Origin of the sequence: Albidovulum aestuarii (assembly GCF_029961185.1) — a bacterium.
GTDB classification, from domain to species: Bacteria; Pseudomonadota; Alphaproteobacteria; order Rhodobacterales; family Rhodobacteraceae; genus Albidovulum; species Albidovulum aestuarii.
This window is the reverse complement of record NZ_JASBQQ010000012.1, coordinates 57,154-113,245: the sequence shown is the minus strand read 5'-3', so window position 1 is coordinate 113,245 and position 56,092 is coordinate 57,154. Positions and strand designations below refer to the sequence as shown.

The 56,092-nt window shown below is 60.6% G+C and carries 57 protein-coding genes (1 of these 57 cut by a window edge); 24 read left to right on the top strand and 33 right to left on the bottom strand.

What is annotated here, in order from left to right:
- On the top strand, positions 1-600 hold the 3' portion of the coding sequence (locus tag QKW60_RS20130; RefSeq protein WP_282371405.1) for a hypothetical protein. Its footprint begins 252 nt before the window's first position; the window shows 600 of its 852 coding nt (coding positions 253-852); the start codon falls outside the window, past its left edge; the stop codon is at positions 598-600.
- A 4-nt stretch (positions 601-604) separates the two neighbouring features.
- Positions 605-1,261 carry a Fe2+-dependent dioxygenase gene (locus tag QKW60_RS20125; protein WP_282371404.1) on the top strand — a complete coding sequence of 219 codons (657 nt, stop codon included), beginning with the start codon at positions 605-607 and terminating at the stop codon, positions 1,259-1,261.
- Positions 1,262-1,340: 79 nt separating this feature from the next.
- Here the strand turns inward: QKW60_RS20125 and QKW60_RS20120 are convergent, their stop codons facing one another.
- Positions 1,341-3,692 (bottom strand): DNA topoisomerase IV subunit A, encoded by a 2,352-nt coding sequence (locus QKW60_RS20120; protein ID WP_282371403.1) that lies wholly within the window; start codon positions 3,690-3,692, stop codon positions 1,341-1,343.
- 323 nt (positions 3,693-4,015) lie between these two features.
- Here QKW60_RS20120 and QKW60_RS20115 point away from each other — a divergent pair, with 323 nt between their 5' ends.
- The 4 genes from QKW60_RS20115 to QKW60_RS20100 all read left to right on the top strand — a co-directional run bounded on the left by QKW60_RS20115 (position 4,016) and on the right by QKW60_RS20100 (position 6,422).
- Positions 4,016-4,636, top strand: coding sequence for an SH3 domain-containing protein (locus QKW60_RS20115; RefSeq protein ID WP_282371402.1), 621 nt, complete (start codon positions 4,016-4,018; stop codon positions 4,634-4,636).
- Between the two features lie 96 nt (positions 4,637-4,732).
- Positions 4,733-5,563 (top strand): SDR family NAD(P)-dependent oxidoreductase, encoded by an 831-nt coding sequence (locus QKW60_RS20110; RefSeq protein WP_282371400.1) that lies wholly within the window; start codon positions 4,733-4,735, stop codon positions 5,561-5,563.
- A 76-nt stretch (positions 5,564-5,639) separates the two neighbouring features.
- Positions 5,640-5,849, top strand: a complete 210-nt coding sequence (locus QKW60_RS20105; protein WP_282371398.1) for a twin transmembrane helix small protein — start codon at positions 5,640-5,642, stop codon at positions 5,847-5,849.
- Positions 5,850-6,422, top strand: coding sequence for a cob(I)yrinic acid a,c-diamide adenosyltransferase (locus QKW60_RS20100; protein ID WP_282371396.1), 573 nt, complete (start codon positions 5,850-5,852; stop codon positions 6,420-6,422).
- Here QKW60_RS20100 and QKW60_RS20095 read toward each other — a convergent pair.
- Positions 6,419-6,778: a VOC family protein gene (locus tag QKW60_RS20095; RefSeq protein WP_282371395.1), complete on the bottom strand. Its 360-nt coding sequence runs from the start codon at positions 6,776-6,778 to the stop codon at positions 6,419-6,421. The genes QKW60_RS20100 and QKW60_RS20095 overlap by 4 nt on opposite strands.
- Before the next feature lie 198 nt (positions 6,779-6,976).
- Here QKW60_RS20095 and QKW60_RS20090 point away from each other — a divergent pair, with 198 nt between their 5' ends.
- A complete protein-coding gene (locus QKW60_RS20090) occupies positions 6,977-7,738 on the top strand; it encodes an electron transfer flavoprotein subunit beta/FixA family protein (protein ID WP_282371393.1) in 762 nt (253 codons plus the stop codon).
- Positions 7,738-8,664: an electron transfer flavoprotein subunit alpha/FixB family protein gene (locus tag QKW60_RS20085; protein ID WP_282371391.1), complete on the top strand. Its 927-nt coding sequence runs from the start codon at positions 7,738-7,740 to the stop codon at positions 8,662-8,664. Before QKW60_RS20090 ends, QKW60_RS20085 begins: the two co-directional genes overlap by 1 nt.
- A gap of 62 nt (positions 8,665-8,726) precedes the next feature.
- On the opposite strand, the gene QKW60_RS20080 is transcribed toward QKW60_RS20085, so the two are convergent.
- Positions 8,727-9,551 carry a DUF6473 family protein gene (locus QKW60_RS20080; protein ID WP_282371389.1) on the bottom strand — a complete coding sequence of 275 codons (825 nt, stop codon included), beginning with the start codon at positions 9,549-9,551 and terminating at the stop codon, positions 8,727-8,729.
- A 163-nt stretch (positions 9,552-9,714) separates the two neighbouring features.
- Between QKW60_RS20080 and QKW60_RS20075 the strand changes: the two genes are divergently transcribed.
- Together QKW60_RS20075 and QKW60_RS20070 are read left to right on the top strand one after the other, a co-directional pair.
- Complete coding sequence (locus QKW60_RS20075; RefSeq protein WP_282371387.1) at positions 9,715-10,590, top strand: 3-hydroxybutyryl-CoA dehydrogenase; 876 nt, start codon at positions 9,715-9,717, stop codon at positions 10,588-10,590.
- 96 nt (positions 10,591-10,686) lie between these two features.
- A complete protein-coding gene (locus QKW60_RS20070; protein ID WP_282371385.1) occupies positions 10,687-12,345 on the top strand; it encodes a peptidoglycan-binding domain-containing protein in 1,659 nt (552 codons plus the stop codon).
- A gap of 145 nt (positions 12,346-12,490) precedes the next feature.
- On the opposite strand, the gene QKW60_RS20065 is transcribed toward QKW60_RS20070, so the two are convergent.
- Positions 12,491-12,811 (bottom strand): DUF6280 family protein, encoded by a 321-nt coding sequence (locus tag QKW60_RS20065; RefSeq protein ID WP_263741044.1) that lies wholly within the window; start codon positions 12,809-12,811, stop codon positions 12,491-12,493.
- A 215-nt stretch (positions 12,812-13,026) separates the two neighbouring features.
- On the opposite strand from QKW60_RS20065, the gene efp reads away from it, so the two are divergent.
- Positions 13,027-13,590, top strand: a complete 564-nt coding sequence (efp, locus tag QKW60_RS20060) for an elongation factor P (protein WP_263741043.1) — start codon at positions 13,027-13,029, stop codon at positions 13,588-13,590.
- A gap of 45 nt (positions 13,591-13,635) precedes the next feature.
- Here the strand turns inward: efp and ygfZ are convergent, their stop codons facing one another.
- From ygfZ to QKW60_RS20040, 4 genes are all read right to left on the bottom strand, one after another.
- Positions 13,636-14,388: a CAF17-like 4Fe-4S cluster assembly/insertion protein YgfZ gene (gene ygfZ, locus QKW60_RS20055; RefSeq protein ID WP_282371381.1), complete on the bottom strand. Its 753-nt coding sequence runs from the start codon at positions 14,386-14,388 to the stop codon at positions 13,636-13,638.
- A gap of 26 nt (positions 14,389-14,414) precedes the next feature.
- Positions 14,415-16,124, bottom strand: a complete 1,710-nt coding sequence (locus tag QKW60_RS20050) for an ABC transporter ATP-binding protein (protein WP_282371380.1) — start codon at positions 16,122-16,124, stop codon at positions 14,415-14,417.
- Positions 16,125-16,277: 153 nt separating this feature from the next.
- Entirely contained in the window at positions 16,278-17,393 is a 1,116-nt protein-coding gene (locus tag QKW60_RS20045) for a pyridoxal phosphate-dependent aminotransferase (RefSeq protein ID WP_282371378.1), read from the bottom strand.
- Positions 17,390-18,568 (bottom strand): thiolase family protein, encoded by a 1,179-nt coding sequence (locus QKW60_RS20040; RefSeq protein WP_282371376.1) that lies wholly within the window; start codon positions 18,566-18,568, stop codon positions 17,390-17,392. Before QKW60_RS20040 ends, QKW60_RS20045 begins: the two co-directional genes overlap by 4 nt.
- 93 nt (positions 18,569-18,661) lie before the next feature.
- On the opposite strand from QKW60_RS20040, the gene QKW60_RS20035 reads away from it, so the two are divergent.
- From QKW60_RS20035 to ggt, 3 genes are all read left to right on the top strand, one after another.
- Entirely contained in the window at positions 18,662-19,000 is a 339-nt protein-coding gene (locus QKW60_RS20035; protein ID WP_282371375.1) for an STAS domain-containing protein, read from the top strand.
- Positions 18,990-19,499, top strand: a complete 510-nt coding sequence (locus tag QKW60_RS20030) for an ATP-binding protein (RefSeq protein WP_282371373.1) — start codon at positions 18,990-18,992, stop codon at positions 19,497-19,499. The genes QKW60_RS20035 and QKW60_RS20030 overlap by 11 nt, the downstream gene beginning before the upstream one ends.
- Before the next feature lie 535 nt (positions 19,500-20,034).
- On the top strand, positions 20,035-21,615 hold the full coding sequence (gene ggt / locus QKW60_RS20025) for a gamma-glutamyltransferase (RefSeq protein WP_282371372.1): 1,581 nt from the start codon (positions 20,035-20,037) through the stop codon (positions 21,613-21,615).
- 4 nt (positions 21,616-21,619) lie between these two features.
- Here the strand turns inward: ggt and hspQ are convergent, their stop codons facing one another.
- On the bottom strand, positions 21,620-21,946 hold the full coding sequence (gene hspQ / locus QKW60_RS20020) for a heat shock protein HspQ (protein WP_263741037.1): 327 nt from the start codon (positions 21,944-21,946) through the stop codon (positions 21,620-21,622).
- Positions 21,947-22,126: 180 nt separating this feature from the next.
- Between hspQ and QKW60_RS20015 the strand changes: the two genes are divergently transcribed.
- A complete protein-coding gene (locus QKW60_RS20015; protein WP_282371370.1) occupies positions 22,127-22,708 on the top strand; it encodes a transglycosylase SLT domain-containing protein in 582 nt (193 codons plus the stop codon).
- A 94-nt stretch (positions 22,709-22,802) separates the two neighbouring features.
- Here the strand turns inward: QKW60_RS20015 and QKW60_RS20010 are convergent, their stop codons facing one another.
- From QKW60_RS20010 to dapD, 7 genes are all read right to left on the bottom strand, one after another.
- A complete protein-coding gene (locus tag QKW60_RS20010) occupies positions 22,803-23,414 on the bottom strand; it encodes a LolA family protein (RefSeq protein ID WP_282371368.1) in 612 nt (203 codons plus the stop codon).
- Between the two features lie 113 nt (positions 23,415-23,527).
- The gene (locus tag QKW60_RS20005) at positions 23,528-24,754 is read right to left on the bottom strand and encodes an FAD-dependent monooxygenase (protein WP_282371366.1); all 1,227 of its coding nucleotides are present in this window, start codon (positions 24,752-24,754) and stop codon (positions 23,528-23,530) included.
- Positions 24,755-24,847: 93 nt separating this feature from the next.
- Positions 24,848-25,033, bottom strand: a complete 186-nt coding sequence (locus QKW60_RS20000; protein ID WP_282371364.1) for a Trm112 family protein — start codon at positions 25,031-25,033, stop codon at positions 24,848-24,850.
- Positions 25,030-25,668, bottom strand: a complete 639-nt coding sequence (locus QKW60_RS19995; protein WP_282371362.1) for an LON peptidase substrate-binding domain-containing protein — start codon at positions 25,666-25,668, stop codon at positions 25,030-25,032. The genes QKW60_RS20000 and QKW60_RS19995 overlap by 4 nt, the downstream gene beginning before the upstream one ends.
- A 26-nt stretch (positions 25,669-25,694) precedes the next feature.
- Positions 25,695-26,603 carry a thioredoxin gene (gene trxA / locus QKW60_RS19990; protein ID WP_282371361.1) on the bottom strand — a complete coding sequence of 303 codons (909 nt, stop codon included), beginning with the start codon at positions 26,601-26,603 and terminating at the stop codon, positions 25,695-25,697.
- 70 nt (positions 26,604-26,673) lie between these two features.
- The gene (locus QKW60_RS19985; RefSeq protein WP_282371360.1) at positions 26,674-27,021 is read right to left on the bottom strand and encodes a hypothetical protein; all 348 of its coding nucleotides are present in this window, start codon (positions 27,019-27,021) and stop codon (positions 26,674-26,676) included.
- Positions 27,014-27,841, bottom strand: a complete 828-nt coding sequence (dapD, locus tag QKW60_RS19980) for a 2,3,4,5-tetrahydropyridine-2,6-dicarboxylate N-succinyltransferase (RefSeq protein ID WP_282371359.1) — start codon at positions 27,839-27,841, stop codon at positions 27,014-27,016. Before dapD ends, QKW60_RS19985 begins: the two co-directional genes overlap by 8 nt.
- Positions 27,842-28,009: 168 nt before the next feature.
- On the opposite strand from dapD, the gene QKW60_RS19975 reads away from it, so the two are divergent.
- Positions 28,010-28,831, top strand: coding sequence for an LOG family protein (locus tag QKW60_RS19975; protein WP_282371357.1), 822 nt, complete (start codon positions 28,010-28,012; stop codon positions 28,829-28,831).
- Between the two features lie 62 nt (positions 28,832-28,893).
- On the opposite strand, the gene QKW60_RS19970 is transcribed toward QKW60_RS19975, so the two are convergent.
- From QKW60_RS19970 to pncA, 8 genes are all read right to left on the bottom strand, one after another.
- Entirely contained in the window at positions 28,894-30,474 is a 1,581-nt protein-coding gene (locus QKW60_RS19970; RefSeq protein ID WP_282371355.1) for a 5-guanidino-2-oxopentanoate decarboxylase, read from the bottom strand.
- Entirely contained in the window at positions 30,471-31,655 is a 1,185-nt protein-coding gene (locus QKW60_RS19965) for a pyridoxal phosphate-dependent aminotransferase (RefSeq protein WP_282371353.1), read from the bottom strand. Before QKW60_RS19965 ends, QKW60_RS19970 begins: the two co-directional genes overlap by 4 nt.
- Positions 31,652-32,290, bottom strand: coding sequence for a TetR/AcrR family transcriptional regulator (locus QKW60_RS19960; protein ID WP_282371351.1), 639 nt, complete (start codon positions 32,288-32,290; stop codon positions 31,652-31,654). Before QKW60_RS19960 ends, QKW60_RS19965 begins: the two co-directional genes overlap by 4 nt.
- A gap of 114 nt (positions 32,291-32,404) precedes the next feature.
- A complete protein-coding gene (locus QKW60_RS19955; protein WP_282371349.1) occupies positions 32,405-33,619 on the bottom strand; it encodes a glycosyltransferase family 4 protein in 1,215 nt (404 codons plus the stop codon).
- Positions 33,603-34,916, bottom strand: a complete 1,314-nt coding sequence (locus QKW60_RS19950) for a nucleotide sugar dehydrogenase (RefSeq protein WP_282371348.1) — start codon at positions 34,914-34,916, stop codon at positions 33,603-33,605. The genes QKW60_RS19955 and QKW60_RS19950 overlap by 17 nt, the downstream gene beginning before the upstream one ends.
- Positions 34,917-35,105: 189 nt before the next feature.
- Positions 35,106-36,041 carry an esterase-like activity of phytase family protein gene (locus QKW60_RS19945; protein ID WP_282371347.1) on the bottom strand — a complete coding sequence of 312 codons (936 nt, stop codon included), beginning with the start codon at positions 36,039-36,041 and terminating at the stop codon, positions 35,106-35,108.
- Positions 36,034-37,326, bottom strand: coding sequence for a nicotinate phosphoribosyltransferase (gene pncB, locus QKW60_RS19940; RefSeq protein ID WP_282371346.1), 1,293 nt, complete (start codon positions 37,324-37,326; stop codon positions 36,034-36,036). The genes QKW60_RS19945 and pncB overlap by 8 nt, the downstream gene beginning before the upstream one ends.
- Entirely contained in the window at positions 37,327-37,935 is a 609-nt protein-coding gene (pncA, locus tag QKW60_RS19935; protein ID WP_282371345.1) for a bifunctional nicotinamidase/pyrazinamidase, read from the bottom strand.
- A 98-nt stretch (positions 37,936-38,033) separates the two neighbouring features.
- On the opposite strand from pncA, the gene QKW60_RS19930 reads away from it, so the two are divergent.
- Genes QKW60_RS19930 through trhO form a run of 3 tightly spaced genes read left to right on the top strand, consistent with a single transcriptional unit; the run spans position 38,034 to position 39,644 of the window.
- Positions 38,034-38,282, top strand: coding sequence for a hypothetical protein (locus QKW60_RS19930; RefSeq protein WP_282371344.1), 249 nt, complete (start codon positions 38,034-38,036; stop codon positions 38,280-38,282).
- The gene (locus QKW60_RS19925) at positions 38,279-38,689 is read left to right on the top strand and encodes a hypothetical protein (RefSeq protein WP_282371343.1); all 411 of its coding nucleotides are present in this window, start codon (positions 38,279-38,281) and stop codon (positions 38,687-38,689) included. Before QKW60_RS19930 ends, QKW60_RS19925 begins: the two co-directional genes overlap by 4 nt.
- Positions 38,690-38,726: 37 nt before the next feature.
- Positions 38,727-39,644 (top strand): oxygen-dependent tRNA uridine(34) hydroxylase TrhO, encoded by a 918-nt coding sequence (gene trhO, locus QKW60_RS19920; protein ID WP_282371342.1) that lies wholly within the window; start codon positions 38,727-38,729, stop codon positions 39,642-39,644.
- Positions 39,645-39,659: 15 nt separating this feature from the next.
- Here the strand turns inward: trhO and QKW60_RS19915 are convergent, their stop codons facing one another.
- From QKW60_RS19915 to QKW60_RS19905, 3 genes are all read right to left on the bottom strand, one after another.
- A complete protein-coding gene (locus QKW60_RS19915; RefSeq protein WP_282371340.1) occupies positions 39,660-40,730 on the bottom strand; it encodes a glycosyltransferase family 4 protein in 1,071 nt (356 codons plus the stop codon).
- 281 nt (positions 40,731-41,011) lie between these two features.
- Positions 41,012-42,520: an O-antigen ligase family protein gene (locus QKW60_RS19910; protein ID WP_282371339.1), complete on the bottom strand. Its 1,509-nt coding sequence runs from the start codon at positions 42,518-42,520 to the stop codon at positions 41,012-41,014.
- Between the two features lie 94 nt (positions 42,521-42,614).
- Positions 42,615-43,610 (bottom strand): glycosyltransferase family 2 protein, encoded by a 996-nt coding sequence (locus QKW60_RS19905; RefSeq protein ID WP_282371337.1) that lies wholly within the window; start codon positions 43,608-43,610, stop codon positions 42,615-42,617.
- A 158-nt stretch (positions 43,611-43,768) separates the two neighbouring features.
- Between QKW60_RS19905 and QKW60_RS19900 the strand changes: the two genes are divergently transcribed.
- The 3 genes from QKW60_RS19900 to QKW60_RS19890 all read left to right on the top strand — a co-directional run bounded on the left by QKW60_RS19900 (position 43,769) and on the right by QKW60_RS19890 (position 47,525).
- Positions 43,769-44,350, top strand: coding sequence for an acyltransferase (locus QKW60_RS19900; RefSeq protein WP_282371335.1), 582 nt, complete (start codon positions 43,769-43,771; stop codon positions 44,348-44,350).
- Positions 44,351-44,353: 3 nt separating this feature from the next.
- Positions 44,354-45,058, top strand: a complete 705-nt coding sequence (locus tag QKW60_RS19895) for an SGNH/GDSL hydrolase family protein (protein ID WP_282371333.1) — start codon at positions 44,354-44,356, stop codon at positions 45,056-45,058.
- Between the two features lie 226 nt (positions 45,059-45,284).
- Complete coding sequence (locus tag QKW60_RS19890; protein WP_282371331.1) at positions 45,285-47,525, top strand: LamG-like jellyroll fold domain-containing protein; 2,241 nt, start codon at positions 45,285-45,287, stop codon at positions 47,523-47,525.
- 102 nt (positions 47,526-47,627) lie between these two features.
- On the opposite strand, the gene QKW60_RS19885 is transcribed toward QKW60_RS19890, so the two are convergent.
- Both QKW60_RS19885 and QKW60_RS19880 read right to left on the bottom strand, forming a co-directional pair.
- Complete coding sequence (locus tag QKW60_RS19885) at positions 47,628-47,888, bottom strand: spike base protein, RCAP_Rcc01079 family (protein WP_282371329.1); 261 nt, start codon at positions 47,886-47,888, stop codon at positions 47,628-47,630.
- Positions 47,889-48,415: 527 nt separating this feature from the next.
- Positions 48,416-49,231, bottom strand: coding sequence for a hypothetical protein (locus QKW60_RS19880; protein WP_282371327.1), 816 nt, complete (start codon positions 49,229-49,231; stop codon positions 48,416-48,418).
- 4 nt (positions 49,232-49,235) lie between these two features.
- Here QKW60_RS19880 and QKW60_RS19875 point away from each other — a divergent pair, with 4 nt between their 5' ends.
- Positions 49,236-50,345: a choice-of-anchor Q domain-containing protein gene (locus tag QKW60_RS19875; protein WP_282371326.1), complete on the top strand. Its 1,110-nt coding sequence runs from the start codon at positions 49,236-49,238 to the stop codon at positions 50,343-50,345.
- Between the two features lie 55 nt (positions 50,346-50,400).
- Here QKW60_RS19875 and QKW60_RS19870 read toward each other — a convergent pair whose 3' ends face one another.
- Complete coding sequence (locus QKW60_RS19870) at positions 50,401-51,270, bottom strand: glycosyltransferase family 2 protein (RefSeq protein ID WP_282371325.1); 870 nt, start codon at positions 51,268-51,270, stop codon at positions 50,401-50,403.
- Positions 51,271-51,657: 387 nt separating this feature from the next.
- On the opposite strand from QKW60_RS19870, the gene QKW60_RS19865 reads away from it, so the two are divergent.
- Entirely contained in the window at positions 51,658-52,317 is a 660-nt protein-coding gene (locus QKW60_RS19865; RefSeq protein WP_282371324.1) for a VPLPA-CTERM sorting domain-containing protein, read from the top strand.
- 71 nt (positions 52,318-52,388) lie between these two features.
- Here QKW60_RS19865 and QKW60_RS19860 read toward each other — a convergent pair whose 3' ends face one another.
- Genes QKW60_RS19860 through QKW60_RS19850 form a run of 3 tightly spaced genes read right to left on the bottom strand, consistent with a single transcriptional unit; the run spans position 52,389 to position 55,654 of the window.
- Positions 52,389-53,210, bottom strand: coding sequence for a CpsD/CapB family tyrosine-protein kinase (locus QKW60_RS19860; protein ID WP_282371322.1), 822 nt, complete (start codon positions 53,208-53,210; stop codon positions 52,389-52,391).
- Between the two features lie 30 nt (positions 53,211-53,240).
- Positions 53,241-54,773, bottom strand: a complete 1,533-nt coding sequence (locus QKW60_RS19855; RefSeq protein WP_282371321.1) for a GumC family protein — start codon at positions 54,771-54,773, stop codon at positions 53,241-53,243.
- A complete protein-coding gene (locus QKW60_RS19850) occupies positions 54,770-55,654 on the bottom strand; it encodes an ExeA family protein (protein WP_282371318.1) in 885 nt (294 codons plus the stop codon). The genes QKW60_RS19855 and QKW60_RS19850 overlap by 4 nt, the downstream gene beginning before the upstream one ends.
- Positions 55,655-56,092 lie beyond the last annotated feature (438 nt).

The following is a 56,092-nucleotide window of genomic DNA, read 5'->3' as shown; positions in this document are numbered from 1 at the left end:
CTCGGCCTAATCGAAGGCCATCTGCGTGCTGGCATCGCGCTCTATCAGGCCGGGCTTGCCGATCAGGCAATCACCCATATGAAACACCCACAAAGCGAGATCTATACCGAGCTTGAGGTTCATCTTGATCAATTCGGCGCGCCGGGTTTCGCCGACGAACTGATCGCGCTGGCAAGTGCCGTCGAAGGCGGCGCGACTGTCGGTGACGCAGAAACTGCTTTCGCTGCGGTGCTGACCAAGATCGAAGAAGCGCGCGACCATGCCCATGCGGGTGAGGCGGGGGAAGCTGCGTCGATCCTTGGCCTCGTTCGGGTGGCGGCCGAGGAATACCATATCGGCATCGTCGATGGCGCGGTGTCGAACCTGCACGAATATCAGGATGCCTGGGGCTTTGTGCAGGTCGCGCGCTCCGTCGCCGAACATATGGCGGGCGAGGATGACGCGGCCGAAAAAGCATTTGGTGAAAAGACTTTGGCGGCTCTGTCCGAACTGGACATCGCCCTGCCTGGCGTCTCGCCCGAGGGCAAGCCACTTGGCGATGCCGGGATGCTGCTGGGGGCGGCGGCCAAGATCGAACTCGCAGCCTATGCGCTGAAGTAGACCCATGTTCATCGCAATCGACGGCGTTCTGAACGCCAACGACGTGGCGGCCCTGAAAGGGGCCGCCGAAACGCTTTCCTTCGCCGATGGTCGTGCCACGGCGGGCAAGATCGCGCGCGAGATCAAGGCAAATGATCAGGCCGCCCCATCGCCGGAACTGGAGGCCATTCAGGCCAAAGTCACGGGGGCACTGATGGCGCATCCGGTCTTCATTTCCGCCGCTCGGCCAAAAGCGATGACCAAACTGATCCTCTCGCGCTATCGCGAAGGCCAGACCTACGGTATGCATGTCGACGACGCGCTGATGCTGGGGCTCAGAACCGATCTTTCGTTCACCCTGTTCCTAAACGATCCCGACAGCTACGAAGGTGGCGCGCTGATCGTCGCCGACACGGTCGAGGAACGCGCCTTCAAACTCGCCCCGGGCGATCTGATCCTCTATCCTTCGACCACGCTCCACCGGGTGGAGCCGGTCACGTCGGGCACGCGGCTTTGCATCGTCGGCTGGGTACAAAGCTGGATCCGCGACGCGGGCCAGCGCGAGATCCTCTTCGATCTCGACCGGTCCATCGCCGAGGTTCATGCGCGTGAGGGCAAATCCACCCTGCTCGACACGCTTACCAAGACCCGGTCAAACCTGATCAGGATGTGGGCGGCCTGAGCCTTCTTCATTGCGAAAATACCCCCGCCGGAGGCAATCCGCCGAGTGGGGGCTCAATGCCTCCGTGGCGGTCCACTTCTCAGGAAAACCGGTTGTCGCGCGGGAAACCGTGCGGCGGAGCCTTGCCCACACCGGCGCGCCGAGCGACCCAATCAGCCATGTCCTCGGTCCGTGTATTGCCGTTCGACATGGCCCAGCTCAGCCCATCGGCGAGGGCAAATGTCGTCAAGTCCGACAACCCGCCATCAAGCTCCAGCACACCCTGCCGCCCGCGCGCCATGTTGTATTTCTGAAGCCGCACGCCCTTGCCGCGCGTCATCTCGGGCAATTCAGCGAGCGGGAAGACCAGAAGCTTGCGGTTCTTCGAGACGATGGCGACATGATCGCCCGCGATGGGCTTGCAGACGGCCAGCCGGTTACCGTCGGCAAGATTCATCACCTGTTTGCCCGCACGGGTCTGGGCCACGATCTCATCGGACGGAACCGTGAACCCCTCGCCCGCGGTGGAGCCGACAATGAACCGCTCGCCCGGCCGGTGGACCAACAAAGTCACGATATCGGCCTCGTTGGGCAGATCGACCATCAGCCGCACCGGCTCGCCCATCCCCCGCCCGCCGGGCAGGTTGGCGCCGAGAAGCGTGTAGAAGCGGCCGTTGGTCCCCGCCAGCAGGATCTTGTCGGTCGTCTCGGCATGGAAGACGAAGCGGCCTTCGTCGCCATCCTTGAACTTTACCTCGGCATCCAGCGGCTGATGGCCTTTCATGGCGCGGATCCAGCCCATCTTGGAGCAGATGACTGTGATCGGTTCACGCTCGATCATCGCTTCCAGCGGTACTTCCTCGACCTCGCCCGCCTCGGCGAAGGTCGTGCGCCGCGCGCCGCCGGGCGCGTCCTTGCCGAACTGCTTCTGAACATCGCGCAACTCGCCCGCGATCTTCTTCCACTGCAGGCCTTCATCGTTCAGCAGGTCGTCAAGCTCCGCCCTTTCGCGCATCAGCGCGTCCTGTTCCTTCAGGAGTTCCATTTCCTCAAGCTTGCGCAAGCTACGCAGGCGCATGTTGAGGATCGCCTCGACCTGCACCTCGCTGAGGCCATCCTCGGTATGAGGCAGCGTGAGGGGGGAGATATAGTCGTGTTCCGATGTGGCCCGCTTCTGCTTGCGGCTCCAATCCTCGGCCATCAGCGCAGCCTTGGGATCGCCGTCATAGCGGATGATGTCGATCACCCGGTCAAGGTTCAGGAACGCGGTGATAAAGCCTTCCAGCACTTCCAGCCGGTGGTCGATCTTGTCCATCCGGTGCTGCGAGCGTCGGATCAGTACATCCTGCCGGTGCGCCAGAAAGGCGCGAAGCACTTCCTTCAGCGAACAGACCTTGGGCACCCGCCCGTCGATCAGAACGTTCATGTTGAGCGAGAACCGCGTCTCAAGATCCGAATTGCGGAACAGCATGCCCATCAGCATCTCGGGGTCCACGTTCTTCGAACGCGGTTCCAGCACGATGCGGATATCGTCGGCGCTCTCGTCGCGCACATCGGCCAGTAAAGGCACCTTCTTGGTTTGGATCACCTCGGCCAGGCGCTCGATCAGCTTCGACTTCTGCACTTGATAGGGGATTTCGGTGACGACGATCTGCCAGGTGCCCCGCCCCTGATCCTCAACCGCCCAGCGCGCCCGGGTACGGAAGCTGCCGCGCCCGGTTAGGTAGGCTTCGCGCATCGCCTCTTTTGCCTCGACGATGACACCGCCGGTGGGAAAGTCCGGCCCCTTCACATATTCCAGCAGGGTGTCATCGCGGACGAGTTCCGAGTTCTTGGCCTTGGCCAGATGCACGCAAGCCTCGATCAGTTCATCAAGGTTGTGCGGCGGGATGTTCGTCGCCATGCCGACCGCGATTCCACTCGCACCATTGGCCAAGAGGTTCGGAAATGCAGCCGGCAGGACGACCGGCTCTTCCAGCGTGCCGTCATAGTTGGGGCGAAAGTCGACCGCGTTTTCAGCCAACCCCTCCATCAGGGCCTCGGAAGCCGCCGTAAGCCTGGCTTCTGTGTAGCGGGAGGCAGCCGGGTTGTCGCCGTCGATATTGCCGAAATTGCCCTGCCCGTCGACAAGCGGGTAACGCACGTTGAAATCCTGCGCGAGGCGGGCCATCGCGTCGTAGATCGCGGCATCGCCGTGGGGGTGATAGTTCCCCATCACATCGCCGGAGATCTTTGCAGATTTCCGGAAGCCCCCGGTCGAGGACAGCTTCAGTTCCCGCATCGCATAGAGGATACGGCGGTGGACCGGTTTCAGCCCGTCCCGCGCATCCGGCAATGCCCGGTGCATGATGGTGGAAAGCGCATAGGTCAGATAGCGCTCGCCGATCGCCCGGGCGAGCGGTTCGGAGGTCGTGGCAGGCAGGATGTTGCGGTCTTCGGAGTCGTCGCTCATGCATGTTGTGTAGTTCGACGGGTGCATCCGGTCCAGCCGGAATTTCCACACAAAGGGGGAGCCATGCGCAGATTTTCCCCTGCCGCCACCTTCAACGAAACCGATATCCCGAAACGGGTAGTTGGTTTGGAGAGGTCATGTTACGGTTCGCAATATTCATAGGCTTTGTGGCGATCCTGTATCTGGTTGGACAGCAACCCACCGCCGAACCCTCGGCGCAACCCATCCAACCGAACCTGGAAATCAGTTCGATCTGACCACTCGCGGGAACTACTCGTTCCTCATGCGAGTTGTCATGCCGCGCGCCGGATACTGGATACCTGATGATACGCCTTGTTAAATTCTCCTTGATCCTCATGACCGCCCTGATTGCAGTTGGGCTTTTGTCGGACCGTAGCGGGCCGCGTGACGACACCAAACCCGCACCTGACAGGAAAACCGGAAATCTTGTTTCGGCCATCACCGATCAGTTCGCGCTTGAATCCGTCACACCAGACACCGATGCACCGGGCATGGCAGCAAGGTCACCTGACGTTGCAGAAAGCCAGCTGCTGGCCGTCGAAGGGACCACCCCGCGGCCCGAAACCACCAAGACTGAACTTCTTCCCCCTCGTTCCAACGAATTGATCGCGTTACGGACCGGGTTGAAATTTGCCGACCCGGTTTCCGTTTTTGCCGCAGAAAACCGGATCAGACCGCCGGTTCAGGAGCCGGCAGCGACCGGCACGCCTGACATAGGCGGCCCACTTTGGAAGGTGACGGCCAACCGGTTGAATGTGCGCAGAGGTCCAAGTGCAAACGATACCGCTATCGGAGCAATTGCGCGCGGAACCATCGTCGCTGTCATTGAGTCGGGCCTTTCAGATTGGCTTCTGATCCGCGCGGCTGAGCCCGCGCTTGAAGGCTATGTCGCACGCCGATTTCTGGTCCCCGTGGACAACTGAATTGCTACGGCTGCCAGGGTGAGCCTGCCGGACTGCATGAACTGCGTTGCACCATGGGTCCGGAGACGCTAGCCAGGCGGTCGAAAGGCAGGCACCATGACGCGATCCATACTTATCACCGGCTGTTCCTCTGGCATCGGCTACGACGCGGCCCATGGGTTGAAGCGCGCGGGCTGGCGTGTTTTTGCGACCTGTCGGAAGGAAGAGGATTGCGAGCGGTTGCGCGGGGAGGGGCTTGAAAGCTTCCTGCTCGACTACACTGACGAGGCGACCATCGAACGTGCATTGAACGAGGCGCTGAACCGCACCGGGGGCACGCTGGACGCGGTTTTCAACAACGGCGCCTATGGCTGCCCCGGCGCAGTGGAGGACTTGCCGACCGGCGCATTGCGAGAAATCTTCGAGACGAACCTTTTTGGCTATCACGAACTCACCCGACGGATCGTGCCGGTTATGCGCAAGCAGGGGCATGGACGGATCGTCAATTGTTCCTCCGTTCTCGGCTTTGTGCCGATGCGTTGGCGCGGCGCCTACGTGGCGACAAAATACGCACTCGAAGGGCTGACCGAATGCTTCCGGCTGGAAATGGCCGACACGCCGATCCATGTGATCCTGATCCAGCCGGGACCAATCACCAGTCGCATCCGCGTCAATTCGATCCCGCATTTCGAACGCTGGATCGACTGGGAAAATTCGCCGCGCGCTGAGCAATACCGGAACTCGCTTCTCCTGCGACTTTACAAGAACAAAACCAAACCCGACCGGTTCGAATTGCCCGCCTCGGCAGTGACCGCAAAACTGATCCGGGCTTTGGAGACGGCGAACCCTGCACCACGCTATTTCGTGACGACGCCGACCTATCTGATGAATGCGGCGCGGCGCTTGCTTCCTACACGAACGCTTCTGTGGTTGACCGGGCGCAGTTGACGCGACCGGGCGCCGCATCCTCGCCGCTGGTATCCGGAACCCGCGCGGAGTAAAAAGCGTCCAACCGGAGGTGCGTATGGCCAACGATCCCCTATTCCTTGTTGCGGCAGGTGCCTGCTTCGTGGTGCTGATCATCCTGATGATCGGCATCGGCGGTTTCGCCAAGGGCGGCGATTTCAACCGCAAGCACGCCAACCGGATCATGCGCTACCGGATCATCGCACAGGCGGTGGCGGTGGTGCTGATTCTGCTCTTCGTCTTTCTGTCGGGGCGGGGAGGTCTCTGAATGGTCGTTCTGAACAAGATCTATACGAAGACCGGCGACAAGGGCGAAACCGCGCTTGGCGATGGCAGCCGTGTCGCCAAGCATTCGATGCGGGTCGCAGCCTATGGCACGGTGGATGAAACCAATTCCGTCCTCGGCCTCGCCCGGCTGCACGCGACCGGTGAGATGGACGCAGCCCTTACCCGTATCCAGAACGACCTCTTCGACCTCGGCGCGGACCTCTGCCGCCCCGAAATGGAGAAGGATGGCGAAGCGGGCTATCCGGTTCTGCGGATAGCCGACAGCCAGGTTGCCCGGCTTGAGCGTGAAATCGACGCGATGAATGCGAAACTGGAGCCACTGCGCAGCTTCATCCTGCCCGGCGGCTCATCTTTGGCCGCCCATCTCCACCTCGCCCGCACCGTCTCGCGCCGGGCAGAGCGCATGGCCGTGGAACTTGCTGGTATGGAACCGGTGAACACGGCGGCAGTGATGTATCTCAACCGCCTCTCGGACTGGTTCTTCGTCGCGGCCCGCATCGCGAATGACGAGGGTCGGGCCGATGTCCTGTGGGTGCCCGGCGCGAACCGCTAAGCCGGTTCCCACAATTCGACAGGATTGCCCTCCGGGTCGTGAATGCGGGCGAACCGTCCGATGCCGTCCATGGCCAGTTCATGGCTGACCGCGATCCCCGCATCGCGAAGCTGGGCAAGCATCCGGTCAAGATTGGCCACCCGGAAATTCAGCATGAATGTCTTTTCGGCCGAAAAATAGTCCGTGTCGACCGCGAACGGGGCAAAAACCACCACCCCTTCATCGCTGCGCCAGGGCTGCATCTTCATATCGGTCGGCGCAGGATTGATTCCCAAGTGGTCCTGGTACCATGCCTTGAGCGCCTCAGGGTCCCTGGCTCGAAAAAAGACCCCACCTATCCCGGTTACCTTCTCCACGACAATCCTCCCTTAAACGGTCCCGTAATTCTCTCGCGCGAATGCGTCTGAGGCACCGTCCATCAAAACGTGGCGTCGATGCGACAAAGCGCGTCGATTTTACACTGTTTTCGCAGCCGCAGAACCGGTAAGGGACGTCCGGGAGCTTTTCTTGCCGCCCGAGCGCGGGCGGCTTCGGTATTAAGGGAGATCAAGCCCATGAAGGTACTCGTGCCTGTCAAGCGGGTGATCGACTACAACGTGAAGGTTCGCGTGAAAGCGGACGGATCGGGTGTCGATCTCGCCAACGTAAAAATGTCGATGAACCCGTTCGACGAGATTGCCGTCGAAGAGGCGATCCGTATCAAGGAACGCGGTGAGGCCGAAGAGATCATCGTAATCTCCATCGGCGTCAAACAGGCGCAGGAAACGCTGCGTACCGCGCTGGCAATGGGTGCCGACCGTGCGATTCTGATCGAGGCGGCCGACGACGTTCATACTGATATCGAACCGCTGGCCGTCGCCAAGCTGCTGAAAGCCGTGGTCGAGGCCGAAGGCCCGGGTATCGTGCTCTGCGGCAAGCAGGCGATCGACAATGACATGAACGCCACCGGCCAGATGCTGTCGGCGCTTCTCGGCTGGTCGCAGGCGGCTTTCGCATCTGAACTGAAGCTGGAAGGCGACAGCGCCGTCGTGACCCGTGAAGTCGATGGTGGTCTGCAGACGATCAAGGTCAAAATGCCCGCCATCGTGACCGTCGACCTGCGCCTGAACGAACCCCGCTACGCTTCGCTGCCGAACATCATGAAGGCGAAGAAGAAGCCCTTGGAAGAGAAAACCGCCGCCGATTACGGCGTCGATGTCTCTCCGCGCCTGACCATCGTCAAGACGACGGAACCGGCGGGCCGCAAGGCCGGCGTCAAAGTGGGCTCGGTCGACGAGCTGATCCAGAAACTCAAAGACGAAGCGGGGGTGATCTGATGGCTGTTCTTCTCCTGGGTGAAGTGACCGACGGCCAGCTTTCCGTCGATGCCACCGCAAAAGCGCTCACCGCCGCCAAGATGCTCGGTGACGTGACCGTGCTTTGTGCCGGTGCCAAGGCCGCCGATGCGGCTGCGGAAGCAGCAAAACTCGACGGCGTGAAGAAGGTGCTCTGCGCCGAGGACGCCTCGCTCGGCCATCGTCTGGCTGAACCGACCGCTGCGCTGATCGCCTCGCTTGCCGGTGATTATTCGCACATCGTCGCCCCGGCGACGACGGATGCGAAGAACGTACTGCCGCGCGTCGCGGCTCTTCTCGACGTGATGGTCATCTCGGACGTCTCGGGCGTCGTCGATGCCGACACGTTCGAACGGCCGATCTATGCCGGCAACGCCATCCAGACGGTGAAGTCCTCGGATGCGAAGAAAGTGGTTTCGATCCGCACTTCGACCTTCGACCCGGCCGGTCAGGGCGGTTCGGCTTCGGTCGAAACCATCGGTGCCGCCGCCAATCCGGGCCTTTCGGAATGGGTCGAGGACAAGGTCGCGGCCAGCGACCGTCCGGAACTGACCTCGGCCGGGATCGTCGTCTCGGGCGGCCGCGGCGTCGGTTCGCAGGCTGACTTCGCTCTGATCGAGAAGCTCGCCGACAAGCTCGGCGCGGCTGTCGGTGCCTCGCGCGCGGCAGTGGACTCGGGCTATGCCCCGAACGACTGGCAGGTCGGTCAGACCGGCAAGGTCGTCGCCCCGCAGCTTTATGTCGCCATCGGCATTTCGGGCGCGATCCAGCACCTCGCGGGTATGAAGGACAGCAAGGTCATCGTCGCGATCAATAAGGACGAAGAGGCACCGATCTTCCAGGTCGCCGATTACGGCCTCGTCGCCGACCTCTTCGCCGCTGTACCGGAACTGACCGACAAGCTCTGAGCAGCTTGACATCGATCCGAATAGGCCCGCTGATCAGCGGGCCTTTTCTTTTTCCGCCACCTTCAAGCCTTCAGAACCCGCTTCAGCACAGGTGCCAGTGCCTCCGCCACTTCTTGATGCACCCTGGGTCCGGGCATAACTAAGGCCGCCGGTTCTTCAAGCGGCGCAAATCGCATGCCCGCGGTGCCGGAGTTGCGCGCGGCAGAACTTGGCGTGACATGAACGAGTTCCGTGGCAAAAGGACGGATTGCCGCCACCATCTCCTCATCGACCATCAGCGGTTCCGGCCCGAGATCGTCATGTCCGTCCTGCCTTGTCCCGGATATCCAGAGCAGCACCGTCTTGCCTTCGATCTTCTGCACCAGAGTCCGCATGCGCGCTGTCCAGGCGGATTTCAACTCGTCTTCGACCAGTGCGAACTTCTCTTCCGACACCGCCTTCAACGCCGAGAGCATGTGCCGGGTGAAATGGAATTCGGTAAAGTCCACCTCACGGAATACCGTCTTCATCAGGTTCGACGCACGCAGAAACCGGTCATTCCGACGCGGATGGACTGCATAGAACCGGTTTGACATGTTCTGCGCGCCCATAAGCTGGATCACCGTCACTTTCGCCCGGGAGCAGGCGTCGACGATCACAGGTTCGTTCGCGAAGACATCGGCCCCGGCATTCATGTAGCCGAAATTCACCACCGCGAGGTCCAACATGCCTTCCAGCAATGTCGGGAAAGGCTCCACGACAAACTTGCCATAAGTCTCAGTCCCGCCAAGCACAGCGGCATAAGCGCCTTCGAGCCTGCGCCGCGGCCCCCGGAACAAAAGCTTTGACTGCCCATAACGGCAAGGAAAGTAGTCCAGCGATCCTTCACTGGCATATTCGTAGGCCATTGATCCCACCCTTCTTGATATTCACCCGAGGACGAATCTGCGGCAGGATTCTTGCCAAAAGCCTAAACCTACAATTCGAACGGTCCGGTCGCCTGCTTATGCCTTGCACCCGGCGCGCAGGGGTGCCTATGGTCATGCGCAACAGCAGAATGAGGATCGGGCAATGGATGTGACATCAGTTGGCATTGTCGGCGCGGGTCAGATGGGCAACGGCATTGCCCATGTTTTTGCATTGGCCGGTTTCGACGTGCTGATGACCGATGTCAGCCAGGAGGCGCTCGACAAGGCGGTGGCGCTGGTCGACCGCAACATGGAGCGTCAGGTCAGCCGCGACAAAATCAGTGCAGCGGACAAGAAAGCGGCCATGGGCCGGATCAGGACGACGCTGAAGCTGGCCGATCTTGGCAAGACCGATCTTGTGATTGAGGCCGCGACCGAACGCGAGACGGTCAAGCAGGCGATCTTCGAGGACCTCCTGCCGCATCTGAAACCAGAGACGATCCTGACCTCGAACACCTCCTCGATCTCCATAACGCGCCTTGCCTCACGCACCGATCGGCCTGAGAAGTTCATGGGGTTTCACTTCATGAACCCCGTGCCGGTGATGCAGCTTGTGGAGCTTATCCGGGGGATCGCCACCGACGAGGTGACCTACCAGACGCTGGTGAAGGTGGTCGAAAAGCTTGGCAAGACCGCGGCATCGGCCGAGGATTTCCCCGCCTTCATCGTCAACCGCATCCTGATGCCGATGATCAACGAGGCGGTCTATACGCTTTACGAAGGCGTCGGCAACGTGAAATCAATCGACGAGAGCCTGAAGCTTGGCGCAAACCATCCGATGGGTCCGCTTGAACTGGCCGATTTCATCGGGCTCGACACCTGCCTCGCGATCATGAACGTGCTGCATGAAGGACTGGCGGATACGAAATACCGCCCCTGCCCGCTTCTGACGAAATATGTCGAGGCGGGGTGGCTCGGACGCAAGACAGGCCGGGGTTTTTACGACTACCGCGGTGAGGTTCCCGTTCCAACTCGTTAGTATTTCTGCCGAGCGTTATTATCCCTCCTGAAGACCTGTGATCGGATAACTGAACTCAAAAGGCTAAACTCGCCCGGTAAATAGGGGAGACATCTCATGGGTTCCAAACCGTTCCTTCTCTGCACTGCGTTTTTGGTAACTTCACCGGTCTGGGCTCAGGATGCGGCCCTTGTGATCGGGAACGAGAACTACAGAAATGCGTCGGACATTTCGGCAGCCGATGACGCGCTGGACGCTGCGGTTGCGCTTGAGGAGGCCGGACTTGTCATACGCAAGGGCAGCGACCTTGCGACCGAGGCGATGCGAGCCCTCCTGATCGAACATTACGGCGACACCACCGGCCCGGGTGGGACCGTGATCCTACTGACCGGGCATTTCGTGCACGCTGCCGGTGAAACCTGGTTTCTTGGCACCGAGGCACAGCGTCCGGGTCTGGCCGGTGTCGACAAGACAGGGCTACCCTTATCAACGATTCTCGCGCTAGCGGCAGAACGCCCCGGCAATGCCTTGGTGCTGCTTGGAACCGAAGACCGGCGGATCGATCCGGGGCGTGGGCTGACACCAGGTATCGGCACACTCGACATTCCGCAGGGTGTCACGGTCGTCAGCGGGGATGCCGACGATATCGCGGAGTTCGCGACAGAAGCCGTTGCCAGCCGTGGCCCGACACTTGCCGATCTGGCCAATCGCGCACGCGGCCTGCACGTGGACGGATATCTTGGAAATGTGGCACCATTTCTGCCTCTGGCTGACGCCGCGGGTCCACCGTCACCGACGGGTATAACGACTGCGGCGGAAACAGACCTGACGGTGGAACGCGAGCTTTGGCAAGCGACCCGGGAGATTGACACAAAACTGGTCTATGAATCCTATCTGCGCCGGTATCCTGACGGCATATTCGCGGACGCGGCTCGGCGGGCGATCGCCGAAGCGGATGATCCCGTAGCGCAGGCGCGGGCGGCCGAGGATGCTCTGCGGCTATCTCGTGACCAACGTCGCCAGATTCAGCGCGACCTTTCGATCCTCGACATAGATCCGAGGGGGATCGACGGTCTGTTCGGCCCCGGATCACGCAACGCAATCGGAACCTGGCAACGGCGGAACGGTCATGCGGTAACCGGCTATATCACCGCGCCACAGATGGCGGCCCTCGCCGCCCAGGCCGAAACCCGCGCAGCCGAACTGGAGGCAGAGGCCGCCGCCCGGCAAGCTGAACAGGAAAGACTGGATCGGCTGTATTGGGACCAGACTGGCGCTGCCGGCGACGAGGCGGGCCTTCGCGCTTATCTCAAACGATACCCAGATGGTCTGTTTGCTGAATTGGCCCACGAGCGGCTGAAAGTTTACGACGACGCGCGGCGGGAGCAGGCCGCTGCCGCCGATCGTGCGGCTTGGGATTTTGCGGTTCGCAGCAATACACCCGAAGCGTTCCGGGACTACTTGAACGCGTATCCGCAGGGCGCTTTCGCTGAAGAGGCGCGGCTGATGCTCGCCGATCAGGGACGAGATGCCGAAGAGGAAGCCGCACGCCAGCAGGCCGAACGAACCGAACAGGCGCTGGGGTTGAATGGAGTGATGCGGTCACTGATTGAACAGCGTCTGGCCGCGCTGGGTTTGAAACCGGGCAAGGCGGACGGCGTATTCGACGATGATACCCGCCGTGCGCTACGCCGCTATCAACAGGCGCGGAAGCTACCGGTTACCGGCTATCTTACTCAGCAGACCGTTGCCCGGCTTCTGGTCGACTCATTCTGATCAGAACCGGTGACATCGACACCTTGCGGAAATCTGCGAAGGGACCGGGCACAGTGCCAATAATCTAGCGTCTTTCCACGGTCCCCAAAAAACAAACGCGCCCTTTGGAGAGGGCGCGTCAGATATCATCGAAGCCGAACCCGAATCAGGCGGCTTCGGCCTCTTCGGCGGCATGGCGACGTTCGCTTTCCTCACGCGACAGCGCGACCGAGGTGCGTACACCCTTGCCCACGAATTCCATCAAGCCCTTCACGACCCGCTCGTTCGGATCGATCCCGGCACAAGACAACACTTCGCGGCCATCACGGGACCGCGCCCAGCGAGCGATCTGCTCGGGGCCGTTGCCATACTTCTTGTCGTCGGCAATCGCATCATCCAGCGCCGCAAGAACCACCGCCGCGAACAGTTTACGCGACCTCTGGCCTTGCTCGTAGTTGAATGCGGTGCCGTCCACGAAATCGCGCATCTCAGTTTCCGTTCTTATTGCTCTTGCGTTTTCCGGCGTCCTGCTGTCTATGGCAAAACGCCGTCGATTCGGTATTCCCCTTTTCGAATAACTGCCATGCTTATAGCGCATAGCTTCGCGAGGGGCACACTTTATCTAGTTGGCTTGCCACAAACCTGCCCGGCATATATAGGTGCCGCCCAATTCCTTTCAACCTTCCGATAAGGTTCGGTCCGATGCCCAAGATCAACGGCAATGAAATCCGCCCTGGCAACGTGCTGGAGCATGACGGGGGCCTCTGGGCCGCCGTGAAAGTCAACCACGTCAAGCCCGGCAAGGGCGGCGCCTTTGCCCAGGTGGAACTGAAGAACCTGCGCGATGGTCGCAAGCTGAACGAGCGCTTCCGGTCGGAAGACAAGGTGGAGCGCGTGCGGCTCGACCAGAAGGACCAGCAGTTCCTCTATGAAAACGACGGCATGCTCGTCTTCATGGACAACGAAACCTTCGAACAGATCGAACTGCCCGCAGACCTGCTCGGCGACCGCCGCCCCTTCCTGCAGGACGGAATGGTCGCGACGATTGAGTATTACGGCGAAGAGGCGCTGTCGATGCAGCTGCCGCAGAAAGTGGTCTGCAAGGTCGTGGAGACCGAGCCCGTTGTGAAGGGCCAGACGGCCGCCAACAGCTACAAACCCGCGATCCTCGACAATGGCGTGCGCATCATGGTGCCGCCCTTCATCGGCCAGGACGAAGACATCATCGTCCATACCGAATTCATGGAATATTCCGAGCGCGCGTGACGCGCTTCGGCAGATCAGACCGGGCCGCCCTTCGGGGCGGCTTTGTCATTTCAGGCGCAGTGTCGCGTCACCGGCCTTCATCACACTGCCCGCCCGGTCGAAACGCAGGTACGCGATGGCCAACCCGCCGGACTGGGTGAATACCTGCCCCGCCTGTTTTCCGTCGGCGGTGATCTCGGTTCCGACCGGGGCTGGCCCGTCCATCTCGACGATGGTAAACCCCTTCCGAAGCTCGGTCTTATGCTTCATCCGCGCGGTCACTTCCTGCCCGACATAGCAGCCCTTGCGGAAATCGACCCCGTTCAGACGCTCAAAACCCGCTTCGAGGATATAGCTTTCATCCGGGATCAGCTCGACCCCGGTCTCGGGGATGCAATGTGCTACACGGATCGCGTCCCAGTCGATCTCCGGCGGCGTACCGGGCGTCTCGCTGTAAAGCCGCCAGCCTAGGTCTGGGTGGCGGGGGTCGGCAAAGCCACCATCGGGCACCGGACCCAGTCCCCGCGTGACGTGTAGTTCGGTCGCGGAAATGCTAACGTCCGCACGCAGGCGGTACATTCCCAGCCGCCGCATCAGGCCCTCGGCGAGATCGGCGTGGACATCAATCAGGATACGCGCGCCATCGGGCGCGAGAAAGAAGTCAGCCAGATACTTGCCCTGCGCGGTCAGCAGGGCAGCATAGACCAACCCCGATGACAGCCGCCGCACATCGTTGGTGACAAGGCCCTGCAAGAAACTTTCCCGTTCCGCGCCGGAAATGGCGATTACCCTGCGGTCCGGCGCGTTTTCCCCGATCATCCCGGTGACTCCCCTAGCTGGCACGTTCATTCGGAAAACTGCAGGCGGCAGAGGCTGGCATAAAGCCCGTTCCCAGCAACCAGCGTCGCATGCGTTCCTTCCTCGACCACGCGACCGCGATCCATCACGACGATCTTGTCGGCATCACGCACGGTTGCAAGGCGGTGCGCGATCACCAGCGTCGTGCGCCCCTTGCTCAGCCGTTCCAGTGCTTCCTGCACCAAGGCCTCCGAGGCCGCGTCCAGGGCCGAGGTCGCCTCGTCCAGAAGCAGGATTGGGGCATCCCGTAATAGCGCGCGCGCAATCGACACCCGTTGCCGCTGACCGCCTGACAGAGCCGAACCGCGTGGTCCTGCATGTGTATCGAGCCCCTGCGGCAAGGCTGCGACAAAATCGCTGACATGCGCCGCGCCAAGTGCTGTCTCCAGTGCCCGCTCGCTGACATCAGTGCGGCCGAGAAGCACATTCTCACGGATCGTTTCGTCAAACAGCGTGGCCTCCTGAGTGACGACCGAAAAGAGGTCACGAAGCGCGCCGAGGTCAAGGTCGTCTATCGCATCCCCGCCGACGGTTATCCGACCCGATGACGGATCGACCATCCGGGTAAGAAGGTTGAAAACCGTCGATTTGCCGGCTCCTGAGGGCCCCACGAGCGCCGTGGTCTTCCCTGACTCTGCGACAAAGCTCAAGCCGTTCAAAACTTGATGGTCGCCGTATGACAGGTACACATCGTCAAGACGGATGCCGGTGCGGGCCGGATCGGACGGTCGTGCTGCGACCGCGCGCCTGATAGCCGGCTCTGTATCAAACAGCTTGTAAAGCCGCGTGAGGCTGGCCGCAGCGACCTGCCATGTGCCCGCCATGTCGCCCAAGCGTCTGACCGGCTGGAACGCGAGCGCCATCGCGGAGAAGAACGAAATGAACTCTCCGAGGCTGCGTTCGCCCGAGGTGATTTCGCGACCTGCCAACAAGAGGACGCCGAAGAATCCAAGGCCCGTCACCACGTCAATAAGGGCCGGAATCATTGCACGGCTTGCGGCGGTCTTGACTTCGGCCCGGACAATACGGCCGACGATCTCGCGGAACCGACCGACCTGATAGGTCTCCATCCGGTTCAGCTTGACCGCCGCAATGCCATGGAAAATCTCGTCCAGCCGCGTTGCGCGCTGCGCGGCCTGCGTCCGCACATGGTCTGTCTTGCGCCGGATGTAGCGTTGCACCGCCAGCGTCGGCAGAATCAGAAGCGGCGCGCCGACGAGTGTCGTGGCGGTCCAGACGGGATCGATCGCGATCGCTACGCCAAAGAGAGAAACAAGCGCCACCAGATCACGCCCGACACCCGTGATCAGAACAGACCAGACGCTTTGCACCGCCGTTGTGTCGCCCTGCACCCTTTCAATCAGGGCTCCGGGCGGATTGACCTGAAAGAATGGGCCATCGAGTGTCAGGACATGGGCCAGCAGATCGACCTGCATGGCCGTCGATGTTTTTTGAGCGATCCGCGTCAGCAGGGACCGATTGATGATCAGCGTTGTCGCGCGGATCAGAAAGAGGGCGAAAATGAACCCGCCGACGAGCCAGATCAGATCGCCTTCCCCGCCGACGAAAACCCTGTCGAAAAGCGGCTTCAACGACCATGAAAGCGCGGCAAGCGTCGACCCTTCCAGCACCATGAAGAGAAACGCGAGCGCCATAATCCATTTGTGACGGGACAGGTAGCCTCGCCAAAGACGCATAAACAGACGGCGCGACGTATATGCATTCGGGGTGGCGGCTTTGGGCGTGCTGATAGTCACAGGCTGAACGTGCCTTCGTCTGGGCAGCGGCGCGACGCCGCTGCAGGTCCGGGCGATCTAGCCCGAAAGCACGGCGGCTGGCAAGGCAAGGGCTTATCCCGGTCCACCCCGCGCAGCCGCAAGCGCCTCGGGAAGGGCTTTGGCAAACCGAGCCATATCCGCGGCCCCGCTGCAACTGACGCGAATGCACCGGTCATGTGGCGCGACAAAGGGCATTCGGACAAAGATATCGCGCGCCGTCAGCTCGGCCAGAACAGCCCGGGCGAAATTGCCATCATGTCCGCAATCCATGGTCACGAAGTTCGTGGCCGAGGGCAGCGGCGTCAGGCCATTCTCGGTCGCGATGCGGCCCAGTTCCGCCCGCGCAGTTTCGACCCGTGCCCGGATCTCGGCCAACCAGGCCTGATCTGCCAAGGCCGCGCGGGCGCCTGCCTGGCTGATCCGACACATGCCGAAATGGTTGCGTATCTTGTTGAAGGCGGTGATCAGCGCAGTCGCTCCGATCGCGTATCCCACCCGCGCGCCCGCCATGCCGTAACCCTTGGAGAAGGTGCGCATGCGGATCACGCGCGGGTCATCGGTCGTGATCGTCGGCGAGATATCATAGGGCGCAAGCTCAATGTAGGCTTCGTCAAGGATGAGCAGCGTGCCGTCCGGCACCGCCTCGATCATTCGTTGGATGGCCTCAGCCCCGTGCCATGAGCCCATCGGATTGTCAGGATTGGCCAGATAGATCAGTTTCGCGCCGCTACGCGTAGCAGCCTCGATCAGCGCCTCGGGGTCTTCGTGGTTGCCACTATAAGGAACTTTGATCAGAGTGCCGCCAAACCCCGCGACGTGGAAATTGAACGTCGGATAGGCCCCGTCCGACGTTACGACCGTATCGCCGGGACCGACCAGCATCCGCACCAGATAACCGAGCAATCCGTCGATCCCCTCGCCGACGATGATGTTCGCCGGGGCAACCCCATGATGGACGGCGAGCGCCGCCTTCAGATCATGGTTTTCCGGGTCGCCATACATCCAGACGTCGCGCGCAGCCGATGCCATGGCCTCGATCACCTTCGGGGAGGGGCCGAACGTGTTTTCGTTCGCGCCAAGCCGCGCCGCGAACGGGCGGCCCCTTGCGCGTTCCTGCGTCTCGGGGCCGACGAACGGAACCGTCGCCGGAAGACCCGCGACAAGCGGGGTGTAGCGCGGGCCGGTCATGGGCGTTCGATGGCGATAGCGGTGCCCTCTCCACCGCCAATACAAATCGCGGCAATCCCGCGTTTCAGGCCACGCTTTTCCAGTGCATTCAGCAGCGTAACAATAATCCGGGCACCGGACGCGCCGATCGGGTGGCCCAGCGCGCAGGCGCCGCCATTGACGTTGACAATGTCATGCGGAAGACCCATTTCATGCATGAACGCCATGGGAACGACGGCGAAGGCCTCGTTCACTTCCCACACATCCACGTCCTTCGGGGTCCAGCCAAGCCTGGCGAGCAACTTCTTCGCTGCAGGAACCGGTGCGGTCGGAAACTCGGCAGGTGCGTGGGCATGCGAGGCATGGCCGAGGATACGGGCGCGGACCTTCAGTCCCGCCGCGTCCGCTGCTTCTCGCGACGCAAGTACCAGCGCCGCCGCCCCGTCTGAGATGGACGAGGAATTGGCTGCCGTGACCGTGCCATCCTTGCGGAAAGCCGGTTTCAGGGTCGGGATCTTCTCGGGCCGGGCGGTCGCGGGTTGTTCATCTGCATCGACGATGGCCTCTCCCGTGCGGGTCGTCACTGTGACGGGCGCGATTTCGCCTGCGAATGCTCCTGCCTTCTGCGCATCGAGCGCGCGGGACAAGGAGGCGAGCGCATAGTCGTCCTGCGCCGTTCGTGTGAACTGAAAGGCCGAGGCGCAATCCTCGGCAAAGGTACCCATGAGGCGACCCTTGTCATAGGCGTCCTCGAGCCCGTCGAGGAACATGTGGTCGATGACCTGACCGTGGCCCAGACGGGCGCCGCCACGCATCTTCGGCAAGAGATACGGAGCGTTCGTCATGCTCTCCATTCCACCTGCAACCATGATGCCGGTCTGCCCAAGCGCGATCTGATCATACGCGATCATCGCCGCCTTCATGCCCGAGCCGCACATCTTGTTGAGCGTCGTAGCAGGCACAGAATCGTCCAGGCCAGCATTGAACCCGGCCTGACGCGCCGGGGCCTGCCCCTGTCCTGCGGGTAGGACGCAGCCCATCAAGAGTTCCTCGATCTGCGCCGGGTTGGCACCGGCATCAACCAAAGCTGCCGCGATTGCCGCACCACCGAGTTCAGATGCCGTCAGAGTGGTGAAAGCCCCCTGAAATCCGCCCATGGCGGTGCGCGCGGCACCGGCGATTACGACATCTTGCATGGCAGTCCTTTCCAATCTCGGTATCCGCCACCGGCATACCGAATAGTAACGATTGCCGTCTAGCCTTCCGATGAGTTGAAGGAGGAACAGGACGTGGATTTGACCTCAGACCCCGTCGATGGCGCCCTGGTCGTGCGCGTGAATGAAGACCGTATCGACGCCGCTGTTGCCATTCAGTTCAAGGACCGGATGCGTGAGCTGACCGCAGACCGGACGGGAACAGTGATCCTCGATCTCGGCCGGGTGGATTTCGTGGATAGCTCCGGGCTGGGTGCCATCGTATCCGTCATGAAGTTTCTCGCCCCGACCCGCAAGCTGGAGCTGGCCGCCCTGACGGCGAATGTCGGCAAGGTTTTTCGCCTGACCCGCATGGATAGCGTCTTTGCAATTCACGAAAACGCACCGGCTCAGGAAATCGGGAATGCTCAATGACCTTTCAGGCGGGATGGATGCAACCTTGAAGCCCGGTGCGGCTGCCATCGGTAACAGTGCAGGATGCCGGTTCAACTGCATCTTCCGCGCAGAGCCAGAAGCGGTGAGAACGGCCCTTCGCAGTGCCGTTGCCCGTTTTGCCCGCCAGATCAGTTCAACCGATTCCGGTACGCTGGAACTGACCCTCGCCGAAGCCCTGAATAACATCGTCGAACATAGTTACGCGGATCAGCCCCCCGGTCTGATCGACCTCAGTCTTACTCCTGTAGCCGGTGCGCTTGCCTGCCGGATAGAGGATTTCGGTCGGCCAATGCCGGGTTGCACCGCACCCGACCGTGGCCTTCCTCTGGTTACACCGGATGTTACCCAACTCCCTGAAGGCGGGTGGGGTTGGGCCTTGATCCGAGACTTGTCGACCGATTTGGAATATGAGCGGAAAGGCAACCGGAATGTGCTGACATTTCGCATCCCGATCGGGGACGGGGGCGATACCGGATAGTTGACACCCCGCGCGAAACCGGTGGCACCGCCCCCATCGCGATAACCAGCCTGCCGCGACGTGTTGCAGATACCTGTCACCGCCGTCTGATACAGCGCTGCCATGGAGGCGCGGGTCACGCACAAAACGCACTCACATGGTTTTCCTTACGATTCGAACGGGAAACTTGCACTGTCGTGAAATGCTCAACACTGAAGTTGTCGCGCGATTCCGGCCCGATTCTGGTTGAACAGGATTGATCCGGTAGTTTCCCGGCAAACCGTACCAAACAAGAGTTTTGGATTAATAATTATATAATTCAATATCTTATGGTGTGTATTACCTTCAGAAACCACCAAGCGTGACCAATCTTTTATCGCCGCAAATATGCCGCAATGCCTCCCCAACTCGGCCGGAAAGTATGGGGAGTATGCCCCTGTAGCTGCTTAAGGCTTCCCTCGGCGCCGCGTTCAACAGCCCCCACCCATTGCGCGGCGTCGAGGTCTTTCCTTCCCCCTACAAGAATCCTAGCCTGCCCCCGATTGCGGAGGTGCGGATGCGCGATTTTCAACTTCCTGGACGGTCCCCCGTCATGGCCACGAATGCGCTATGCGCGACGTCACATCCGTTGGCCGCGAAAGTCGCACTCGATATCCTTCAGGCAGGCGGTAACGCAGTTGATGCCGCCATAGCTGGGGCGGTGCTTCTTGGCATTGCCGAACCACAAAGCTGCGGCATAGGTGGCGATTGCTTCGTTCTGGTCAAACCTGCCGGCACTGACCGTGTCCATGCTCTGAATGGGTCCGGCCGGTCGCCAACCGGCCTGACGGCCGACAGGCTCAGGTCGGAGGGTTTGACGCAAATCGGCACCGAGAGTGTGCATTCCGTTACGGTCCCCGGTGCCATCGATGCCTTTTGCCGGTTATCGGAGGAATGGGGACGTCTTGGGTTGGCCGATCTTCTCGCCCCCGCCATCCGCTACGCCGAAGAAGGTATTCCCGTCGCCCCACGCGTCGCCTTCGACTGGGCTGCAGAGGGCTCGCGTCTGGCCGGTGCCGCCCAAGGGTTCTACCTGAAAAACGGTCTTCCCCTGCGCACGGGTGACATCTTTCGCGCGCCGGGACAGGCCGAGGTTCTGAGACGTATCGCGAAGGCAGGACGTGCGGCGTTCTACGAAGGTGAGGTGGCCGATGACATGGTTGCCGCACTTCAGGCGCTCGGCGGCGCCCACCGGCATGAGGATTTTGCCGCGACCTCCTCGGTCTGGTCCGATCCGATCACCGGCCACTACCGGGGCCATGAATTGATCGAGCACGCGCCGAACGGACAGGGGGCAACGGCGATCTTGATGCTCAACATCCTGTCGCGGTTCGATCTGTCGGCTCTCGATCCAAACGGCGCTCATCGGGCGCATCTTGAGGCCGAGGCAGCCAAGCTAGCCTATGATGCGCGCGACCGATTTATTGCCGATCCGGGTTTTGTCACGCGGCTTGACCATATGCTGTCGGATGATACGGCCGCTCGTCTTGCGCGATTGATCGATCCTGATCGCGCCATGGATACTCCGCCAAAAGCGGCCGAGGCCGTCCACCGCGACACGGTCTATCTGACGGTCGTCGACCGCGACCGGATGGCCGTGTCGCTCATATATTCGACATACTGGAGTTTCGGGGCAGGCATTTCTTCGCCGAAATTCGGCATTCTCTTTCACAACCGGGGAGCGGATTTTAGCCTCAAAGCGGGGCACCCAAACGAGGTTGGTCTGGGCAAGAGACCACTGCACACGATCATTCCGGCAATGCTGGCGCGTGAGGGTAGGGTGATCATGCCCTTCGGCGTAATGGGGGGCGCCTACCAGCCGACCGGCCATGCCCGTGTTGTGTGCAACCTTCTCGACCACGGGATGGATCTGCAGGAAACACTGGATGCGCCGCGAAGCTTTGCAACGGAAGGGGTATTGCGGCTGGAACGCGGCTATTCCGACACGACCCTACGAGAACTTGAAACCAAGGGGCATCGGGTCGCAATTCGGGACAAACCGCTCGGCGGCGGTCAGGCGATCATGATTGACGCAGAACGCGGGATTCTGATCGGCGCCTCTGACCCGCGCAAGGACGGATGTGCGCTCGGCTACTAATGTCTCAGTTCAGGTTGAAGTGCAGCGGATAGCGACCGTCTTCGAAATCGCCGAAAAGATCGTGCAGATCGGGATGACCAACCGGTTCACCGGAATAGTCCGCGACCAGGTTCTGTTCCGAGACATAGGCGACGTAGTAGCTTTCGTCGTTCTCGGCCAGAAGATGGTAGAAGGGCTGTTCCTTCGCGGGCCTGCTGTCCTCCGGGATCGCGGCATACCACTCGTCGGTATTGGAGAACATCGCGTCAACGTCAAAGACAACACCACGGAACGGGTGCTTGCGATGCCGCACCACTTGTCCCAGATGATATTTTGCACATGTCTTCAACATAACACACTCGCCCCCGTCCATAAATTAACGCGTCCTGTGGAAAAGGTCCATGTTCTGCACAGCGAATCACGGAAACAGTCTGTGGACGCTGGGGGCACAGTGATTCTGCTCGGCGCTTTGTGATTTCCATCGCCGCCGAATATCCGTAAACTCAAGCAAAACAAGATCGAGCGAGGCGGTATGAGCAGATTTCTCCGGATGGGAGTCCTATTGCTGTTGGTATCCTGCGGCGGAGGAGAGAATTCCGCGCCCCGCAATCTGGACAACGCCTGTTCCATTCTCGACCAGCGCCCGCGATATCTTTCGGCGATGCAAAAAGCCGAGCGGCGCTGGGGCGTGCCGGTTCACGTGCAGATGGCCACGATCTATCAGGAAAGCAAATTCATCGGTAACGCCAAGACGCCGCACAAATTTGCTCTCGGCGTTATCCCGATGGGGCGGCAAAGCTCGGCCTATGGATACAGCCAGGCGCTTGACGGAACCTGGGAGGACTATCAGCGCGCAACACGCAGCCACAGCGCCCGGCGCAACAAGATCACCGATGCGACCGATTTCATGGGCTGGTACATGGATCAGTCCGAACAGAAGCTCGGCATTTCCAAATGGGACGCCACCAGCCAGTATCTGGCCTATCATGAAGGCCAGACCGGTTATGCAAGGGGCAGCCACATGCAGAAGGCCTGGCTCTTGCGCGTTGCGGCCGAGGTCGGGCAGCGGGCCGAGACGTATCAGCGCCAGCTCATCGCCTGCGGAAAGCTCTGACCGCTGCGGCCCCCGACCTGACGTCAACGGGGACGCGAACCTTGCGGTTCACGTCCTTGCCGTTTCGGTTCCAATCCCGGGCCTGGTCCTCTTGTCAATTGCGGCGCGGTTTGTTCCGCTGGATTTCGGAATTGATGGAGAACAGCGACGACGGGTAACTTTCGCCGGTTTTCATGGCGCCAAGTTTCACCGTCGTCTGGCTTCCGGTCTCGTCGGTTACGATCCACTGCCGCAGAGCCACGGGATTGGATGAGAAAGCCATCTGGATCGTGCCGAGTTCGGGGTGTTCCGGGTCCTGCGCGGTAACGATCGTCAGGCCGTTCGCCTCGCCATGCCCCACCACCATCTTCGCCCGCGCCAGATCGACGCGCCGTTCAAGGATCAGGTTCAGTGGCGTTTTCTTCAGCGGATACTGTTCCGGCGGCTGGTTTGACTTGGAGTCGAAAATGGCCACTTGCCCCCCGGAAGCCAGAACCAGCGTCCGTTCGGGTGGACCGTATTCGAACCGCATCCGGCCGGGGCGGTAGATGATCAGGCGGCCCGCAGCAGTCGAGCCATCCGAATTGATTTGCTGGAAGTCGGTTTCGGCCGTCTTCAAGCCATTGAAATAGGCCGAAATCGCGCTGAGCGGGAGTTTTTCGGCAAGGGCCGGGCTGACACTCAGGACAAGCGCCAGCGGGGCGAGGATATGGCGAAGCTGTTTCATCATGCTGCCTATCTAGGGCCTTGCCGCTTGTTATTCCATAACGCCGAAACGCTGTCGTATACCGATGCGCATGAGTTCGCTGGATGCAGGGTTCGGGACTGCTGTTTCCCGTTCTAAAGCACCTGTCCCCGCAAGAGTTTCGGTGGTTTTCCCGCTATCCCGGCGGCCTGCCGGATAAAGGCGCGGCGCAGGCCCGGCATGGCACCGACAACCCCCATTCCGATGTCCCGCGCTGCCCGCAGAACCGGGTTGTCGTTTGAAAAGAGCCGGTTCACGCCGTCCATGCCCAAGGCCAGCGTGGTTGAATCGAAGCGTCGCCATGTCTGGTATCGGTCCAATACATCGGACGCACCGATATCCTCGCCGCGTCTGTGGGCGTCGACCAGAACTTCCGCCAATGCTCCGACATCGCGGAAGCCGAGATTCAAGCCCTGCCCTGCGATCGGATGCACCCCATGCGCCGCGTCCCCGACAAGAGCAACGCGGTCAGCCGTATAGGAATTGGCGAGGGTCAAGTTCAGCGGATAGGTGAACCGCCCGCCCGCCAGTTCCACCTTGCCGAGGAAATCGCCGAACCGGGGGCGCAGCACTTCCAGAAATTCTTCATCACCCAGCGCGGCAATCGCCTGCGCCGTCGCTTCGGTCTCGCTCCAGACGATGGAGGAACGGCTGCCCTTGAGCGGCAGGATCGCCAGCGGTCCGGAAGGCATGAAGAACTGATGGGCGATTCCGTTATGCGGACGGTCATGCGCGACGGCGCAGACCAGCGCGGTCTGGCCATAGCCCCAGCCGGTTCGCGTGATCCCGGCCCGCTCTGCGGAGCCCGAACTTCGTCCGTCGCAGCCCAGAAGAACGCGACCCTTTAGGGTCCGCGCGTCTGACAAGGTTACGCTGATGCCCGCCGCTCCCGCTTCCTGAGCCACGACGGTGGTCGCGGACAGGTGGGTCAGGTTCGGTTCGGCCTCCATCGCGGCCAGAAAGGCCGCATAAAGGTGCCGGTCCTCGACCATGAAGCCCATCGGGCTGTCCTCGATCTCTCCCGCCTCAAAGTGCAGGAAGAACGGGGCCGGGCCTTCCCCCGGCCGCCCATCCGTCGTCTTGATTTCCATCATCGGCTGGGCATCGCCCGCAACGCGGTTCCAGACACCGATCGCGGTCAGGAGCCGTTTCGACGCAATCGCAAGCGCATAGGCCCGCCCGTCGAAATTCGCATTGGCCCGGGCGCGGGCCGGCTGGGCGTCGATCACAGTGACGGAGAGCCCCGCCTGCGCCAGGGCGAGGCCCAAGGCAGGACCGTTCAGCCCGCCGCCGGTGATGATGATGTCCGTGTCATAGGTCATGGCCCAACTATCCCCGGGGCTGCACGATTGTCCATGCGTGATGGAGTCGCTGCGGCGGGCAATGCCCAACTGCAGGCTGATGGGCCTATACCGTCAGGCGTCAAGCTGGCGCGCCTCGCTGACCAGCATGATCGGAATACCGCCCCGGATCGGAAACGCGAGCCGGGCGGGTTTAGAGATCAGTTCCTGCGCCTCGACGTCATAGCTGAGGGGCGATTGTGTCAGGGGGCACACCAATGCTTCCAGCATCCGCCGGTCGAACCTGTTTTCATCATTCATTGCACGATCTCCTCGCCACCGCCCCGCAGAGCGTATTCCATCAACGTGACCAAGGTCTCCCTGCGGTCTCTGAGCGAGGGGGCTTCAAGCAGCGCCTGCTTGTCCTCTGGTTCAAACGGGCAGAGCATCGCGAGCGAGTTGATCAGAAGCTCATCCTCTGCCTCCTTCAGACTGTCCCAGTCAGTCGAAAGCTGCTCGGCCTCAAAGTATCGCCTGAGAAGCGCCACGAAGGACGGGCGGGCAAAACCCGGATCGTGCTCGCTCGGCCCCTGATCGCGGTTGAACTCGTCCCACTCGACCTCGCCCGACAGAAACGGCGCGAAGCCTGAAATCTCGCGCTTCAGCCGATAGCGGGAGATGCCGGTCAGGGTGATCATGTAGCGGCCGTCGTCGGTCTCGGAAAAGGCCGTCACCCGACCGGCGCAGCCAATCGCGGCAAGGCGGGGCTGACCTTGCGGGCCGGGCCGCGGTTGGATCATGCCGATGAGCCGGTGCTGGGTCTTCAGCACCTCGTCCAACATCGCAAGATAGCGGGGCTCGAAGATCTGCAAGGGAAGGCGAGCACGCGGCAGGAGAAGTGCCCCCGGAAGGGGGAAAAGCGGGATCTTATCCGGCAGGTCGCCGTGCAGCTTCATGGCCCGATCCTAACGGGTCACGGGCGTCACGCAAAGATCATAGACGAGAGCTTGCGCCGCCCTTTGAGGACAATGGGATCGGTGGGTTTCAGGGCCTCGAAAATGGTGAAGAGCTGGGCCTTCGCCGCACCGTCGTTCCATTCGCGGTCGCGGCGAAACAGTTCCAGCAATTCCTCGACCGCACCTTCAACCTTGCCCGCCGCATGCAGCGCCTGCGCGAGGTCGAACCGGGCCTGATGGTCATCGGGATGCGACAGGACGCGATCCAGAAGTTCGGCCACCGGCCCCGCATTCGCCGCCTGTTTCAGAAGCGCAAGCTGGGCGCGCCCAGCTTCCACTTCCGCAGATTGAGAAATAGCAGCGGGGGCCGAGTTGATCAGCCCCTCGGCCTGTTCCTCGTTGCCCATCGCCAGATGCGCCCGGATCAGACCGCCATAGGCGGCGGCATTCTCCGGCTCCTCGCCTAGGATGGCGGCGAAGGTTTCTGCAGCGTCGACCGCGGCACCCTCGGCCAGCATCGCCTCGGCCGCCTCCAGCGCCTCACCCAGACCGCCATCGCCCGCCAGACCGGCAAGCTTGTCGACAAAAGCCTTGATCTCAGACCCGGCGACAGCGCCCTGAAAGCCGTCGACGGGCTTGCCCTGCCAGAAGGCGTAGACGGTCGGGATCGACTGGATGCGCAACTGCGCCGCGATCATCTGGTTTTCATCCACATTGACCTTGGCCATGCGGACCTTGCCCTTGGCCGCTGTCACAGCCGCTTCCAACGCGGGACCAAGCGTCTTGCAGGGGCCGCACCACGGCGCCCAGAAATCCACGATGACGGGCACTTCGGCGCTCGCCTCGATCACCTCTTTCATAAATTCCGCCTCGGTAACGTCGCGGATCAGATCGCCCGCCGGTGCGGTATTCTGCTTCTGGCCGAATTCGAGCATGTCTGCCCCCGTTATTCCGTGTCGCCCCCTATATGAGCGCGTGACGTCAAAAGGCCAAGGGGGCGTGCACTCAGGTCTTGTCGAAAAACGGCGTTACCTGCGCCACGATCACCGAGTTTTCGGCTAAGGCACGGTCCATCAGTTCGCGTTCGTCATCTTCGATCTCATGGCCCTGTGCGATGCGTTCGTCGGCCGTGCCGTATCCGGTGACGTCGAGAGGCGCCATGTCGGCCTGCTTCAGAATCGCCACCGTCTCGCGCACAGCTTCATCCTCATCGACACCGCTGGCATAGATCATCAGCGCCGCCCCGGTCGCGCCCTTGGGCAGCCCGTCGCCGGACTTGCGGCCAACCTCAACGACAAGCGTAAAAACCTGCTGCGGGCGCTTGGATTTGGCCTGTTTGTCGGTATCAGTCACGCAATAACTCGTTGATCGAGGTCTTGGCGCGGGTTTTCGCATCGACCTTCTTCACGATTACCGCGCAGTAAAGGTTGATCCCACCCTTCGACGGCATGGAGCCCGCGACGACGACCGACCCGGCCGGCACTTCGCCGTACATCACGTCCCCGGTCTCGCGGTCGACGATCTTGGTCGACTGGCCAATGAAGACGCCCATGCCGAGGACCGAACCCTCGCGCACGATGCAGCCCTCGACCACTTCCGACCGCGCGCCGATGAAGCAGTTGTCCTCGATGATCGTCGGACCCGCCTGCATCGGTTCCAGCACACCGCCGATGCCGACACCGCCTGACAGGTGCACGTTCTTGCCGATCTGGGCGCAGGAGCCGACCGTGGCCCAGCCATCGACCATGGTCCCTTCATCGACATAGGCGCCGATATTGACGAAGGAGGGCATCAGCACCACGCCCTTGCCGATGAAGGCGGAGCGGCGGACGATCGACCCCGGCACGGCGCGGAAGCCCGCCGCGCGCCACTGGTTCTCACCCCAGCCCTGCCATTTGGAGGGCACCTTGTCCCACCAGTTCGACCCACCGTTCGAGCCGGAAATCTCATGCATGTCGGTCAGACGGAACGATAGCAGAACTGCCTTCTTGGCCCATTGGTTCACATGCCAGTTGCCGTCCGCCTGACGCTCGGCCACGCGAAGCTTGCCGCTGTCGAGCGCGGTCAGGGTATCCTTGATCGCCTCGCGGGTTTCGCCCTTGGTGGCGGGCGTGATCGTGTCGCGCGCCTCCCAGGCGGCTTCGATGGCGGTCTCAAGTGCGGCATTGGACATGGCGTTTCCCCCGGATTCTGGCGTCGCGTGACGATGCCCTATAGGACGTGGGTGACGCATAGGCAATGCGACCATGCGCGTCACAGTTGCGCCATCCTGATCAGCCATGCTGGCAAGCCAAGGACAAACCGTCTAGGTCTGGACCAAACAGGACCCGAGAGGACGCGCATGAAAGACGACGGTCGCAACCATCCGTTCCGCGACAGCCAGCAGGATGTCGCGGCAGCCCACCGTATCCCCGACACAGCCCAGACCCGTGCACCGGCCTACCGGCTGGCCTTCACCGACAGCGATTTCATGTGCCGGGAAGAACTGCGCCCCGTCCGGCTGCAGCTGGAGCTTCTGAAGCCGCAGATGATCCTCGATGAGCGTGGGATCGAGTCGACCATCGTGATGTTCGGCGGCGCGCGCATTCCCGAGCCTGCCAAAAAGGACACGGCGCGGACAAAGACGCTCGCCGAGCTGTCATCCTTCTACGATGAAGCGCGCAAGTTCGCCCGGCTGATGACCGAACGCAGCATGGAAAGCTACGGGCGCGAGGATGTGATCGTCACCGGAGGCGGGCCTGGCGTCATGGAGGCGGGCAACCGGGGGGCGTCGGATGCCGGCGGCAGCTCCATCGGGCTGAATATCGTGCTGCCGCATGAGCAGGCGCCGAACGAATATGTGACGCCCGATCTCTGCTTCAACTTCCACTATTTCGCGATCCGCAAGATGCATTTCCTGATGCGAGCCAAGGCGGTATGCATCTTTCCGGGCGGGTTTGGCACGCTTGACGAGATGTTCGAGAGCCTGACCCTGATCCAGACCGGTCGCATGCGTCGCGTGCCGTTCCTGCTTTTCGGCCGATCATTCTGGGAAAAGATCATCAATTGGGAGGTGCTGGCCGAGGCGGGCACGATTTCGGCCGAGGATCTTAATCTTTTCCAGTATGTCGAAACCGCCGAGGAGGCGGTGAAGATCATCGGCGACTGGGATCACGGCTGTTGATCTGGGGCAGGATTTTTCTTCAAGAAAAATCCGACGACTTTTGAAATTTCGTCGGCCTGTCATCAACTCGGCATGGTGATTTCAATCATCGCCGGTCCGGCTATCGCTTGCAGGTCCCGCAAAGCGCCGACGACTTCCCCGGGCTTCATGGCCACCCTTCGGAACGGCATACCACAGGCGCGGGCGATGTGCTCGAAATCCGGCGGTGTCGGGTGACAACCCACGACCTCGATACCGGCAGCCTCCATCGAACTGGCGATTTCGCCATAGGCGTGGTTGTTCCAGATGAGGAACCGGATCGGCAGGTTTTCATCCACCGCTGTCATCAGTTCCGGCAGGGTGAACTGCGCCCCGCCATCGCCGCAGAGACACAGGACGTGGGCATCGGGGCAGGCGAAACACGCGCCGATCGCTGCGGGTATGGAAAAGCCGAGCGCGCCGTAGCCGGTTGCGGCGTTGAACCAGCCGGCGGGTCGGTCATGATCATAGTAAAGGTTCCCCGCATAGATGACTTGCGTTGAATCCCCGACCATGATCGCCCCGGGAACGGCATCGCGAAGCGCTTCGAGTAGTTCCAGTTGGGCGGTCATCGCAGGGTCGAGTTCGGCGCGGGCGGCCTTGCGCGTCGCCTCCGCCCGGGTCGCCCCGTTTTTGCAAGCCTCAGCAGCGGGTAGCAGCGAAAGCAACGCGTCCAGAAGCGGTCCAGATCTGCCGCAAAGTGGCAGATCGACCGGGTGTCGCGCCATCTGTTCGGTGTCTATCTCGATCCGGATAAGCTGTTTGGGCCAAGGCGCCCCGCCCCGGCCGTACATGTCGTAGTCAGTCGGGCCGAATTCGGTGCCTACCGCCAGAACAACGTCCGCCTGCTCGATCAGACGCCGGACGGCTTCAAGACTGGGGCTTGCGGGAACCGAAAGCGGATCACCGTGCATGAGACCGCGCGCATTCACAGTCTGAACGACCGGCGCGTCGATCCGGTTGGCCAGCGCCCTGAGCGCCGTGTCGCCAAACCGTGCGCCGCCACCGGCAAGGATCAGCGGGGCGGTCGCATCGGCGAGCATCGCGGCGGCGCGGGCAATGTCAGCGGCCCGGGGAAAATCGGACGCCTTCTCTGGCGAGGGTGCAACCGGCGACGCGTCAAGCGGCATCACGTCCAGCGGCACTTCAATCTGGCGCGGCCCGGGGCGTTCGGACGAGAAGCCGCTCCATACACGGTCGAGGACCGGCGCGAGGTCTGCTGCCGTAGTCACCCGCTCGGCCGACAATGCCACCAGCGAAGCAACGCCAAGCTGATCGGGCATTTCGTGAAGATGGCCCAGACCTTTGCCAAGCGTGTCGCGCCGGTTCACGCCGGAGATGACGAGCATCGGAATGCTGTCGGCCCGGGCCTGCGCCATCGGCGTGATCGTGTTCATGAGCCCCGGCCCGGTGATGACGAACGCCACGCCCGGGCGGCCGCTGACCCGTGCATACCCATCTGCCATGAACCCCGCCCCCTGTTCATGGCGCGGCGTCACATGGCGGATGCCCGATCCGGCAAGCCCGCGGTAAAGCTCGACCGTATGCACGCCCGGAATGCCAAAGACGGTATCGACACCCTGAGCTTCCAGCGCCTTGACGAGCGCTTCTCCGACGGTCGTCATGCCGATTTCCTTCCCTTGTGCGCCGCGTGATCGACGATCCTCTCCACCGCTCTTGCGAATGTTTCGTCATCGACCGTGAGCGCGAGCCGCACCCAGCCGGAAAGCGTCGGACCAAAGGCGGTGCCGGGCATCACTGCGACACCTGCGTCGAGCAGACTGTAGGCATAGTCGTTGTCGTTCATCCCGGTTGCACCGATCTCGATCAACGCGAACATGCCTGCCTCGGGCCGGTGCACCCGCAGGCCGGTCATCCGTCCGAGTTGGTCGGCGAGGTAATCTGCCCGCCGTGCGAAGCGAGCGCGCATTCCCTTTGCGGTTTCAGACGGCGCAGAAATGGCTTGCACGGTCATATCGGCGATGAAGGGCTGGTTGCCGAAGAGCATGGTCTCGGAGAGCGGCAAAAGCCGGTTACAGAACGCCTCGGATCCGATGCACCAGCCCGAGCGGAAGCCCGGTGCGGCATGGGATTTTGAGATAGACGAGACGACGACCGTCCGGTCTGCCAGATCGGCCTGATCGAAGGGCGAGAGAAAAGTGGCGCCGTCAAAAATCAGCTCCTCGTAGACCTCGTCCGAGACGATCCAGAGATCATGGGCCTTTGCGAGTTCACCAATCGCGGCAATATCTTCGGCGCGCAGTACCGCGCCGGTCGGATTGTGCGGGGTGTTGAGAAGGATCACACGGGACCGGTCGGTGATGCGGGCGGCGATGTCGTCGACCGCGATACGAAAGCCATTCGCGGCGCGGAGCGGCACCGGCACGGCGGTGGCACCGCTGGCAGCAATGACGCCTTCATAGGTCGCGTACATCGGGTCGCCCACCAGCACTTCGGTGCCCAGCCCGGCAAGCCCCATCATGACGGCATAAAGCGCGGTCTGCGTGCCCGGGAAGCACAGAACCTGATCAGGCGTCACTTTCCGTCCGGACCGCTCAGAATAGCGTTGCGAAAGCGCCTCGCGCAGTGTGTCTTCGCCGCGTCCGTTGGAGTACTCCGTCCGTCCGGCCCGCATCGCTGCTGTGGCCGCCTCGATCAGATCGGTGGGGGTTGAAACATCGGGATTGCCGATCGTGAGGTCGATTATGTCATGCCCGGCGGATCGGCGGGCGCGGGCATGGAAATGCACCTCCCACTTCGCGCCACCGAGATCTGCCAGACGGTCAAGCACCGGGGAAAAGTTCATGTCGCCTCACAATCCAGAGTTAAGCCGAGGATCGCGCTGACAGAGGTCATCCCGATCTGCTCCAGTTCGCCCGGGGCAAACGCCTCGGGCAGCGCGCCGCCCTCCAGCCAGAGACCATCGAGCACCGCGTTACAGGCAATGGCGAGGCGCCGGGCCTCTTCCTTGCTGACGGGCCGTCCGGATTCGGCACAGGCCGCAACGATCAGCGATTCCAGCAGGTCGCGAAAGCGCAGGTAGTTCCGTTCGTGCGTCGCCCGCATGGCCGGGTCGCGCCGGATCATGTGGATGAAGGCCGCCCAGAGCGAGAGTGTGCGCGGATCAGAGACGGGCGGCGTCAGCGAAACCGTGATGATCCGGGCAAGACGCGCCATTGCGGTGCCATCTGCGGGCAAGGACGCCCGCGTGGCGGTTAGCTGCGCCTCCATATGCGCCTGATAGGCCGCGTTGATCAGCTCTTCCTTCGTCGAAAAGTAGTGCCGGATCATGCCTTGCGAAAGCCCTGCCGCATCGGCGATGGCCCGCACTGTCGCCGCCTGCGGACCATCCTCGGCCATGAGGTCAAGCGCCGCACCGATCAACGCAGCCCGCCGTGTTTCTGGGTCGTCACGTGTGAAACTGCGGCGTGGCGCGGACATGGGTGCTCCGAGAAATTATACAATCGTATGATTAGCGGTTTAGCGATTCCGACGCAAGTGGAACATCACGCGATCCGTGCCATTTGTTGGGTCCGTCGAAACGGGGTGTTCGGGCTAACGACCCATCTTGGCGAAAGCCCGGTCATAGGCTGCCAAAAGATGCGGCACCGAATGCGCCCAACTTAGGTTCGCCTCGATCCGTTCGCGCCCGATCCGGCCCATGCGGTCGCGGGCCTCGGGGTCGTCCATCAGCGCTGCGATTTTCTCCGCGAAGTCCTGCGGGTCGTTGGGTTTCGCGTATAGCGATGCCTCGGCGGCCGAGGCGCGGCCTTCTTTCAGCTCGAACTGCACGATAGGTTTGCCGAGCGTCATGTATTCCATGATCTTGTTCATGGTCGACAGGTCGTTCATCGGCGTCACCCGGTCGGGGTTCACGCAGATATCGGCGGTGTTGAGCATGTCGAGAAGCAGATCATCCGGCGCGCGGCCAGTGAAGGTAAAGTAGCTTTCCAGCCCCTTTGCCCGGACGTCCGCCTGCACCTCTTCCAGCGCGGGGCCGCCGCCGACGATGCCGAAATGCACATCGGTGCGCCCCATCGGGCCGGTCAGGTGTTGCGCGGTCTCAACCAGCAGGTCCAGCCCCTCCTGCTGGCCGATCACACCGACATAGCCGATGAGGAACTTCGCACCCTTTTTCAGTTCCGACTTTGGCGGCCGGACCTCAAGCTTTTCGATCTTCGGGCCCGAACGGACGACGAAAACATCCTCTGCCGCCATGCCGCCGCGACGACGGGCAATCTCGGCGTAGCTTTCATTGGTGGCGATGGAGACGAGCGCCGTCTTGAAGGTCAGCCATTCGAAAAAGACCATCGCCCGCCAGAGGATGCCGCGCCTGCCGAACTTCACCTCGTAAAGCTCGGGGCAGATGTCATGGTGGTCGAACAGGTAGCGGACCCCGAAAAGCCGCATCACCCAGGCGACGAGGAAGATCAGGTCGGGCGGGTTGCAGCCGTGCAGGATGTCAACGCCCCGCTCGCGCTTTGCCTTCAGGGCAAGGCGCAATTCGTTCCACAGGGCCGAGCCGTATTCGCGCAGGTAACCTGCAGCCGAATTACCCTCAGGCGGCAGCTTGTGGCGGTAGACATGGACGCCGTCGAGGAATTCGTATTCCGCCTCAAACCCCTTGCCGGTGGGCGAGATGACCGAGACGGTATAGCCAGCCGCAGCCAGCGTTGTCGCCTCGGCCCAGACCCGGCGGTCGAAGGGGACGGGCAGGTTTTCGACAACGATGAGAACGCGGCGGCCCGCGCCCCTACCAGTTGATGCCACGATACCGCTCCCCCAGTTCCGGCCCAAGGCCCGCGATGCGGGCGAGGTCGAGCACCTTCTGGTCGGGGCGCAGCTTTGCCCCGATGAACTTGAACTCGGGCGCCGGGTTGCCGACGATCACCAGATCGCCGTGGCCGAGCACGGTGTCGAGGTCATCCGACAGGATCTCCGCAATATGCGGGATGGCCCCTTCGATATAGGCGCGGTTGGCACCCAGAAGCCGCGACAGATGCACGTTGCGGTCATAGATCTTAAGGTTGAAGCCCTTGCCGATCAGCCGTTCCACCAGTGTCACCAAGGGGCTTTCGCGCAGATCGTCGGTACCCGCCTTGAAGCTGATCCCCATGAACGAGATGTTGCGCAGCCCGTAATCCGCGACCATCCCGATCGCGCGTTCCACCTGTTCGGCATTCGTCGCCAGAACCGAATTGAGCAAGGGCAGATCGAGGTCCAGATCGCGGCCCTTGAACGTCAGCGCCCGCACATCCTTGGGCAGGCACGACCCGCCAAAGGCAAAGCCCGGCTTCATGTAATAGGGCGAGATATTCAGCTTGGTGTCCTGGCAGAAGATGTCCATCACATCCCAGCTGTCGACGCCCACGGCCTGCGCGATGTTCCCGATCTCATTCGCGAACGACACCTTGACCGCGTGCCAGGCATTGTCGGCGTATTTCACCATCTCGCCGATTTCGAGTTTGGTCGCGATCTTCGGCCCCGGCAGGTCGGCGTAAAGCGACAGGACCGCGTCGGTCACGGCGGGATCGTCCGACCCGACGACCGTCTTCGGCGGGTTGTCGTAATCGTAGACAGCGGTCGATTCGCGCAGGAATTCGGGGTTGTTCGCGACCTTAAGGTGCTTTGCCCCCGCGCCCGCCGCCCGCGTCAGCGCCGGGACCACCACACCCCGCATCGTGCCGGGAAGGATGGTGGAGCGGATCACGACAAGGTGGTCGCGGCCCTTGGCCCCCACCGCCGCGCCGATTTCTTCGCAGACCCGCTCCACCGCGCCGGTTTCCAAGGAACCGTTCTTGCGGGACGGCGTACCAACGCAGACAAGGCTCAGATCGGCGAATTCAACTGCGTCTGCGGCCGAGGTAGTGGCGCGCAGCGCGCCAGATTTCACCGCCTCGGAAACCAGTTCACCGACATTCTTCTCAATAATCGGCGGATGGCCGCCATTGACCAGATCGACCTTGGTTTGCTGGGGATCCACACCGACGACATGATGGCCATCCCGCGCCAAACACGCGGCCGAGACGATGCCCACGTAACCAAGTCCAAATACCGCAATCTTCACAAAGGGCCCCGCGTTCGCTTCGGCTGCATCCGCCGCCCCGGCAATCGCCGCGCGGCGTTCAAATCCTCTCGCCGAGCCCCTTAAGGGGCTCTCGAAATCATGGCCATTTCTTAGCGGAGGTGTCCGGGCTTGGCAAAAGCAAACTGGCCGGACCGGAACCCGCCATGCGCGAACCGGCGACAATGCGGCTCACTCGACAAGATCGTATTCGACAACGATCGTATTCTGGATCGGCAGGAAATTGTCGTCGGAAATCAGACTGATGACAATCACACCGGTGGGGTCTGTCCAAAGGCTGATACCTTCCATGTTGTCAAGCTCACCTCTTTCCGTCTGCAACAGAACCTCGCCCGGACCGAACGCACCACTCGCGTAGGGAAAACGGCGGATGCGGGTTTCGTAACCGGTCAGGTAGCCAAAGCGGCGCTCAAGAAGGTAGAGCCGCCCATCGGGGCCGAAGGTCGCATCCGAAGCGGAAAAGCTGTCGCCGTCGGGCAAAGGCGGCCCGGGCCGCCAGTTTTTGCCTTTGCCGAGCAGCGTCGGGAACCCAGCCCCAGGCCGTTCCGGCTCCTCCAGCACTGCGAGCAATCCGCCATCGGGCATGATCGCCAGCCCCTCTATCCCTTCGTTGCCCCAGAGGCTGCGAAAGCGGTCCCATTCGTGCATCGGCTTCGGCATCATGCCGGGCGGGTGAAAGGCCGATATGCGGGCGTAGCCTTCGAAGCCGATAAAGACGGCACCTTCGCGCACCATAGCAAGCGCCTCGGCATCAGAGGTAAAGCCCTCCACCGGCTTACCCTTGTTGTCGAGAAGTCGGTCACGCCAGTCACTCGCGATGCCGCCAATCCGTCCATCCGCATCGCGACTCACCGAGGCATGCCAAAGTGTTCCCTTGTCGCTCACAGCCATAAGCGCGCTGCCGTCGCGCACCATCGCAAGACCGGAGAAGCCGCCAAAATCAGGGGCTTTCTCGCTCCATTCATAGGTGCCTCGCAGTATGAGTTCGGCTGCTTGACCGGGCTCAGAGGATGAAACCGCGAACAGAAAAACGGCGGCGCTCAGGCAAGTTGCAAGCAATTTGGGCAACGCCACAACGCCGGGCGCCTCTCGTGCCGTGTCAGACAATGACGGCCATTTCCTTTTGTGTACCCACACCGAAGACCCGCTTGTAGCGTTCGATCTGATCCGTGGGACCCATTGCCTTGTTCGGGTTGTCGGAAAGCTTGACTGTAGGTCTGCCATTCGCCGCCACCGCCTTGCAGACGAGGCTGAAGGGGTCGAGCGCGTCGTCTTTAACGAAGCCCCGGAAATCGTTGGTCAGAAGCGTTCCCCAGCCGAAGGAGACCTTGACCCGGCCCGCGAACTGGCGGTGCAACTCGGCGATCTTCTCTACATCGAGCCCGTCAGAGAAGATGACGAGTTTCTGTGTCGGGTCCTCTCCCCTTTCCTTCCACCAGCGGATGGCGGTTTCAGCGCCGGTGGCGGGATCGCCTGAATCGATGCGGATGCCGGTCCAGCCTGCCAGCCAGTCCGGCGCGCGTTTCAGGAAGCCTTCGGTGCCGTAGGTGTCGGGCAGGATGATGCGCAGGTTGCCTGAATGCTCCTCATGCCAGTCGGCAAGGACCTTGTAGGGCGCCTCGGCCAGTTCCGCGTCGGTTTCGGCCAAGGCGGAGTAGACCATCGGCAGTTCGTGGGCATTGGTGCCGATCGCCTCGATATCGCGGCGCATGGCGATGCGGCAGTTCGACGTGCCGACGAAGGCCTCGCCCAACCCTTCGATCATCGCCTGCGCGCACCAGTCCTGCCACAGAAAGCTGTGACGCCTGCGGCTGCCGAAATCGGCGATCTTCAGCCCGTCGATCTGGCGCAGGCTTTCGATCTTTTCCCAAAGCCGGGTCATCGCGCGGGCGTAAAGGACCTGAAGTTCGAACTTGCCCATAGTGGCGAGTACGGCGCGGGAGCGGAGTTCCATCAGGATCGCGAGCGCGGGGATTTCCCAAAGCATCACTTCGGGCCATTTGCCTTCGAAGGTCAGTTCATATTGGTCGCCCTTGCGTTCAAGTTCGTACGGCGGCAGGCGCAGGTTTTCGAACCATTCCATGAAGGAGGGCGAGAACATCTGCCGTTTGCCGTAGAAGGTGTTGCCTCGCAGCCAGGTGCTTTCACCGCGGCTGAGTGAGAGCGAGCGGACGTGATCAAGCTGTTCCCGCAATTCGCCTTCGTCGATGAGCTTCGCCAGCGGAATTCTCTTGGTGCGGTTGATCAGCGAAAAGCGGACGACGGTGTCGGGCTTGTTGCGCAGCACCGACTGGCACATCAGCAGTTTGTAGAAATCGGTGTCGATCAGCGATCGGACGATCGGGTCGATCTTGAAATTGTGGTTGTAGACCCGGGTTGCGATATCCACCATTCAGGCCTCCAGCCGCACACCGGCGGCGTGCATGTTGTCACGCGCGGCGGCGAGCGATCCGTCAAGGTCGATAGCCCGGCAGGTGCCTTCGAGAACCGTGACGGCAAAGCCCAACTTTGCCGCGTCGATGGCCGAATAGGCGACGCAGAAATCGGTGGCGAGGCCGACCAGTGTCAGGTCGGTGACGCCGCGCGTCTTCAGGTAGCCTTCAAGACCGGTCGGCGTCCTGTGGTCGTTCTCGAAGAAGGCAGAGTAGCTGTCGATGGCCGGACGAAACCCCTTGCGGATGATCAGGTCGGCCGGATCGGTGCGAAGGTCCTTGTGAAAGGCAGCGCCATCGGTTCCCTGGACGCAATGCGTGGGCCAGAGCACCTGCGGACCATAGGGCATCTCGGTCAGGCTGAAGGGCTCGGCACCGTCATGATTGGCCGCGAACGAGGCGTGATCGGCCGGGTGCCAGTCCTGCGTCAGCACCTTGACGGCGAAGTCATCCATCAACGCGTTGATACGCGGAATGATGACGTCACCTTCGGCAACGGCCAGCGCACCGCCTGGACAGAAATCGTTCTGCACGTCGATGACGATCAGGGCATGGCTTGTGTCACGCATGGGGCCTCCGCTCTTGCCTTTGTCGATGCGTAAGCAGCGGCGCGGGGCGCGTCAACCAGCGGGTTGACATTTAGGTACCCAGGTACCAAAGTGTAAGCATGAAAAAGGTTGAACGCGTTCAGACGGGCCTGAGGCTGGAAAAGCGGCTTCTCAAGGTGATGAAGGGTCTGGCCGAGCATCTGGAGATGCCGGTTGCTGAACTGGTCGAGGGCATGGCGCTCCATGCGTTCGAAGGCAAGGCGCCGTTTTCGGACGAAACATTGCAGAAGATCGCTCGGCTGAAGGAGGTCTATGAACTGGACCTGACGGCGGCCGACAGCCATCGCCTGACGGAGGACCCGGCATGACCCCGGCCGAAACCCTTGCGGCCCTTGAGGCAGGGACACTGGATGCCGCGCGGTTCACGCATCGCGACCATGTCCTGACAGCCTGGGAAGTGCTGCGGCAGGATGAATTCTTTGCCGCCGCCCACCGTTATGCCGCGGCGATCCGGCGGCTTGCAGACAGCGCCGGTGTGCCGGGGAAGTATTCCGCAACAGTCACCTTCGCCTTTCTCAGCATGATTGCGGAACGCATGGCGGCCTCCCCCGGCAGCGCCGAAGAATTTCTGGCCGACAATCCCGACCTGCTCTCGCCAAATGTCCTGACGCAACTTTATTCCGCAGAGCGTCTGGAAACCGATCTGGGCAGGCGCGTGGCGCTATTGCCCGACCGCGTGAGCACGGGGAGTGCGCCGACGGCCGATTCCCGCTGACTTGCCTGTTTCTTCCTGCAGCCGTATCACGCAGCCTATGTTTACCGTTGCCGCGCTCTACAAGTTCACAGTCTTCCCAGACCCCGCCGCTTTGCGTGGGCCGCTACTGGCTGCGTGTGAAACCACAGGCGTTCGCGGCACGCTCTTGCTGGCGCGCGAAGGCATCAACGGGACGATTGCCGGCGATCGGGGCGGAATAGACACTGCTCTGACCCATATCCGGAGGCTTCCCGGCTGCGCTGACATCGAGTGGAAGGAAAGCACGGCGACCGAGATGCCGTTCGGACGCATGAAGGTGCGACTGAAGCGCGAGATCGTGACGATGGGCGAGCCCGATGTCGATCCCATGGCGGGGACGGGGCATTATGTCGAACCGCCAGAGTGGAATGAGCTGATCTCCGCCCCCGATGTCGTCGTCATCGACACGCGAAACGATTATGAGGTCGCCATCGGTACCTTCAATGGCGCTGTTGATCCGGGCACGAAGAGTTTTCGCGAGTTTCCGGCGTGGTGGCGGGAAAACGCACAGCGTTTCGGCAACAAACGTGTGGCGATGTTCTGCACCGGCGGCATCCGCTGCGAAAAATCGACGAACTTTCTGCTGAACGAAGGCGTCAGCGAGGTCTACCACCTGAAAGGTGGCATCCTGAAATATCTGGAAGATGTGCCCGCCGCGCACAGCCTTTGGAACGGTGAATGCTTTGTCTTCGACCAGCGAGTCAGCGTCGGCCATGGACTTCGGCAGGGTCACTACAGCCTCTGTCACGCCTGCCGCAGACCGCTCTCGCCCGCCGACCTGTCACATCCAGACTATGAGGAGGGTGCCTGCTGTCCGGCCTGTGTCGATGAGTATTCCGATGCCCAGCGCGAACGGTTCCGCGAACGTCAGCGCCAGGTCAATCTGGCCGAAAAACGGGGCGACCAGCACATCGGCGGTCGGCATCATTCGGACTGACCGTCAAAGGATGCATCAGCTGCCGACCTGATACTCCAGAAAATCGTAAAGGCGCCGTATGTTGTTGGGCGCGACGGTGTTCCAATCGTAAGCGAGAGAGGCATTGCGCGCAGCGGCGCCCCAGTTCTGGCGCAGTTCTTCAGAGGCGGCAAACTCTGAAATGCAGTCACGCAAACACTCGACATTCAGCTGATCGACGACGTTGATCGCCCCGGTCTCGGAACTGATACGCCCGCCACCAAAAGCCGAAGCAATGACCGGAACGCCGTAGGCTGCCGCTTCGTAGGTCGCAATCGGATCTCCCTCTTCGAGCGAGGGTAACAATGCGACATCCGCCCGCTGGTATTCCAGTGCGACGTCATGCATGAATCCGGCACAGGACACGCCGGGCGAATCGAGTACATCGGCGAAAAGTTTCCGCATTGCCGGTTCAATCTCGCCCACGATACGCAGGATCGCGCCTTTTGGTGCATTGCGCCAAGCCTCAAGAAGCAAATGCGCACCCTTGCGGACACAAAGCCGACCGACAAAGAGAAAGACCACCGGCGCGTCTTCTGCGCGCATGGGTCGGGGCTTCAGAACTTCAGGCACCCAGGTGCCGTAACTGGTCGGGACAATGCGCGTCGAATACGAAGAGCCCGCGAATGATGCCTCAACAGCAGGGCTAGGCGCGAAAATCGCCGTACACATTGCGTGCCGGGCGTTCTGTTCGTCAATCCTTGCATCGGTGATACCGTGGCCGGGTTCAAGACCAAGCCCCTCATAGGCGGCATCCAAAAGCGGCTTGGCAACGGCCATACGGGTATTCACCATCTCAGAGGCAATGGTGACACCTCGCGCGGCTAGCGCCTCGTAGACATTCAGCCCCGTCGACGGCCAAAGATAGGCGATCTCATCGTCGCCGATAGCCTCCAGAAATCTCCGTTGAACCCGCGATGTCGTGAGGTGGCGTGAAAGACTCCACGGCAGTATCTTCAGGAAGTCCGGCAGAACGGAGTTTACATTCAAACCGGCAGGCTTCTCGCCATCAATATACGAGGTGAAAAGATCGACCGGTGCGCCTGCACGAGCGGCTCCCATAAGCATCGCTCGGCATGTCATACCAACACCAACAAGATTTCCGGGCATTTCCATCAAGGCTCGGATCGCCGGGCCTTGGGAAAGGTCAGCATGCATCCGACGCGCGCCTTTCACAAAGTCGTCCACTCGTTACACTCCATAAAAAACCGGTCAGGTGTTTGGTACATCTCCCGCACAAAGCCGATTCTTCGGCAGCGCGGATACTCGCATGGCAGAATGCCAATCGTCAAAACAGTGCTGGGTGAATCTTGACCGACTTTCATGTCAACGATCCACTTCGCATACTGTCAGTTACCGTCGCGGCGACGTCTGTCAAGATCGGGACGCTTGTCCGCGAACCGGGTGTATTGCGGTGATGAGGGTTCAGTCTCCACGACTTCATCCTTAACTTTTCGGGCAAATCTCATTCCTGCCTTGGGCGCACTGTTCGTAGTGTGCGATCTTGACCAAGCCAGTTTGTTTCTCGTGTCCGGCGCAACGGTGAGAGACGAACCCGCAGCTGGAACGTCAGAGGTGCCGACAATCCACAGACCGGACCCGACCAGAAAAAATACGAAGGAAAGCAAAGAGCCCCAGATATGAACTGTGGCCAGAGAGAACGCCACACCGACGCACATGATCATCCAACCCAAGCGTAGGTTGGAACTGAAAGATCCTGGGGTGAGCTTCTGTCGCCCGACCCGGATCATTGCATCGAGGTACCCACCGGCCACCATGGCGAAACCCGGGATGCCAAACTTGACGGCCATGACAAGCCAGTAGTTGTCAATGCTGCCCGAACGCATGAAACTCGGCCGGATCCACGGTCGCAACCCGAGCCCCAGCACTGGATTGTTCCAGACATTCTTCATGCCCCATTCAAAGATGATCCCACGCCAGAAAGCATTGTGAGCGGAGAAAGTTGCATAGCTCATGAACACCCTGATCGGTGTCCGGTTCGACAGAACGTCAATCACGACGTAGCCGAAGGCAGCAATTGCAGCGAGCAGAAGCCAGCGTCGGGTCATTTTTCGGAACAGGTAATTCCAGACAATCAATCCGCTTTGAATGACAGCAGCCAACAGCGCGCCGCTCGACAGCGAAAGAAAGACAGCGGCACCGACGGCGGCCACGGCAAGGTAGCGCAGCGCGTTGGTCAGGACACCTTTCATTCCAATCCAGGTCAAAGCCAGGACCGCGGTGCAGAAGAGACCATAGTGAATCGGATGCGGAAACGAGACTTGTGAACGGTAAAGCCCCATACGCTGCGGCATGTCGATCTGATTGACCGTATCTATCCCCGGAAGGCTGCCGATAAGGCTGATGATTATTGATCTGTCCGTCTGAGATTCGAGAATCGCGAGCGGCAACGACAGAACCGTGAAAACAAGAACCGCACGGATCAGCCTGTAGAACGCCTGCGGCGTGCGAATATAGGCGCGCGCCAGAACATAGGCCCCGAAAAACTCGATGATATAGATGCCAGCGTTTTCGACAACGCGCAGCGGGTTGTTTACGCCGATGCTCACGATCCCCCAGACACCGTGCAGGGCGAAGAGGAAATCGACTAGGTACAACCTACCATACCGTCCCGTAAACAGGCCGATGGTCGTTGGAACGATAGTGATCAACAACATGAGCCGCAGCCCCGTGAGGGACAGCGATCCAACGCGAAACTCTATGGGAACCACCATTGCGAGGACGAACAGCCAGATGATGATCGCACCCCGCCCGTCATCCTCCGACGTGGCGAACATGCCGTCAGTCTGAGTGTTGGACGCTAGGGTGGCACGCGTAAAGATGTCGAAGCTCTCCATTAACCCGCCGGGCGCGTTGCACCTGTAGCGGCTTTGCGTGGCCTGTGGCCACTATACCATTCTTGTCTGCCGTTTCATCCAGGTCTCATAAATGTCAGTAGCCTTTCAACCAGTCGTGACGCGCGCGCCAAGTTTCCGACCAGGCAGCCGCCTTCGCTTTGGCTTTTTTGCTGCCTGTCAAGGCGAGGCCTCCGAATGCTGCGGCGCGGATCGCGGCCCATGACCACATCATTGCAATGCCGAACGGCACCCAGGCGGGTGCCCAATGGTCGCGGATCAGGGTCGAACGGGCTTTTGCGAGAAGGACAAGTTTGCTGCCCAGCGTTTTCGAGGCTGCGCCGACAATATGCATGATCTCAGCTTCCGGTGTGATCATCGGACGGAAACCGATGCGCGCCGCCCGCAGGCAAAGGTCGCTTTCCTCGCCATACATAAAATACCGAAGATCGAACCCGCCAAGCCGGTTCCAGAGCTCCCGGCGGATCAGGAAGAGGCAGCCGACGACAATGTCGACCTCGCGTACCGTGTCCCGTTGCCAACCGCCCATCGCTTCAGGATTGAAGAATTCGGAGCCGGGTGCCAAAGCCGTCAACCCGAAAGCCATGCAAAAGACGCTCCACGGCGTCATCTGCATCCAGCAGGAGGCTATGTTGAGTGAACCGTCGGGAAAGACTGTACGACCACCGTAAATTCCGGCATCCGGGTGCGCGCGGGCAAAAGACATGAGCTTGTCGATAGCCCGGTCGTGGACCTCTGTATCGGGATTGAGGAGGAGGAGCCATTCGGTTTCAGCGGTGGCGGCCACAATGTTGTTCGCCCGTGCGAAGCCGACATTCTCATCGCTTCGGATAAGCTCGACCCCGGGAAACTCTGCGGCGATCGCATCAGCAGAACCGTCGGAAGAGGCATTGTCGAACACGACAACCGTAAACGGCGTGTCCTTCGTTTGGGCGGCAAGCGTGCGCAATGCGGCGAGTGTCAGCGCGCGGGTATTGTAGCTGACGACAATCACCGTCAGGTCACTTTTTGCGCTGGTCTTATCGTCCTGCATCATGCCCCGGATATGCAACTTCTGAGCAAGGTCAAGCATTTGAATACCCCTTACACCGATTGGACACCCGAGGCGATTCCGTTTCAGCGGCACTCTGACGCGTCGTCGACGGCATTTGCTTTTCATTAACTATATTGACGTTTTCTAAACGGGACTTAGCCGGTCCACCCCGGCGCCTTCCAGATGAGGAGAGTCCCATGCTTCTCGACCCCGCAACCGCCGTTCCGGCAACATTTGCACCCACCGCCCCGTTTTGTCGCCCGCCCCGCGACGCCACCGCGATCACCGCCAAACCCCGGCTTAAAGCCCGCCGTCGCGGCCTGAACCGGTTTTCTGGGGTAAGAAATCTGCTGGTCACTCTGAAACGCATGATCCTGCGCAGTGTCTGGGGAATGGACATCCATCCCACCGCACAGTTTTCGCTATCGACCAAGTTCGATCGCACGTTTCCGGTCGGCGTACACGTCGGACCCCACTCCTATGTCGCGTTCGAGGCGCGCATTCTCACTCATGACCGCACCCGCGGCCTTTACCTTCACACGAAAATTGGCGCTAACTGCTTTATCGGCGGGCGCAGCCTGATCCTGCCCGGAATCGAAATCGGCGATAACTGCGTTATCGGGGCAGGTTCGGTTGTTACCAAATCAGTGCCGGCCGGATCGGTGGTCGCGGGAAATCCGGCCCGCGTTATCCGAACCGGGATTGAGGTCGGGCACTATGGGCGGTTCGCCGCAGCCGACGCGACCGAGAGCGCGCTTGCCGAACGCGGGCTTGCCTGATCGTTGGAAGTCCAGTTCGTTCTCGCCGTATGCCTGCTCACGACTGGCGTCGTGGCCATGCAGTTAGGGTCGGCAAGGTCCGTCGAGCGCCATGACCGGGTCACCGCTGTTGACTATCGTGCCCATGAAGGTGAACCGGTTCAAATCGGTGCGTTCGGGACCAGTCTGACCAGCCGAGCCCGCTGGCCGACACAGCTGAGCGACCTGTTGACCAGATGTATCCGTGACGGTGTCTCGGTAACGGTTACGGGTCTGGCCGGAGCGAACTCATCGCGGGGATTGCAGCTGATCGACGCTACCGGCGGCATTAATTTCGACGTTGTGCTGATCGAATACGCAATCAACGACGCGGACCTTCTGGACGGCATCGCGCTTTCCAAGAGCCTCACCAATCACCGTCACATGATCGCCAAGCTGCGCAGGGCGAATCCCGGCATCTCGATCATACTCCTCGCCACCAACCCGATCCTCGGCGTTCAAAAGCTGAAGCGTCCCCGGTTGAAAACCTACTACTCCGCACTCGCCGAGCTGGCTGACGAGGAAAGGGTGAGTTTCTTCGACGGAGTTTCAATGTGGAGTGGCGAAGATGTGAGCAGGCAAAACCTTCCCGACGGGCTTCATCCCGACCCCAGCATTGAAGGCGAGCTGTACAGTCGGCCGCTTGCCCGGATGATCGCAGCTTCTGTGGGCCTGACATGCCATTTCTGAGCAACTAACCAAAACTTGCTGTGGCGGACGCCCCGGCAACCCGTCACGCAACGCCGGTATCCGAAATGATATCTAGCACAGCGATGCGTCGCCACCGGTTCTGGCGATCCGCTGCACGTTGGGCGGAGCGTTCCCAGTCGGCGACGACCAACCGGACGAGCGCCACCGCCCATCCGGCACCTCTCGGTCTGGCCGGTGCCGCCGTCCCGCAAGACGGGAAAACAGAATGATATCACTCTCCTCGCTCTCCCTCGGCGGCCACAGACTCGGCACGTCCGGCCCGCCCCCCCAACCGGGCAGCGTCACGCTGACAGCGTTCAGCCGGGACCGCACGATCTTTGACAGCGGCGCGGGCATTGGGCTTGCGGTTGCGGGTGTACCGCTCTCCGGCACCGGAACGCCGGGCCAGACAGTGCAAGCTAGGGCCATATCACTTGACGACAGCGGGGTGGCCACAACGGCATGGACCGACATGTCCACAATCGACGGGGCCGGGCATTGGAGCAGTGTGCTTACCGTGCCGCGCGCGAACACCTGGTATCGACCGGAGTTGAGACTAAAGGCGCAGCCGGGCGTGACCGCGCAGGGTGCGACGCGGTTCGGAGTTGGACATGTCATCGCAATTTGGGGTCAATCGGAACCGGATCGCATTCTGTCCGCTTTTCACGACAACACCTTGCCCCCCGCCGTTTCCGATCCCGAGGCGGTCCAGATATTCGATGGCGCGGCAGGCGGGCCGGTCCGTCACTTTATCACCGATACCCAACCCCTGACGGCGGGCGCAGCCGCCATGGCGGCGACACTGATCGAGGCACGACCGGGCGAAAAATTCGCGGTGATCTTCCACACGGTTCCCGGCTCAGACCCGCGCGGCCTGGTCAACGATTCCGATCCGGGACGCGACTGGGCGGCCGACCGCGCTCTGCATGACTTCGCGACGACTGACGGCCAGCAGGTCGGATTGGCCGCGATGTCATGGTTCGCCGCGCCCGGCAGCCTTGGATCTGAATACGGAGAGGCCCTTTTCCCGCTGTTCTCGGGCAAGCGGATCGATGGTTCTCTCGTCACCTTTCCTGCGACCATCACCCATGGCGCAGGCGGCAGCTATCATGCTGATCACTGGTTCGGTGAACTCTACGACTATTCCCATACCCGGTGGGTTCCCTATGGTCCGCACCGCTTCGACATCGACGCCGACCTTAGGGATGCAACGCATTACGCCGGGGGCGGGCTGCAGTTCAACCTCGCCAACAAGGAAGCCGCGCGCGCAAGCTGGCGTGCGATGGTAAACCTCCCGAGTGCGACGATGTTTCTGCCGCTTGGAATCGAGCCGGTGACCTATGTAAACGGCATTGACGACGGCGCGGGAGGATGGACCGATTTTTCGCATCCTTCGGGCGACACGCCAGACGGAACACAAGCGTGGGCGCGCTTGACGGCGCTTGCGATCCTTCAGTCGGCGAGTCTGTCCAACTGGTCCGTTCCGGAGTTTGACCAATGCCATTGGGACCCGGCCGGCGCCTGGGTGGAGGTCTGGTCCTCCTCTGGCCCGATCACCACGACGCGACGGGCGCGGGCTGAGCCTGCGCTTGGAACCGCACAGCCGCACTGGACGGACGTGATGGGTTTCCAGATCAACGGGACACCGGCGGAGAATACTCAAATCGTCGGCGGGCGTGTCCGCATCCTGCCCAACAGCGGTACGTTCACTTACGCTGACTCAATCCAGTACGGCGAAGGTGGTGCCAGCGGCATGATCGCCTATCCCGACGACTATATCGCCGAGACCTGGAAGAACCTGCCAATCGTCGATATTGGAGTCACAGGTCTGAACGGTATACCCGTGCGTCCGCTCGCTGATCCCGGTGTTCTGGCAAACACGCTTCCGGTCGGTGCCCCGAGTTTCCAGACGTCCGCCACCGGCCCCTACTTTCTCGATCCCGCCAACGTCCCCGCCGGAAGGAGCGCGATCACCCATGCCGCCCGCATTCGCTTCGACGCCCTGCCCGGCTCGACGGCCATCCTCTTTGCGCAGTCCAGCACCGGATTCGATGTCGAGTTGATGAATACCGGGGCTTTGAGGGTGACGGTCGAGGATGGCACCGGCCTCAGGACCCTAAACGCGGTGACGGTCCCGACAGCCCTGTCATCGGACGTCTGGTACGATATCGTCTGCTCAGCCAACCAGGTGGAAAAGCTCTTCAGGGTCGCGGTCGACGGGGCGCTGGTGGCAACGGTGCCGTTTGCCGTTGCCGGGAACGGGCTCTTTCAGAACAACCGGGCACTCAGCTATCTGGCCCGAAATTCCGGGACCCCGCAATTCGTGGGCCGAATCGAATATCTCAAGACCTGGTTCAGTACGATGCCCAATGGTTTGGCGCCTGCCGGAACGCCGTACAAATCAATCACTGGTCCGGCAAGCTCGGCAAACGGGGACGTTTGGAAACTGGGTGCAAACGCCACGTGAAACAGCGGTACATGAAAACAAAACGGCGCGCTGCCATCGTGGCAAGCGCGCCGTTTCTGAATGCCAGACCCCTCCCGGTGCGAACCGGGCGATGGCATCAGCTTACCACAGCGCCACGATCCCTGCGGCCGTGGTGCCTGCTGCATTGATCCCCCTGGCGCGAACCGGCAATACAGTTCCGGCCTGCACATTCTGGAACAGGACAGCCTGCCCACCGGCAAGTCGGGCAGAAAGGTTCCCGGTCTGACCCACGTAAAGGGCCCGCGGCAAGAACGTCAGATCGTTCACATCGTCGGGTATCACGGCAGCGCCATCGCGTGCTGGGGCGGTGAGACTTGTCGGATAGTCTGAAAACTTGTCCATATCTTTCATCCTGTCGCCCGCCGCGAGTGGACGGTGAGGTCTCGGTTGTGGACAAACCGTCCGAATCCGGCACCGGGCATGTTGCGTAAACGTTCTGGAACGGGGCCGCCAAACAGCCGCGCCCCAGGACGGTCTACCGTATCGTCCGTTAAGATCGTGGCAACCAGGCGCGCGGACCGACTGTTTCCAGACCAACCGCTCCAATGCCGGTCAAATCGGCGGAAATACGCCCGTTTACTTAACGTATAGTGCACAATAAGCGCCGAATTCGCGATTGTGGACACATCGAGACTACATTTGCGCCCAATCTTTGCCACGTTGCAACGCATTGTTCGTGCTGGGGACACACTCACGCTGGCGCGCACCACTCGCGCAACGAAGGGACAAATGATGAAACGTTTCTGCTCGCCGGTCATCTTGGGGGTGACAGCAGCATTGTGGAGCTCCGCAGCCTACTCGACCGACTTTTACGTCCGGCCGTTGGCAGCGGGTCCAGTAACCGGAACTGCACTCACTGTGGTTTCACTTCAATCTCTGGGACAAACGGAAAGCTCTAACGAGCCGGTAGTCGTTCCCGGGACCCTGATAGATGGAATCGACGCTGATGCTGCGACAGGTGGTTCATCGTCTGGTGGCTTGAGTTCCGGAGAATCTACGAAAAAAAGCACCTTTGCATCGAACTCATCGCCTGACAGTGGATCGACCAAGCAAGGTGCCAAATGGGTCAGTGCCCCAAAAGGCGGCAAAGGGCCGAAGGGCGATCGCGGAAAGACGGTCACTTCGACCGGATCAGGATCAGAATCAACGGGCGGCAGCGAGGGCAGCGGAACCACGAGCACAGGAACGTCAGGTGGATCTGGCTCGGGGGAGACCTCATCTTCGGGTACGTCGACAACGAGCAGCGGTTCGGAAGGGTCCTCGTCATCTGAATCCACGTCGACAGGTTCGACCGGTGGAACGTCGTCCGGTGAAACGAGCACGAGCACGAGCACGAGCACGAGCACGAGCACGAGCACGAGCACGAGCACGAGCACGAGCACGAGCACGAGCGGAGGTACGACATCAGAAGGCACCGCAAGCGAAGGTTCGACGTCCAGCGGTACGACCTCAGGCGGTACGACCAGTGGTGGCACCACAAGCGGTGGTACGACCAGTGGTGGCACGACCAGTGGCGGTACGACGTCAGGAGGAACCACAAGCGGTGGTACGACCTCGGGTGGGACAACGTCCGGCGGCCCGGCAACGAGCGGCGGCACCACCGGAGGAACGACGACTCCCTCGCAGACCTGGGCTTCGGTAGATGAGGTATTCAAGTCCGGGCAATTGCGTGCGGGTGACCGCATCTTCATGATGTCCGGCTACCATGGCCGGTTGGCAATCGTCGGACAGAAGTTTTCTGCCCCGGTTGTCATTGCGCCCGCGCCGGGTGAAGTCGCACATGTCAATTCTATCATGATCCGGGATTCGAAGAATTTCGTAATCCAGGGTCTCAAAGTCTGGGCCACTTCGGCTAACGCCGGAACCGGTGCGATGATCCGGAGCTATTCGGACTCCTCCGATCTCGCCTTTGCCGACCTTGATGTCAGGTCTGTATCCTCGGCTGGTGATTACCTTCAATGGTCTGCCACCGACTGGGGCAACAACAGGCGCAACGGCATGCTTATTGCTGGTGACCGGGTGACGATTGCGCGCAACCGTGTCACAGGCATCTATCACGGCATCGACAACAGCGCGACGAATTCGCTTATGGAGCAGAACATTGTCGATGGCTTTGCCGGTGACGGAATGCGCTCGAATGGCAACAATTCCATCGTGCGTCGAAACAAAGTGCAGAACTGTGTGCAGATCGACGGCAACCACTCTGATGGCTTCCAGGCGTTCTCGCTTGGACCGAATGGGCCTGGCTCGGGCACGCTCAGCGACCTGACAATCGAGGACAACAAGATTTTCGAATGGGTTGCGTCGTCGACGAGTCCGATCAAGTGCACGCTGCAGGGTATCGCGATGTTTGACGGAATGTATGACCGTGCAATCATCCGAAACAACGTCATAGCTGTTTCCAACTATCATGGGCTAACGGTCGCCGGGGCATTGAATACGATCGTTGCCAACAATACCGTTGTTCATCCGAGCGGCGTCGCCGGTAAGCGGCCTTGGATCAAGATTTCGAACCACAAGAACGGAACGCCGCCGCAGAACGTAACGGTCGCCAACAACATGGCGAACAACTATCACGTCACTTCCGATCCCAGCCGCAACATTCTGGGCACGAACAATCTGATCGTGAGCAATGCTGCCAACGAGTTCGTGTCGTTCGCCGCTCAGAATTTCAAGCTCAAGTCTACGTCACAGGGTGTCGATGCCGGCAATTCGCATTACGCACCGTCTGACGACATTGTCGGCACGTCACGCCCATTGGGCAAAGCACCCGATGCAGGCGCATACGAAAACTTCTGACACTTTGCCGAAACCAGAATCCCCGCCCGACAACCATCGGGCGGGTTTTTCTTTGTCAGATCGCAAGCCCGCATGCCTGCCGCAGCATCCAAACCGCGCGCAACAGGCGCAGTCGTATGAGGGTAGCTCCACCGCGGAACCTGTCTCCGGCAGTTGCAAGTTTTGGGCTGAGAAATAGTCGAGGCAGGTGGACAACCGCGCTAGCGGGCATGGCTAACGCCCGAAGCGCCCATGTGAAGCGGGCGCTTGGTCCCTTCCTTGCGCGGTGCAACTCGAACATCTCGCGGGTCAGGCGATGCCACTTGCGCTTTAGCGCATTCCAGTCTGAGCGCGTCGGATGCAAGACACGCATGTCTTCATCCACAATGATCCGAAATCCTCTTTGTCCCGCACGCCAACACCATTCCTCGTCTTCCGACACACCGTCGATAAATGGACCGACTGCCTCAAAGACACGACGCTCAGCAACAAGATTGGCCGTCACAGAAAATCTTTTTTTTTCAATATAGTAACGATAGTTGAACGCAAACACTGTTTCGAAAGCCTGCGCACCGGTTCGAGGCGGAGGCGTTTCGTCGAATACATCTATCGCGCCACCAATTATGTCGGACCTGCCAGAAGTTGCTTTGACCGCAGCCAGCCAACCCGGTGCGGGTATGCAATCGGCGTCAAGAAATGCAAGGATATCGGCTTTGGTTTCGTTGACACCGCGATTGCGGGCCGACGCGGCGCCCTTCCGGGGCTCGGATACGAAGCGAACTGTTGGGAACTCGTCTTTGACCGGATCGAGCGACTCGGTCGATCCGTTATCGACGACCAGAATATCAATGTCAGAAAGATCGTTCTGAACAAGTGCTCCCAAACACCGTCTGAGACGTGCCGTGTCATTGAAGTGTGGGATTATGACCGCAATATTCAGGTTCATGACCTTTCAAGTTCAAGTACGTCACGATTCGCCCAGAGCGTCGGATTTGTCCAGTGTTAGGCTGTCCGCGCCATCCGGCAGGGGCACGCTCGTACATCAGCAGTCATCGCAGAGTTGGCGGCCTGGAAACGGTATCTGCTTTGCCTTCGAAACTGTTTCCCGATCCTCCAGACCATTAGCTCTCAATACGGAAACAATAAGCATCTTTCTGGCATTAAGTTTCTGGATTGCAAAGATACTCTTCCATAGGTTGAGCTGCGCGGCGGTTGCCGGGAAAGTAAATCAATTGTGGCTTTTTGATGTTACAAGCAGCGTCAAATGTGGTATCAAGGGTGTGGGAAATCACGTGCCGCAGTTCTGCGTCACAGGGGTGGAAGGAAATTGAGCATGAACTGGTGCACTAGCGCTCTTGCAGGCTTGGCTCTCATGGTAGGCGCCTCTGCGGCAGATGCGAATGTTATTGACTTTACGAATGCCGGGACCGGCACGTCCGGTACGATCCTGAACGGTTCGGTCAGCTGGACCATGGACGCGAGCGGCTATTTGAACAACACTCAGGCGTTCGATGGGAATTCTGCCCCGTCAGGTAGTGGGCTGTCATTCCAAACTGACGGCTACGGCGTTGGCATGCATGATGATGAGATTACGACGGTGAATTCGAATGAGTTCGAATGGATCCGCGTAACTTTCAGCGCGCCTGTGATGGTGAATGCGATCTATTTCCTGGACTTGTTCCAAGCTTCGGACGGCTCCTCTCAGGAAATCGGTGTAGCATCGATCAATGGCGGCTATCCCATCATTTCGCTCTATGCGAATGATATTGCCGGCTCTGGTGCTGCTGGCTTCGTCGGCGCGTCCTTCGCTGCGATCGCTGTAACCGAAATTTTCTTCACCGTTCTCAGCAGCAACGACAACCTCGGTTTCGCCGACGGTGCGTTGGCGGGTATCGGTTTCGTGGCACCGGTGCCGCTTCCTGCCGCTGGCCTCCTGCTTCTGGGCGGCCTTGGCGGGCTGGCTGCTGTACGTCGTCGGCGCAAGGCAGCTTAAGAAGGCATCTACAGTATCCGAAAGGCCGGGCACTGCCCGGCCTTTTTAGTTTTGACCTGCTGTGAACGTGTTTATGAGTATGAATCGTAGCTGTATCCGACCAACTTGTCGGCATACCGGCATTTGTTGAGAACAATGCCCAGAACATTCGTCAACTGCGCAAGCTCTTTCTCGCAGATATCAATGTTTGGAAGCGTAGTCCGCTCGGCCGCCGCGATCAGCAACGCACAATCCACATTCCCAAGGAACCCGACATTGTCGTCACTTGCGAGCATAGGAGACATGTCGAACAACATTACATCCGGATGCCAGGTGCGTTCAATTTCATCAAGGATCTCGCCTGTCCGGCTCGCCTGCAACAACTCGGCCGGATTTCGGCATGCGGTTGCGTTCATCGCCAGAATGAGATTCTCGCCTATGCGAACCGCCTGTTCTTCGAATGAAACCCGACCATCAAGGACCTCGTGAAACGAATGAGGCGGCACCAGCCCGGATACTCTGTGGAGTGCCGGTCGCCGCAGATCGAGGTCAAACAGCATAACGCGAAGATCTTTCTGTCGCGACAGACTGAGCGCAAGATTGAATGAGACAGTCGTCTTCCCGCAAGCCGCCCCAGGCGATGTCACCGCAAGTCGGTTCCAGTCCTTCTCTCGCATAAGGCGGATTGTTCTCGAGCGAAGCATGTCATACGGCGTCGCGTTCTTGCCACCCAGGACTGCAGTGATCCTGTTGCGTTGCATCCGCGCCGGCGTCAACTTGACTTCCGGCAGACTGGACCAGTCGCCGACCGGAATGGCCTTAGGAGTAACCGGGGCGTGCTGGCTCTGCAGCGTTCCACCCGTGCTCTTGCGCATCTCGCGGGCTTTGGCCAATGCTGCTTCGAGTTTTTCCATACTTCGCTTTACCTTTGCCCTTCCGACCGTTCACAACCGAATGCCGAACTTGGAGACAATTTTTCCGACAATGATATCGAGCGGTGCGTAATAAACGTGCACCGCGTAGACCATGGCCGGAATTCCAAGAATTGCCACCAGAAGAATTGTCACGAATGCAGTGCGGCGCATCATCGTTTCGCTCGGAGTCCGCATATATGGAATCGTTGCGATCGGCATGATGCCAAACGTCCGAACCAGATCCGTCGGTCTTCTGACTGCGCGGTTCAGAACCTCAATCAGAACAATCAAAGCTGCGCCCAGGAATGCGCCCGCTACGATGCCACCGCCCGCGATCATGACGCGATTGGGACGAGAAGGCTTACCTGGAATCGTCGCCGGCTCGACGACCGAAATGCGCTCACCTTTTGATCTGACCTCGATCTGTTCGCCTGCGGATGCTGCCGCCAGCTTGCCGACGGCCGAGTTATATTGCTGCTGAATGTTGCTGTAATCGCGCTGCAACGCGTCCAAGGCAATCTGGTTGGCGGGCGTCCGGTCAATTGATGTCTTGAGGGCCTCAAGCTCATCGATCAACTTGATCCGCTCTTCCTCCAGAATGTCGATCTGCGTATCCAAATCGGCAAGCTGTACATCCAGAAGCGTTGCCGCGGGGTTGCCCGTAGGATCAGAGGGAAGTTGCGATTTCACGATTTCCTCAAGCTGAGCAATTTGCTGCTTGATCAGTACGACTTTCGGATTGGTTTCGGTGAACACCGCCAACATCCCGTTCAGCTGGGTCCGGAGCTGATCGAGTTGCCGCTGCTCAGGTGTCTGGTTTGCTGTCGCCCCGCTGATCTGACCGGTCGATTCAAAGATCGCGATCATCCGGGCCTTTTGATCTTTCAACGAAGCAATATTGCGTTCGGCATTAGCAAGACGCGTCTGCAGGATCTGCTGCTGATTAAGCCTGTAGTTGAGCGTATTGGGCAATGCATCCGAATTCTTGTTCTGAAAATCGAGGATCTTGGCACTCTGGATGTCGAGTTCTCCGGACAGTCGCGCCACTTCTTGACGGAAGAATTCTACGGTGTCCTCGGCCTTGCCCGTGCGCACCTCAAGATCGGCTTGAAGTATGAGAGTGACATATTCATTGACAACCCCCGCAGCCGCTTCTGCGGTTTCGGCCTCAAAGGAAATACCCATGATCGTTGCCTGACCACGGCCCGCATTCTTGTTGATCTGGGTCGCGCCGCGCATCGCCTGAACGATGTCGTCGGGAGACATTTTATCCATATCCCGAAATACTTTAAGGTCCTGAGCAATCCTCAGAAGATTGGTCCGGGTCATGAGGTATTTTTCGATTGTCTGAAGCTTCTCCAATGCCTGCGCCTGCACCGTTGGCGCAGAGAGAGCGCCCGGGATCGAAGACGCCTCGACCAAGAGGATGGAGTTCGCGGAATAGACTGCGGGCAGCAGGAACGCAGCGGCGATCGCCGCCGTCGAAACGAGTGCAAATATGATGATGAAGTAGTGCAGCCGTCTCAGGAAGACCGCGAAATAGAATGACAGGTCCAGATTCATTTATGCTTCTCTTCCTCCGCCGCGATCTGCGCCGCAAAGAACACACCGTCGTCGATCACCGATTGAACCACGCCCTCGTCGACACGGGGGTTATCCATGCTCCAGCCATAGAGCAACGCCATGTCACAAAGCTGGTTGACCAAGCGCGGAACACCATGGGTTACCTTGTATATCACCCGCGCAGCCTGGGGCGTTATCTCCTCGCCGCTGCCACCTGCCGCCTTCAGCCGGTGCGAAATAAGCTCCATCACCGACGGTTCGTCGAGCGGCAGCAGATGAAAGCTTGCCGCGATGCGCTGCGCGAGTTGCCGCAGCGACGGGTGAAGCACCATGTCCCGCAACTCGGGTTGACCGACCAGAACAAGCTGGATCACTTCATCCTTGCCCGAATTGATATTGGTCAGCATCCGCAATTCTTCAAGGCTTTCCGCCGACAGGTTCTGGGCCTCGTCAAAGATCAGAACCACACGCCGACCAGAGGCATATTCCTCGATCAGATAGTCCTGAAGCTTCTGGAAAAGCGGAACATAGCCCGCGTCAGCGTTGAACGGAATGTCGAGCGAGTTAAGCACCCATTGAATCAACTCTCCCCGGCCGCCTTGCGCATTCGAGATGAGACCGACCGTCACCCTCGATCCAAACTGACGCAGCAACTCACGCAACAGCGTGGTTTTTCCGCAACCGACCCCGCCGGTAACAAGCGTAATCGGCGCACGGCTCAGGATCCCGAATTCCAGGACCGAGTAAGCACGCCGGTGCTGGGCCGACCAGAACAGGAAGTCAGGATCCGGAACGAGCGTGAACGGGCGTTCGCGGAACCCATAGAATTCCATGTAAAAGCCAACACTGTCGTTCGTATCGGTCTCCACGACCTTGTTCATCCGAAATCCATCTCACTCAATACAGTGTGCACGTATCCCGCCTGATCCAGCTATGATAGCCACCGCCAACGGGTAAACCATGACGGATGGATCATACAAGTTCGGCGACTTAATGGCGCTGCCTCATTCAGTTCCGACTTTCCCAGTATACGCAGTTCGATTCGAAGTCTCGCACATCTGCTTCCAGCCTGCCATGGCGGCGCACAATCACGACACGGACGACCACTGTAAACGTCCCGGAAACGGTTCGGCCAGCCACGATCGTCGCTCCACGACCGAAACCCTTGTCTAGAGGTCTTGAGCAACGAATCTGCCTTGGTTTCCCAATTGTTGATTCCGCGCCCGGTCCAAAGATGCTAAGACTTGTGCGCCCTGACCTAGGTGGGCGGGAATCGTGGTAGTGAACGTTCGGGCGGCTGTATGTAGCCGCGCATTGGT

Coding starts and splice junctions, on each gene's coding strand:
- QKW60_RS20125 (WP_282371404.1), top strand. CDS start 605: ATGTTCATCGCAATCGACGGCGTTCTGAACGCCAACGACGTGGCGGCC.
- QKW60_RS20120 (WP_282371403.1), bottom strand. CDS start 3,692: ATGAGCGACGACTCCGAAGACCGCAACATCCTGCCTGCCACGACCTCC.
- QKW60_RS20115 (WP_282371402.1), top strand. CDS start 4,016: ATGATACGCCTTGTTAAATTCTCCTTGATCCTCATGACCGCCCTGATT.
- QKW60_RS20110 (WP_282371400.1), top strand. CDS start 4,733: ATGACGCGATCCATACTTATCACCGGCTGTTCCTCTGGCATCGGCTAC.
- QKW60_RS20105 (WP_282371398.1), top strand. CDS start 5,640: ATGGCCAACGATCCCCTATTCCTTGTTGCGGCAGGTGCCTGCTTCGTG.
- QKW60_RS20100 (WP_282371396.1), top strand. CDS start 5,850: ATGGTCGTTCTGAACAAGATCTATACGAAGACCGGCGACAAGGGCGAA.
- QKW60_RS20090 (WP_282371393.1), top strand. CDS start 6,977: ATGAAGGTACTCGTGCCTGTCAAGCGGGTGATCGACTACAACGTGAAG.
- QKW60_RS20085 (WP_282371391.1), top strand. CDS start 7,738: ATGGCTGTTCTTCTCCTGGGTGAAGTGACCGACGGCCAGCTTTCCGTC.
- QKW60_RS20080 (WP_282371389.1), bottom strand. CDS start 9,551: ATGGCCTACGAATATGCCAGTGAAGGATCGCTGGACTACTTTCCTTGC.
- QKW60_RS20075 (WP_282371387.1), top strand. CDS start 9,715: ATGGATGTGACATCAGTTGGCATTGTCGGCGCGGGTCAGATGGGCAAC.
- QKW60_RS20070 (WP_282371385.1), top strand. CDS start 10,687: ATGGGTTCCAAACCGTTCCTTCTCTGCACTGCGTTTTTGGTAACTTCA.
- QKW60_RS20065 (WP_263741044.1), bottom strand. CDS start 12,811: ATGCGCGATTTCGTGGACGGCACCGCATTCAACTACGAGCAAGGCCAG.
- efp (WP_263741043.1), top strand. CDS start 13,027: ATGCCCAAGATCAACGGCAATGAAATCCGCCCTGGCAACGTGCTGGAG.
- ygfZ (WP_282371381.1), bottom strand. CDS start 14,388: ATGATCGGGGAAAACGCGCCGGACCGCAGGGTAATCGCCATTTCCGGC.
- QKW60_RS20050 (WP_282371380.1), bottom strand. CDS start 16,124: ATGCGTCTTTGGCGAGGCTACCTGTCCCGTCACAAATGGATTATGGCG.
- QKW60_RS20045 (WP_282371378.1), bottom strand. CDS start 17,393: ATGACCGGCCCGCGCTACACCCCGCTTGTCGCGGGTCTTCCGGCGACG.
- QKW60_RS20040 (WP_282371376.1), bottom strand. CDS start 18,568: ATGCAAGATGTCGTAATCGCCGGTGCCGCGCGCACCGCCATGGGCGGA.
- QKW60_RS20030 (WP_282371373.1), top strand. CDS start 18,990: ATGCTCAATGACCTTTCAGGCGGGATGGATGCAACCTTGAAGCCCGGT.
- ggt (WP_282371372.1), top strand. CDS start 20,035: ATGCGCGATTTTCAACTTCCTGGACGGTCCCCCGTCATGGCCACGAAT.
- hspQ (WP_263741037.1), bottom strand. CDS start 21,946: ATGTTGAAGACATGTGCAAAATATCATCTGGGACAAGTGGTGCGGCAT.
- QKW60_RS20015 (WP_282371370.1), top strand. CDS start 22,127: ATGAGCAGATTTCTCCGGATGGGAGTCCTATTGCTGTTGGTATCCTGC.
- QKW60_RS20010 (WP_282371368.1), bottom strand. CDS start 23,414: ATGAAACAGCTTCGCCATATCCTCGCCCCGCTGGCGCTTGTCCTGAGT.
- QKW60_RS20005 (WP_282371366.1), bottom strand. CDS start 24,754: ATGACCTATGACACGGACATCATCATCACCGGCGGCGGGCTGAACGGT.
- QKW60_RS20000 (WP_282371364.1), bottom strand. CDS start 25,033: ATGAATGATGAAAACAGGTTCGACCGGCGGATGCTGGAAGCATTGGTG.
- QKW60_RS19995 (WP_282371362.1), bottom strand. CDS start 25,668: ATGAAGCTGCACGGCGACCTGCCGGATAAGATCCCGCTTTTCCCCCTT.
- trxA (WP_282371361.1), bottom strand. CDS start 26,603: ATGCTCGAATTCGGCCAGAAGCAGAATACCGCACCGGCGGGCGATCTG.
- dapD (WP_282371359.1), bottom strand. CDS start 27,841: ATGTCCAATGCCGCACTTGAGACCGCCATCGAAGCCGCCTGGGAGGCG.
- QKW60_RS19975 (WP_282371357.1), top strand. CDS start 28,010: ATGAAAGACGACGGTCGCAACCATCCGTTCCGCGACAGCCAGCAGGAT.
- QKW60_RS19970 (WP_282371355.1), bottom strand. CDS start 30,474: ATGACGACCGTCGGAGAAGCGCTCGTCAAGGCGCTGGAAGCTCAGGGT.
- QKW60_RS19965 (WP_282371353.1), bottom strand. CDS start 31,655: ATGAACTTTTCCCCGGTGCTTGACCGTCTGGCAGATCTCGGTGGCGCG.
- QKW60_RS19960 (WP_282371351.1), bottom strand. CDS start 32,290: ATGTCCGCGCCACGCCGCAGTTTCACACGTGACGACCCAGAAACACGG.
- pncB (WP_282371346.1), bottom strand. CDS start 37,326: ATGGTGGATATCGCAACCCGGGTCTACAACCACAATTTCAAGATCGAC.
- pncA (WP_282371345.1), bottom strand. CDS start 37,935: ATGCGTGACACAAGCCATGCCCTGATCGTCATCGACGTGCAGAACGAT.
- QKW60_RS19930 (WP_282371344.1), top strand. CDS start 38,034: ATGAAAAAGGTTGAACGCGTTCAGACGGGCCTGAGGCTGGAAAAGCGG.
- QKW60_RS19925 (WP_282371343.1), top strand. CDS start 38,279: ATGACCCCGGCCGAAACCCTTGCGGCCCTTGAGGCAGGGACACTGGAT.
- trhO (WP_282371342.1), top strand. CDS start 38,727: ATGTTTACCGTTGCCGCGCTCTACAAGTTCACAGTCTTCCCAGACCCC.
- QKW60_RS19915 (WP_282371340.1), bottom strand. CDS start 40,730: ATGCTTATGGGAGCCGCTCGTGCAGGCGCACCGGTCGATCTTTTCACC.
- QKW60_RS19910 (WP_282371339.1), bottom strand. CDS start 42,520: ATGGAGAGCTTCGACATCTTTACGCGTGCCACCCTAGCGTCCAACACT.
- QKW60_RS19905 (WP_282371337.1), bottom strand. CDS start 43,610: ATGCTTGACCTTGCTCAGAAGTTGCATATCCGGGGCATGATGCAGGAC.
- QKW60_RS19900 (WP_282371335.1), top strand. CDS start 43,769: ATGCTTCTCGACCCCGCAACCGCCGTTCCGGCAACATTTGCACCCACC.
- QKW60_RS19890 (WP_282371331.1), top strand. CDS start 45,285: ATGATATCACTCTCCTCGCTCTCCCTCGGCGGCCACAGACTCGGCACG.
- QKW60_RS19885 (WP_282371329.1), bottom strand. CDS start 47,888: ATGGACAAGTTTTCAGACTATCCGACAAGTCTCACCGCCCCAGCACGC.
- QKW60_RS19880 (WP_282371327.1), bottom strand. CDS start 49,231: ATGCGGTCACCCGCACGCAATTGCCCGGACTTGAATACCTCATCTACC.
- QKW60_RS19875 (WP_282371326.1), top strand. CDS start 49,236: ATGATGTCCGGCTACCATGGCCGGTTGGCAATCGTCGGACAGAAGTTT.
- QKW60_RS19870 (WP_282371325.1), bottom strand. CDS start 51,270: ATGAACCTGAATATTGCGGTCATAATCCCACACTTCAATGACACGGCA.
- QKW60_RS19865 (WP_282371324.1), top strand. CDS start 51,658: ATGAACTGGTGCACTAGCGCTCTTGCAGGCTTGGCTCTCATGGTAGGC.
- QKW60_RS19860 (WP_282371322.1), bottom strand. CDS start 53,210: ATGGAAAAACTCGAAGCAGCATTGGCCAAAGCCCGCGAGATGCGCAAG.
- QKW60_RS19855 (WP_282371321.1), bottom strand. CDS start 54,773: ATGAATCTGGACCTGTCATTCTATTTCGCGGTCTTCCTGAGACGGCTG.
- QKW60_RS19850 (WP_282371318.1), bottom strand. CDS start 55,654: ATGAACAAGGTCGTGGAGACCGATACGAACGACAGTGTTGGCTTTTAC.